The organism is Actinocrispum wychmicini (assembly GCF_004345645.1).
GTDB lineage: Bacteria > Actinomycetota > Actinomycetes > Mycobacteriales > Pseudonocardiaceae > Kibdelosporangium > Kibdelosporangium wychmicini.
This window is the reverse complement of the sequence record NZ_SLWS01000010.1, coordinates 344682-402352: the sequence shown is the minus strand read 5'-3', so window position 1 is coordinate 402352 and position 57671 is coordinate 344682. Positions and strand designations below refer to the sequence as shown.

38 protein-coding genes, 2 tRNA genes and 2 pseudogenes (2 of these 42 cut by a window edge) are annotated in these 57671 nt (G+C 68.3%); 17 read left to right on the top strand and 25 right to left on the bottom strand.

All coding sequences use genetic code 11. The features are described from left to right. Positions 1-2635: the 3' portion of a fibronectin type III domain-containing protein gene (locus EV192_RS39160; RefSeq protein ID WP_165960857.1), read on the top strand. 89 nt of this gene lie to the left of the window's left edge; the window shows 2635 of its 2724 coding nt (coding positions 90-2724); its start codon lies off the left edge, out of view; the stop codon is at positions 2633-2635. A gap of 47 nt (positions 2636-2682) precedes the next feature. Here the strand turns inward: EV192_RS39160 and EV192_RS39155 are convergent. Together EV192_RS39155 and EV192_RS39150 are read right to left on the bottom strand one after the other, a co-directional pair. Beyond that, positions 2683-2755, bottom strand: a tRNA-Gln gene (locus tag EV192_RS39155). Between the two features lie 14 nt (positions 2756-2769). Further along, positions 2770-2841, bottom strand: a tRNA-Glu gene (locus EV192_RS39150). A 259-nt stretch (positions 2842-3100) separates the two neighbouring features. On the opposite strand from EV192_RS39150, the gene EV192_RS39145 reads away from it, so the two are divergent. Together EV192_RS39145 and EV192_RS39140 are read left to right on the top strand one after the other, a co-directional pair. Next, positions 3101-5152, top strand: a complete 2052-nt coding sequence (locus tag EV192_RS39145) for a transglycosylase domain-containing protein (RefSeq protein ID WP_243727351.1) — start codon at positions 3101-3103, stop codon at positions 5150-5152. Between the two features lie 109 nt (positions 5153-5261). After that, a complete protein-coding gene (locus tag EV192_RS39140; protein ID WP_132123681.1) occupies positions 5262-6545 on the top strand; it encodes a hypothetical protein in 1284 nt (427 codons plus the stop codon). Here EV192_RS39140 and EV192_RS39135 read toward each other — a convergent pair. The 9 genes from EV192_RS39135 to EV192_RS39095 form a co-directional block, all read right to left on the bottom strand. Continuing rightward, the gene (locus tag EV192_RS39135) at positions 6542-8110 is read right to left on the bottom strand and encodes an ABC transporter substrate-binding protein (protein ID WP_132123680.1); all 1569 of its coding nucleotides are present in this window, start codon (positions 8108-8110) and stop codon (positions 6542-6544) included. The two genes, EV192_RS39140 and EV192_RS39135, sit on opposite strands and share 4 nt — an antisense overlap. Further along, on the bottom strand, positions 8107-11412 hold the full coding sequence (locus EV192_RS39130; RefSeq protein WP_132123679.1) for an EAL domain-containing protein: 3306 nt from the start codon (positions 11410-11412) through the stop codon (positions 8107-8109). Before EV192_RS39130 ends, EV192_RS39135 begins: the two co-directional genes overlap by 4 nt. A gap of 286 nt (positions 11413-11698) precedes the next feature. Beyond that, entirely contained in the window at positions 11699-15388 is a 3690-nt protein-coding gene (locus EV192_RS39125) for an nSTAND1 domain-containing NTPase (protein WP_132123678.1), read from the bottom strand. Between the two features lie 14 nt (positions 15389-15402). Beyond that, complete coding sequence (locus tag EV192_RS39120; RefSeq protein WP_132123677.1) at positions 15403-16431, bottom strand: ABC transporter ATP-binding protein; 1029 nt, start codon at positions 16429-16431, stop codon at positions 15403-15405. Next, a complete protein-coding gene (locus EV192_RS39115) occupies positions 16424-17470 on the bottom strand; it encodes an ABC transporter ATP-binding protein (protein WP_132123676.1) in 1047 nt (348 codons plus the stop codon). The genes EV192_RS39120 and EV192_RS39115 overlap by 8 nt, the downstream gene beginning before the upstream one ends. After that, positions 17467-18450, bottom strand: coding sequence for an ABC transporter permease (locus EV192_RS39110; protein ID WP_132123675.1), 984 nt, complete (start codon positions 18448-18450; stop codon positions 17467-17469). The genes EV192_RS39115 and EV192_RS39110 overlap by 4 nt, the downstream gene beginning before the upstream one ends. 67 nt (positions 18451-18517) lie before the next feature. Continuing rightward, positions 18518-20299 (bottom strand): ABC transporter substrate-binding protein, encoded by a 1782-nt coding sequence (locus tag EV192_RS39105; protein WP_165960856.1) that lies wholly within the window; start codon positions 20297-20299, stop codon positions 18518-18520. Between the two features lie 51 nt (positions 20300-20350). After that, positions 20351-21358 carry an ABC transporter permease gene (locus EV192_RS39100; RefSeq protein WP_207926556.1) on the bottom strand — a complete coding sequence of 336 codons (1008 nt, stop codon included), beginning with the start codon at positions 21356-21358 and terminating at the stop codon, positions 20351-20353. A gap of 551 nt (positions 21359-21909) precedes the next feature. After that, positions 21910-22269: an STAS domain-containing protein gene (locus EV192_RS39095; RefSeq protein ID WP_132123672.1), complete on the bottom strand. Its 360-nt coding sequence runs from the start codon at positions 22267-22269 to the stop codon at positions 21910-21912. Positions 22270-22604: 335 nt separating this feature from the next. Here EV192_RS39095 and EV192_RS39090 point away from each other — a divergent pair, with 335 nt between their 5' ends. Continuing rightward, on the top strand, positions 22605-23990 hold the full coding sequence (locus tag EV192_RS39090) for a sugar porter family MFS transporter (protein WP_132123671.1): 1386 nt from the start codon (positions 22605-22607) through the stop codon (positions 23988-23990). Between the two features lie 47 nt (positions 23991-24037). Here EV192_RS39090 and EV192_RS39085 read toward each other — a convergent pair whose 3' ends face one another. Beyond that, on the bottom strand, positions 24038-26191 hold the full coding sequence (locus tag EV192_RS39085) for an InlB B-repeat-containing protein (RefSeq protein ID WP_132123670.1): 2154 nt from the start codon (positions 26189-26191) through the stop codon (positions 24038-24040). Between the two features lie 163 nt (positions 26192-26354). On the opposite strand from EV192_RS39085, the gene EV192_RS39080 reads away from it, so the two are divergent. The 5 genes and pseudogenes from EV192_RS39080 to EV192_RS39060 all read left to right on the top strand — a co-directional run. After that, on the top strand, positions 26355-27329 hold the full coding sequence (locus tag EV192_RS39080; RefSeq protein ID WP_207926554.1) for an STM4015 family protein: 975 nt from the start codon (positions 26355-26357) through the stop codon (positions 27327-27329). A 321-nt stretch (positions 27330-27650) separates the two neighbouring features. After that, complete coding sequence (locus EV192_RS39075; RefSeq protein WP_207926552.1) at positions 27651-28838, top strand: STM4014 family protein; 1188 nt, start codon at positions 27651-27653, stop codon at positions 28836-28838. Then, positions 28835-29626, top strand: coding sequence for an STM4013/SEN3800 family hydrolase (locus EV192_RS39070; protein ID WP_132123669.1), 792 nt, complete (start codon positions 28835-28837; stop codon positions 29624-29626). The genes EV192_RS39075 and EV192_RS39070 overlap by 4 nt, the downstream gene beginning before the upstream one ends. Further along, on the top strand, positions 29623-30891 hold the full coding sequence (locus EV192_RS39065; RefSeq protein WP_132123668.1) for an STM4012 family radical SAM protein: 1269 nt from the start codon (positions 29623-29625) through the stop codon (positions 30889-30891). The genes EV192_RS39070 and EV192_RS39065 overlap by 4 nt, the downstream gene beginning before the upstream one ends. Positions 30892-30894: 3 nt before the next feature. Next, positions 30895-31716: pseudogene (locus tag EV192_RS39060) on the top strand (STM4011 family radical SAM protein); the annotation flags it as partial. A gap of 17 nt (positions 31717-31733) precedes the next feature. On the opposite strand, the gene EV192_RS57210 reads toward EV192_RS39060, so the two are convergent. Further along, positions 31734-33770, bottom strand: a complete 2037-nt coding sequence (locus EV192_RS57210) for an NACHT domain-containing protein (protein WP_132123667.1) — start codon at positions 33768-33770, stop codon at positions 31734-31736. Between the two features lie 355 nt (positions 33771-34125). Then, positions 34126-34737: pseudogene (locus EV192_RS57530) on the bottom strand (NACHT N-terminal helical domain 7-containing protein); the annotation flags it as partial. A gap of 64 nt (positions 34738-34801) precedes the next feature. On the opposite strand from EV192_RS57530, the gene EV192_RS39050 reads away from it, so the two are divergent. Next, positions 34802-37936, top strand: coding sequence for an ATP-binding protein (locus tag EV192_RS39050; protein ID WP_132123666.1), 3135 nt, complete (start codon positions 34802-34804; stop codon positions 37934-37936). Here the strand turns inward: EV192_RS39050 and EV192_RS39045 are convergent. The 3 genes from EV192_RS39045 to EV192_RS39035 all read right to left on the bottom strand — a co-directional run bounded on the left by EV192_RS39045 (position 37918) and on the right by EV192_RS39035 (position 40444). After that, positions 37918-38736, bottom strand: coding sequence for an ABC transporter permease (locus EV192_RS39045; RefSeq protein ID WP_132123665.1), 819 nt, complete (start codon positions 38734-38736; stop codon positions 37918-37920). The two genes, EV192_RS39050 and EV192_RS39045, sit on opposite strands and share 19 nt — an antisense overlap. Continuing rightward, positions 38733-39689 carry an ATP-binding cassette domain-containing protein gene (locus tag EV192_RS39040; protein ID WP_132123664.1) on the bottom strand — a complete coding sequence of 319 codons (957 nt, stop codon included), beginning with the start codon at positions 39687-39689 and terminating at the stop codon, positions 38733-38735. Before EV192_RS39040 ends, EV192_RS39045 begins: the two co-directional genes overlap by 4 nt. A gap of 98 nt (positions 39690-39787) precedes the next feature. Further along, complete coding sequence (locus EV192_RS39035; protein WP_207926548.1) at positions 39788-40444, bottom strand: CPBP family intramembrane glutamic endopeptidase; 657 nt, start codon at positions 40442-40444, stop codon at positions 39788-39790. Positions 40445-40599: 155 nt separating this feature from the next. On the opposite strand from EV192_RS39035, the gene EV192_RS39030 reads away from it, so the two are divergent. The 3 genes from EV192_RS39030 to EV192_RS39020 all read left to right on the top strand — a co-directional run bounded on the left by EV192_RS39030 (position 40600) and on the right by EV192_RS39020 (position 43890). Next, positions 40600-41652 carry a metallophosphoesterase gene (locus EV192_RS39030; protein ID WP_132123771.1) on the top strand — a complete coding sequence of 351 codons (1053 nt, stop codon included), beginning with the start codon at positions 40600-40602 and terminating at the stop codon, positions 41650-41652. A 67-nt stretch (positions 41653-41719) separates the two neighbouring features. After that, positions 41720-42148, top strand: coding sequence for a hypothetical protein (locus tag EV192_RS39025; RefSeq protein WP_132123663.1), 429 nt, complete (start codon positions 41720-41722; stop codon positions 42146-42148). A gap of 509 nt (positions 42149-42657) precedes the next feature. After that, positions 42658-43890, top strand: coding sequence for an HNH endonuclease signature motif containing protein (locus tag EV192_RS39020; protein WP_132123662.1), 1233 nt, complete (start codon positions 42658-42660; stop codon positions 43888-43890). A gap of 371 nt (positions 43891-44261) precedes the next feature. Here EV192_RS39020 and EV192_RS39015 read toward each other — a convergent pair whose 3' ends face one another. After that, positions 44262-44960, bottom strand: a complete 699-nt coding sequence (locus EV192_RS39015; protein ID WP_132123661.1) for a GntR family transcriptional regulator — start codon at positions 44958-44960, stop codon at positions 44262-44264. Beyond that, positions 44957-46411 (bottom strand): purine-cytosine permease family protein, encoded by a 1455-nt coding sequence (locus EV192_RS39010; protein ID WP_132123660.1) that lies wholly within the window; start codon positions 46409-46411, stop codon positions 44957-44959. The genes EV192_RS39015 and EV192_RS39010 overlap by 4 nt, the downstream gene beginning before the upstream one ends. 243 nt (positions 46412-46654) lie before the next feature. On the opposite strand from EV192_RS39010, the gene EV192_RS39005 reads away from it, so the two are divergent. After that, positions 46655-48982 (top strand): InlB B-repeat-containing protein, encoded by a 2328-nt coding sequence (locus tag EV192_RS39005; RefSeq protein ID WP_132123659.1) that lies wholly within the window; start codon positions 46655-46657, stop codon positions 48980-48982. Here the strand turns inward: EV192_RS39005 and EV192_RS39000 are convergent. Further along, positions 48979-49527, bottom strand: coding sequence for a TetR/AcrR family transcriptional regulator (locus EV192_RS39000; protein ID WP_132123658.1), 549 nt, complete (start codon positions 49525-49527; stop codon positions 48979-48981). The genes EV192_RS39005 and EV192_RS39000 overlap by 4 nt on opposite strands. Positions 49528-49611: 84 nt before the next feature. Between EV192_RS39000 and EV192_RS38995 the strand changes: the two genes are divergently transcribed. After that, positions 49612-50508: a TIGR03564 family F420-dependent LLM class oxidoreductase gene (locus EV192_RS38995; protein ID WP_132123657.1), complete on the top strand. Its 897-nt coding sequence runs from the start codon at positions 49612-49614 to the stop codon at positions 50506-50508. Here EV192_RS38995 and EV192_RS38990 read toward each other — a convergent pair. Genes EV192_RS38990 through EV192_RS38980 form a run of 3 tightly spaced genes read right to left on the bottom strand, consistent with a single transcriptional unit; the run spans position 50498 to position 53872 of the window. Then, positions 50498-50968 (bottom strand): DUF742 domain-containing protein, encoded by a 471-nt coding sequence (locus EV192_RS38990; protein ID WP_132123656.1) that lies wholly within the window; start codon positions 50966-50968, stop codon positions 50498-50500. The two genes, EV192_RS38995 and EV192_RS38990, sit on opposite strands and share 11 nt — an antisense overlap. Before the next feature lie 19 nt (positions 50969-50987). Next, entirely contained in the window at positions 50988-51419 is a 432-nt protein-coding gene (locus EV192_RS38985) for a roadblock/LC7 domain-containing protein (RefSeq protein WP_132123655.1), read from the bottom strand. Next, entirely contained in the window at positions 51416-53872 is a 2457-nt protein-coding gene (locus EV192_RS38980; protein ID WP_132123654.1) for a sensor histidine kinase, read from the bottom strand. The genes EV192_RS38985 and EV192_RS38980 overlap by 4 nt, the downstream gene beginning before the upstream one ends. A gap of 271 nt (positions 53873-54143) precedes the next feature. Here EV192_RS38980 and EV192_RS38975 point away from each other — a divergent pair, with 271 nt between their 5' ends. Beyond that, positions 54144-54494: a DUF485 domain-containing protein gene (locus tag EV192_RS38975; protein WP_132123653.1), complete on the top strand. Its 351-nt coding sequence runs from the start codon at positions 54144-54146 to the stop codon at positions 54492-54494. Then, on the top strand, positions 54491-56086 hold the full coding sequence (locus EV192_RS38970) for a solute symporter family protein (protein ID WP_132123652.1): 1596 nt from the start codon (positions 54491-54493) through the stop codon (positions 56084-56086). The genes EV192_RS38975 and EV192_RS38970 overlap by 4 nt, the downstream gene beginning before the upstream one ends. Here the strand turns inward: EV192_RS38970 and EV192_RS38965 are convergent. Both EV192_RS38965 and EV192_RS38960 read right to left on the bottom strand, forming a co-directional pair. Next, on the bottom strand, positions 56083-56916 hold the full coding sequence (locus EV192_RS38965; protein WP_132123651.1) for an SAM-dependent methyltransferase: 834 nt from the start codon (positions 56914-56916) through the stop codon (positions 56083-56085). The two genes, EV192_RS38970 and EV192_RS38965, sit on opposite strands and share 4 nt — an antisense overlap. Positions 56917-57001: 85 nt before the next feature. Continuing rightward, positions 57002-57671, bottom strand: partial view of a GHMP family kinase ATP-binding protein gene (locus EV192_RS38960; RefSeq protein WP_132123650.1) — the 3' portion only. It continues 209 nt past the right edge of the window; only the last 670 of its 879 coding nucleotides appear in the window; its start codon lies beyond the right edge, outside the window — the gene reads right to left on this strand; it ends in the stop codon at positions 57002-57004.

Here is a 57671-nt window from a genome sequence, read left to right as displayed (position 1 = left end):
CCCGGTCATCACCGATGTGGACGGACGCGACGGTGAGGTGCGGGTCACTGTCACCCTCGGGGACAGCGACGACCGGGTCGACCGGGTCGACGTGAGCGCCTACGCGGTCGACGACAACGGCGACCCCACCGGGAACTCGGTGGCGACCGGGAACGCGGACCGGCCCGCCGAGATGGACCCGGTCGAGGTCACCGTGAACGGGCTCACCAACGACACCAAATACGCCTTCGTCGCGACCCAGACCAGCGGCGGGAAGACGTCGGACAAGTCGGCACCGCCGTACCTGGGCGGCCCCGACGCCGCGGAGGCGCCGCTGGCGCCCATGCTGCGTTCGGTGTACGGCCGCGACCAGAGCCTCGCGGTCACGTGGGATCCAGCCAGCGACGACGGCTCACCGGTCACTGGCTACACGATCACCGCGGAGCCGGGCGGCCAGGCGGTGTCGGCCGCGGGGACCGACACCACGGCGACCATCACGGGCCTGACGAACGGCACCCGCTACACGGTGACGGTCACCGCCACCAACAAGGCGGGTACCGGGCGGCCAGGGACAAGCGACTTCAAGACGCTCGGCGCCGACCAGAACGGCACGGTCGCCCCAGCGCCTGCCTATGCGCCTGGCCCGCCGACCGACGTGGCCGTGGCTCCGCCCGCACCGGACGACGGGCACAGCACAGGCAACCAGACACAGCTGAAGGTGCACTGGAACGCCCCGGACGACGACGGCGGCAGCCCGATCACCGGCTACACCGTCCAGGCCACGGCGGACGGCCAGCCGACCGTCACGAAGCAGGAGGGCCCCGGGCCGAACGCGCTGCTCACCGGGCTGGTCGCGGACGTGACGTACCAGGTGACCGTCACAGCCCACAACGCCACCAGCCGGTCGGCCTTGAACCGCGCCGCGACCAGCGAGTCGTCCACGGCGGCAACCGGGGTCAAGATGAACCCCGACGCGGTCGTCCTCTCCTCGGCGTCGGTCGGCAAGATCACCACCGTCACCCCGACCAAGGTGATCTTCAATCACCCGACCGACCAGGTGAAGGCGCTGAAGAAGGACAAGATCGTCGTGGTCGGGAAGAACGACAACCGGATCACCGAAGGCAGCGGCCTGCTGCGCAAGGTGACCGACGTCAAGACCAGCGGCGACAAGCTGACGCTGACCACGGTCGACTCGGCGATCGACGAGATCATGGGCGACGTCGACCTGACCGCCGCCCCGGACGACGCCGCCATGAAAGAGGCCAGGATCACGAACGTCGCCCCGGGCTACCGCGCGTCGATCATCTCCCGGACCAAGGACGGCTGGGTCATCGATCTCGGCAAGAAGATCACCAGCGACCCGCGGCTGAAGGACAAGCTCCCCAAGGGCACGAAGGTGACCGCGAAACTGAACGTCGGGCTCACCGTCACGCCGGACTGGAAAGTCACCGCGGGGTGGCAGAAGGATCCCCGGGGCTGGTGGCACGGCTCGACATTCACCTGGGACTTCAAGGCCGCGGCGACCGCCAAGGCGTCGGTCAAGGGCCAGATCGGCATTTCCTACAAGCATCAGTTCGACAAGCAGAAAGTGTTCGAGGTCGAACAGAAGAGCTGCACGTGGATCTATGTCGTGGCGTTCTGCCCGAGGCTGGCGGTCTACGCCCAGGTCACCCTCGACGGCTCGATCACGTTCAGCTTCGTCGCCAGCTACCAGCGAAAGGTCGGTGGGCGGTTGTGGCGGGCGGCCGACACCAGCCTGCACAGCGAGGACCTGACCACCAACCCGACCAGCAAGTTCGGCTACACGCTCCAGGCCAAGGCCAAGATCACCGTCGACTTCCCGGTGGAACTGGAGATCCTGGTCTACAAGGTGGTCGGGCCGAAGCTGACGGTCACGCCGTCCTTGATCCTGGCTGCGGACACCGCGGCGAATCCGTGGCTCAGACTGGATCTCGGGGTCAAGGTCCGCCTCGACTTCGTGGTCGACTTCAAAGTGAAGAGATTCAGTTGGGGTGACACCGTCTACGACGGCACCGTCCGCCTGTGGGATTCCCAGGGACCGTTCCGGCTGCCGAGCCTCTCGCCCATGGTCAGCCAGGTCGGCAGCGGCCACAGAGTGGCGGCCGAGCCGATCCCGCTGACCGTGCAGTGGCCGGCGAACTGCACGCAGCACGGCAACGTGACCTGGTCGCTGATGCCGGGATCGGGAGGCACCATCCACGGCAACGGGGTGTACGACCCGCCGTCCGGGGACACGGACTCGCTGAACGTGATCATGGCCAGCACGGAGGCCACCGCGGACTGCCCGGCGACCACCGTGTACGCCGCTGTGCACACCGGCGACTCAACGCCCGGCCAACCGGTCGACGTGAAGTACAGCTCCGACGGGCACAAGATCACCTGGTCGCCGCCCACCGACCTGGGCGGCAAGCCGATCACCAAATACGCCGTCCTGGTGGAACACGACGAGTACGACGAGACAGCCGACGACTACGTTCTGGGCCCGAGTTCGGACACCAAGCTCTCGATCCCGGACGACAAACAGGACGCGCTCGACCAGCCTGGCGTGCGGGTGTCCGTGATCGCCTTCACGTCCGAAGGCCAAGGCCCGCCGTCCGACCAAGCCGCTCCCCCACAACGACCTTCCGAATCCTGACCAAAAGACGGCAGGTACGGCCCGCTGGGCCGTACCTGCCTCAACCGCTGCCCGTCGAGGGATCGAACCTCGGTCTCCGGGGTCAGAGCCCGGCATCCGTGCCAGCTGGACCAACGGGCACCGCAGGCGCGGGGCAGCGCGTACGGGAATCGAACCCGTGTTTCCGGATTGAGAATCCGGCGTCCTCACCCCTGGACGAACGCGCCATCGTGTCGACAAAACTGTGTCGACAAAACTGTGTCGGCAAAAGAAAACCGCCCGGGTCGGTGTCTCCGACGGGCGGCTCCCCTGGCGTGACCAAGACTACGTCACGGCGGGAGCCTCCGCCCGCTGTTCCCGCTGCCCGTCGCTGTTGGTCATCGCTTTTCCTTCGCTTGAACGTGTCTTTTCCCATCATCGCGCGGACATCGCGACACGGCAATCGAATTTCTGCGCGGCACACTCGTTGTCGGTATGTTCGGTCGTGTGGGAGTGACCGGGAACGTCGCGAAGCTGGTCGGTGGGTGTGTCCTCGGCGGGACGTTGCTGGCCGGCGTGCTGGCCCCGCTGACGTTGGGCGTCGGCGTGGTGGCCGCGAACGTGGGCGAGTCGGTCGCGCAGATCACGCCGACCGCCATCTCCGGCCAGCTGCCCACCGTGACCACGGTCACCGACCGGGACGGCAACCCGATCGCCACCCTCTTCGACCAGTACCGGATCCCGGTGGACTCGGACAAGATCGCGCCGGTGATGAAGGCGGCGCTGGTGTCGATCGAGGACCGCCGGTTCTACCAGGAGCACGGCATCGACCCGAAGGGCATCCTGCGCGCCGCGATCAACAACGCCAAGGGCGGCAGCGAGCAGGGCTCGTCCACCATCACCATGCAGCTGGTCAAGAACTACCTGATCAACATCGTGGACCGGACCAACCCGGCGGCGCAGGCCAAGGACCGGGCCGACACGTTGACCCGCAAGCTGCACGAGGCCCGCTCGGCGATCGACATCGACCAGCAGCTGACCAAGGACGAGATCCTCACCGACTATCTCAACATCGTCGAGTTCACCGGGAAGATCTACGGCGTGGAGGCCGCGGCCCGCGCGTACTTCGGGACCAGCGCGGACAAGCTCACCGTGCCGCAGGCCGCGCTGCTGGCCGGCATGGTGAACAACCCCACCCGGTACAACCCGTACGAGCACCCGCAGGAGACCAAGAAGCGGCGGGACCTGGTGCTCGACGCGATGGTGACCAACCAGGCCATCGACGCGCAGACCGCGGCCCAGGCGAAGGCCGCCGAGCTCGACCTGGTGCCCAACGGCCCGGCGGTGCCGTCGAGCACGTGCATGGGCGCCGCGCCGGCCGCCGGCTACTTCTGCCAGTACGCGCTGACGTACCTGAACCAGGCCGGGTTCACCACCACCCAGCTGGACAACGGCGGGTACACCATCAAGACCACAATGGACAGCAAGGTGAGCCAGGCGGCCAAGGAGGCGGTGGAGGCGAACGTGCCGACCACCCAGCCCGGGGTGGCCAACGCGATGGTGATCATCGCCCCGGGCACCCAGTCGCACGACATCCTGGCGCTGCTGGCCAACCGGAACCTGGGCACCGACCCGGCCAAGGGGCAGACCACCCGCAACCTGCCGGCCGAGGTGGACGACCCGTTCGGCGCCGGTTCGGTGTTCAAGATCTTCACGTCGGCCGCGGCCGTCGAGGCCGGCGTCGCGGACCTGGACACCCCGCTGCCGAACCCGTCCAGCCAGTGCTTCCCGCTGCCGCCGCACAGCAGTCCGCCGTGCTACACCGTGCGCAACGACGGCACCTACGCCGACCCGATCACGTTGGCCAGCGGCCTGGCCACGTCGCCGAACACCGCGTTCGTCGGCCTGGAGCAGCAGGTGGGCGTCCCCAAGGTGGTGGAGATGGCGTCCCGGCTGGGCCTGCGCAACACCATGCGGAGCAACGACGACGGCAAGACCCCGGTCCCGTCCTCGAAGGACCCGCAGCAAAGCGAGCCACAGTCACAGTACTTCCAGAACAAGCCGTCGTTCACCCTGGGCAACAGCCCGGTGAGTCCGCTGGAGCTGGCGAACGTGTCGGCGACCCTGATGAGCGGCGGCACCTGGTGCGCACCCAACCCGATCGCCTCGGTCACCGACGCGGCCGGCCGGCCGGTCCCGGTCCGGTCCACCCCCTGCGAGCAGGCCGTCACCGGGGACGTCGCGAACACCCTGATGACCGGCCTCAGCCAGGACACCGTGAGCGGAACCACCGCGGGCTCCGCGAAAGCCGCGGGCTGGAACCGGGACGGCATCGGCAAGACCGGCACCACCCAGGACAACGAGTCGGTGGCGTTCGTCGGTGGCACGGACAAGTACGCGGTGTCCTCGACGGTCTTCGCGGACGGCTCACAGCCGGGCCAGCTGTGTACCGGCAACCCGGTCCACATCGGCAGAGGCTGCCACGCCGCCTTCGGTGGCACGGTCGCCGCGCCACCGTACTTCCGTGCCATGAAGGCCATTCTGGGGCCGAACTACTAGCGACTACTCCGTTCAGGGAGATGGTCCGCGGCGGGGTAACAGCGGCAACCGCCTGGCGTACATAGGTTCGGACGGACCACCGCGCCGACAGATTGCGACGAACCCCCACATGATGGACGACATCAAGAAGCAAACCGGAACAGCCGCTCAGTCCGAGTCGGCCGCACTGCTCACGAAGCTGGCCGCACCGGTGATCAACGACTTCCCCGACGTGCCACTGCAGAAGTCCTTGATCGAACGCCTCGAGGCGGCGATCAAGTCATCGCAGGAGCAGGACTTCGACAAGTTCGTCCTGTTCGTCGGCGCCTTCGAACTGCCCGTCATCCCGGAGCACGGCAAGGAAGGCGCGGTGGCGGAGCACATCGAGCTGTTCAGCCTTCCGTCCCGGTTCGAAGCGGGGGAACGGAAAATCATCACGCACGCCCTGCACGCGCCGCAGAACGCGTTCAGCCTGGTCAAGGGCGACCTCGCCACCGGCCTCATCCGGCACTCGCTGCTCACCATGAAGGATGCCCACCAGCTCGAGTACCTCCGCCTGAGCGGAATCGTCGGGAAGCAGTGGAAGATCCTGGTCGAGATCCACTACTACCGTAACCGCGACAAGCAATACCACTCGTTCCACAAGGACACCTACGGGGAGACCCTTTTCGTCAACCTCTGCTACGACACGGACGGCCCCGTCCCCGGCCCGGAGTACATCCTCAACCCAGAGCTCGTCGACGACCACGAGCGGCAGATCGCCGAGTCCCTCCCGCCGAAGTTCCTCGCGGACCTGAAATGGGTCCGCAGCCAACTGCCCAAACCCACCCAGATCAACATGTCCACGATCCCGCCCAACGGGTACATCGCGTTCGTCGACGAGGCGCTTCACCACACGACGCCCATGGCCGGTGGCCGGACGGTGAACGGCCCGGTGATCCGCACGTTCCTCACCAAGCACTACAGCGACGCGATGGTCCAGGACGCCCTCGCCGCCGTCGGCCCGTTCCGGGAGGCGCAACCCAAGACCACCGGCGAGAAGTTCGTTTCGTTCTTCTCGCCAGCCAAACCCTTCGCCGACTTCGTGAAGGTGATCCCCAAAACGGAGGCGAGGAAGTGGCAGCGCCTGGTCGAGATGATGGTGACTCCGAAGGCCTCGTACGATCGAGCCAATCTCCTCGACGCGGGCCTGACCAACGACGAGATCGACACGTTGTTCGCTGAAGCTCCCCTTCTGCTGGGATACCAGCATGTCAACATTCCCCTCACCGCACAGGCATCCCTGGGCAAGCCGCCGCTCAAGCGGGAGGCGAGCGACGCGGCGCTCCAAGGCCGCGTCCAGCCGACAACGCCGGGCGACCGCCGCTTCTTCCGGACGTGGATCCGGGCCGTGCCGGCTGACCTGCCGCACTAGACGAACGAAATCGTCCGGAACTGGAACGAGGACAACGGCATGTTCCGGTCCGGCACGAAACCCGTCACCTTGTTGGTGTACGCGTCCAGCTGGTTCTTGAAGCCCCAGATGATGTAGCCGCCGGTGTCGTACTCGATGCGTTGGGCGTCCTTGAGCAACTGGGCGCGTTTGGCGGGGTTGAGCTCGCCGCGCGCCCGGTTGATCAACGAGGTGAAGCGCTGGTCGTTGAAGTGGCATTCGTTGTACGGCGCGTCCGGCAGCGATCCCTGCGCCACCTGGGGCAGGTAGTTGCGGGTGTACCAGTAGTCCTCGGCGAACACCCAGTTGAGGTAGTCGCTGCCGTAGAAGGTGGCACTGTCCACTGTGCGCACGGCGATGGTGACGCCGGCGCCTTTGGCCTGCTGGGCGAACAGGGTGGCGGCTTCGACCGCGCCGGAGCCGATGCCGCTCGACGTCACCAGTTCGACCCGCAGGCCGGCTTGGCCGGCTTGGCGCAGCAGGGACTTCGCCTGGGCGAGGTCCTGCCTGCGCTGCGGGATGTCGCTGGCGTAGCTCGCGTCGAAGGGCGCGTACAGGTCGTTCGCGATCCGCCCCTGCCCGGCCAGCGCCTGGCTGACCATCTGGTCCCGGTCCACCATCAGCCGGAACGCCTGGCGCACCCGGACGTCGTTGAACGGCGCCTTGTCCACCCGCATGGTGAACGGGGTCCACGCGCCCGACTCGGAGGCCATCACGGTCGCGCCGGCGGCTTTCACGTCGTTGATCTGTCCCGGCGGCACGTTGTCGATCGCTTGGACGTCCCCGGACAGCAGCGCGGCGACCCGGGCGTCGTCCGAGGGGAAGTCGACGATCACCAGCTCGTCCACGTACGGCTGGTCGGCCCGCCAGTAGTGGTCGTTGCGGGGGAAGGAACTGATCCGGCCGGGGGTGAACGTGCCGTACCGGAACGGCCCGGTGCCCACCGGGTGGGCCAGGTCGAAACCGGTCGGCACGATCGCCATGTAGTACTGCGCCAGGTCGTCCTGGAACAGCGCGTACGGCACGGTCAGCGGGATCCGCAGCGTGCGGGCGTCGATCTTGCGCAGCCCGGCCATGTCTACGACTCGCAGCGCGGCCGCGCCGGTGCCGGGCAGGTCGGCGATCCGGCGCAGGGTGAAGATCACGTCGTCCGCGTCGAGCGGCTTGCCGTTGTGGAACGACACGTCGGCGCGCAGCCGCAGGGTCCACGTCCGGCCCTGCTCGGCCGGTTCGAGGGACTCGGCCAGCACCGGCTCGATGTTGTACGCCGCGTCCCGACCGAACAGCGGTTCGTACAAATTGGACACTCGGGCCTGGTCCGGGTACGTCGGCGGGTGGTGCGGGTCCAGGGTGTCCTGGGCGCCGCCGCCGGTCACGCCGATCCGCAGCACTCCCCCGCGCCGCCGCGGGCCTAGCGCCGCGTTCAGCGCCTGCCGGCCGGTGTCGCCGGTCGTGCAGGCCGTGATCCCCCCGCTGGCCCCGAGCAGCGCGCCACCCGCACCGAGCAAGGCACTGGCGCGCAACAACTCCCGCCGGGTAACCGTCATCCCGCGACCCCGGACGGCAACGCCGGCGGCCCGGCGACCGGCCGGCCGAGCAGGTACCCCTGGGCCTGGTCGCAGCCCAGCTCGCGGAGCACCGTGAACTGGGCGACGTCCTCGACACCCTCGGCGATCGTGGTCAGCCCGAGCGCCTGGCCGAGCCGGATGACGGCGGTGACGATCTCCCGGTCGGACGGGTCGGTGACCAGGCCGGCCACGAACGACCGGTCGACCTTGATGATGCTCACCGGCAGCCGCTTGAGGTAGCTGAGCGACGAGTACCCGGTGCCGAAGTCGTCGATGCCCAGGTCGACGCCCATCTCCCGGAGTTCCTCCAGCTGCCGCAGCGTGGCGGTGTCGGCCTCCATCAGCACGGTCTCGGTCAGCTCCAACGCCAGCGCCGTCGGCTCCAGATTGGCCTGGGACAACGCCCGCGCGACCGTCCGCGCGAGATCGGGTTGGGTGGCCTGCCGCGCGGACAGGTTCACCGATGTACGCAGGCTCTGCGTCACCACGCCGGCCGCACGCCACTCGGCGAGCTGCCGGCAGGCCTGTTCCAACACGTACGTCCCGATCGGCACGATCAGCCCGCTGTCCTCGGCGACCTGGATGAACGCGCTGGGCGGCAGCAGCCCCCGGCCCGGGTCGTCCAGCCGGACCAGGGACTCGACCGCGACCGGCAGCCCGGTCTCCAGTTCGACCACCGGCTGGAAGTGCAGCACGAACCGGTCGTCCCGGAGCGCCTGGCGCAGGCTGGACGCGATCGCGACCCGGTCGACCGCGCGGGCCCGACGGGTCTCGTCGTAGATCTCCCACCGGTTCTTGCCCTGGGTCTTGGCGCCGTACATGGCCGCGTCGGCGTTGCGCAGCATCTCCTCGGGGCTCGACGCCTCGCCGTCGGACAGCGCGATGCCGATGCTCGCGGTGACCTCCACTTCGAAGCCGCCCACCACGGCCGGCTTGGCCAGCGCCTTGGTCAGCCGTTCGGCGATGTCCACCACGTTCTGCTCGGTCCGCAGGTCCGTGCAGAGCACCACGAACTCGTCCCCGCCGAGCCGCGCGACGGTGTCCGACGGCCGCACGTGGTGGTGGATCCGCGCCCCGACCTCGCGCAGGACCTGGTCGCCGACGTCGTGCCCGAGGCTGTCGTTGATGTCCTTGAACCCGTCCAGGTCGATGAACACCACGGCGGTGAGCGCCGGGTGCCGGGCGGAACGGGCGAGGATCTGCCGCAGCCGGTCCATCAGCAGCGCCCGGTTCGGCAGGCCGGTCAGCGAGTCGTGTAACGCCTGGTGCACCAGCCGTGCCTCGGCCTCGCGGCGTTCGGTGACGTCCTCGATCTGGGTGACGAAATACAGCGGCGCGTCGGACTCCGAACGGCGGACCGCGCACGCGGTGATCAGGCCCCAGACGATGTGCCCGTCGGCGTGCCGGTAGCGCTTCTCCGCGTGGTACGGCGCGGTGTCGCCGGCCAGCATGCCCGCCACGGCCTCGACGTCGGCCTGGTAGTCGTCGGGGTGCGTCACGTCGGCGACGGACATCGACAGCAGCTCCGGCTCGGTGTATCCGAACATCTCGCACATCGCCCGGTTGACCTGCATGAACCGCATTTCCAGATCGACAAGGCACATCCCGATGGACGCGTTGTCGAATGCCTGGCGGAAACGTTCCTGCGCCTCGCGCAGTTCCCGTTCGGCGGCACGGCGCGCGGTGACGTCGATGCCGGTCGCGATCACGTGGGTGATCGCGCCGTTCTCGTCGACAAGTGCCGCATTCGACCACGCCACTCGCAATTCGGTGCCGTCGTGGCGTGTCCATACATGTTCGAACTGGGACGGGAACGTGACCGCGGACAGGTTCCCGAAGAAATGCTCGGCCGCGGCCCGCTGGTCCGACCGAAGGAACAGTTCCCAGAACGGCTGGTCGGTGACCTCGGCGAACGCGTATCCGGTGGCGATTTCGGCGGTCCGGTTGAACCGGATGATCCGACCGTCGGTGTCGAACACGACCACCAGGCTGCCGGCGACGTTCAGCACCGCGTCCACGAAGTCGTGCTCGGCACGCAGCTGTTCCTCGGCCTGTCGCTGCTCCTCGACCATCACCTGCAACTGGTGGGCCATCCCGTTGAACGCGGTCGCCATCGCGCCGATCTCGTCCTGGCTGCGCACCTGGACGCGTTTGGTCAGGTCACCGCCCGCGAGTTCCTTCGCCCCACGCGCGACCGCCCCGACGTCGTTGCTCATCCGCCGCGACAACCAGATCGTGAGCGTCAGCGTGACCCCGAACGCGGTCAGCACGGCTAACAGCGCGAACGTGCGGTCCTGCACATCAGCGCTGTGCCGCACCTGCAACATCGAGCCTTCCTGCTCGATCAACGCGCTCCACAGCGTGTTCACCGCGCTCACCGCACGGTCCACCGCGCGGCCGTACACGTCACGGTCCAGTTGGATCTGCTCGGGTTCGACGAATTCGCGTGTGGTCCTGGTGGCGAGGTTCGTGACCGCCATGTACGCGGTCCGCAGCCGTGGCCCGAGGTCGTTGCGCAGGGCCTGTGCCTCGGCGCTGTCCCCGCCCGCCTTGAACGTGGTGAACAGGTCGTTCTGCAACGCGTCCACCTGGTGCCCCAACAAGGCCACCTCGGCGGCGACCTTGGTCCGGTCCGGCAGCGACACGTGCCCGGAGTCGACCATCTCGTCCACGTCGTCGCCGAGCTGGCTGACCTGGTCGACCAGCTCCGGGCCGTGCACCACGGTCGCGTCCGCCAGGTTGAACGTGGCCAGTTCCGGGTCCAGCACCAGGTTCGACGTCTGGCCGACGTACCCGATCAGCGTGCGGACGTCGGTGATCAGCAGCGAGTGCGCGGCCTCGTTGTTGGCCCGGTCGGGCTCGCTGGAGTTCCACGTCCGCCAGTTGCGGAACTGGGTGGCCGGCAGGGCGCTGGCGTTCAGGTCGCTCTCGGTGGTCCGTAAGTCCTTGCCCAGCTTGGCATCGGCCCGCACCAGCGCCGCGTAGTCCGCGTCCACCCGCTGTTTGCGCAGGTCGAGATCGCTGGCCGGGCGCTCGCCGCTGAGCACCTGGCGCGCGTACGAGCGGTGCGCCGCCAGGTCCGGCAGCAGCTGGCCGAGCGGACGCAGGTACTCCAAACCGCGCAGCTCGTTCTCGCTGAACGAGATGCGCTGGCTGTTGGCGTCCAGCAACAGGTACGTGGCAGCCACGAGCGGCACGGTGAAAGCCAGGCCGATGACCGCCAGCTTGTACCAGATCCGGGTGCGCCGGCCGAGGCCCTTGGCGGCGCCCGCCTTGCTCATGGAACGGCCGGTCGAACGCAGCACCTGCGCACGCCACCCACCTTCCCGCCCGGCGCGGTGATCGGCAGGGCAGCCAATACGTCGCCTGTTCTCGTCGCAGCCATCATCTGTCCACCCGGAAGAGGACGCAACCAGCAATTCCGCCCAAATCCGAGTCCTTTCCGCGTTATTGCGAATCGGATCGAGCGAGCAGCTTACGGCGGGGATCACTCTCGGGTGAACGCGACCCACCGAAGGGATGAAGCGAACTGTCGATCATTCTTCCGGCAATCGGTCTTTGTCCCGATCATGGGCAGGGTGGCGCGTAGCCGATCCCGGGCAGGTACTGGTCCCAGTCCGCCCGGGTCAGCCGCGGGAAGGCGGTGGCACAGACCCGGGTCGCGACCCGCTCCACGTCCGTGTCGCGCACGATCACCAGATGGTCGTCGCCGGCGGTGGCCATCGTGTGCCCGTCCGGCCCGAACGCCACGCTGCTCACCCGGCCGCCGTGGCCGGTGAGGGTCGCGAGCTCGGTCGGCCGGGTCGGATCGCCGACGTCCCACAGGCGGGCGACGTCGCTCGTGGTGGCGACCGTGTGGCCGTCCGGGCTGAACGCGACCGTCGCCAACGGGCCGGCGCGGTCGGTCGCCGTGCCCAGAGCCACCGGGCGTTTCTGGTCCGTGAGATCCCACAGGCGAAGCGTGGCGTCCGCGCCGACGCTCGCCAGGACCATGCCGGACGGGCCGAAGGCGAGGCCGTTCACGTGCCCGGTGTGGCCGTGCAGGGTCGTCACCGGCTGGTCCGGGGCCGCTGGGTCCCACACCATGACGTCGGCGTCGAAACCGGCCGTGGCGAGCAGGCCGGACGGGCTGAAGGCGACCGCGTACAGCGGGATCTGCGGCCGGTCGATGATCTTCCGGTACCGCGGCGCGGCGGGATCGCTGATGTCCCACAGGATCGCGCTGTTGTCGTTGCTCGCCGACGCCAACTGCCGGCCGGACGGGCTGAACGCGACCGAGTAGACGTCCTGGGTGTGGCCGGCCAGCGACGGTAGCGGGCGCGGCCGGTCCCGGTCGGCGAGATCCCACAACCGGATCGTCGAGTCCGAACTGCCGGACGCGAGCATGCCGCCGGACGGGCTGAACGCCATCGACCGGACCGGACCGGTGTGCCCGGCCAGAACGGCCAGGCTGCGCGGGTGTTCCGGGTCCGTGACGTCCCACAGGCGCACGGTGTTGTCGTTGCCGCCGGTCGCGGCCGTGCGCCGGTCCGGGCTGAACGCGACCGCGTAGACCGCCTCGCTGTGGCCGGCGAGGAAGCCGGGCGCGGCCGGGTCGGTGAGGTCGGCCAGGTCCCACACCCGGGCGGTCCGGTCCCAGCTCGCGGTCAGCAGATCCCGGCCGGACGGGCTGAACGCGGCGGTGAAGATCTTCTCGGTGTGCCCCACCAGGGTCGTGACCTGGTACGGCCGTACCGGATCGGTCACGTTCCACAGGTGCACCACCCGGTCGTCGCCGACCGCCGCGACGGTGTGCCCGTCCGGGCTGAACGCCGCGGAGTACATGTTGTCGGTGGCCGAACCGAGCAGCGCCAGCTGACGCGTGTTCGCCGGGTCGCTGACGTCCCAGAGCCGGACTGTGCGATCCAGGCTCGTAGTGACCATGACCTTCCCGGCCGGGTCGAACATCACCGACCGGACGTTGTCGGTGTGGTCGGTCAGCACGCGCAGGGCCTTCGGATGGGCCAAGTCGCTGATGTCCCACAACCGGACGGTGTGGTCGGAACTCGCCGTCGCCACCACGGACGAGCCGGGCCGGAACGCGATCTGGTGGATCCGCGCGGTGTGGCCGCGCAACGTCGCCAGCTCACGGGGATGGGCGGGGTCGCTGACGTCCCAGATCCGGCCGAGGTCGTCCTCGCCGGCCGTCGCCATCATCCGGCCGTCCTGGCCGAACGTGGCCGAGTACACCGAGCCGGGATGCGCCGGCGTCGACGACAGCAGCCGAGGCCTGACCCGGTCGCTCACGTCCCACAGCCCGACGGCCCCGTCCTCGCCGGCGATGACGAGAACGTTGCCATCACTGCGGAAACTCACGTCGTACACCTGCATGGCGCTCGCCGCGATGACGGAAAGCCTCGTCGGCCGGTGCGGGTCGGCCATGTCCCAGAGGAAAACCGAGTGGTCGTCGCTCGCGGTGGCCGCAGTATGGCCGTCGGGGCTCCATGCGCCCACGTTCACGCTGTCGGTGTGCCCGGTCAGCTGGGTGGCGTACGGCGATCCGAACGCGCTCAACAGGCTGCCCCGCGCCTCTGTCGTGGGCGACAGTCGGTACGCGGCAAGGCTGAGCTGCGCGGCCAGCGCGGGATTCACGGCCCGCAACGCGTCGCTCTGGCTCGCCAGCTTCTGCGAGATCGCCACATTCCGTTGCTCCAACGAGATGCTCTGCGCACGGAACGCAAGAAACGTTGCCACCACAGCAATCACCAACAGCACCGCAAGCACGATGGTCAGCACGCGAAGACGGCGAGCGCCTCGCCGCGCGGTCTCCCGTTCCGCGACGAACGCGGCAAAGCTCGTGTCCAGGAACTCCCGCTCACGCCCCACAAGCGACGCGCTGCCCGGCCAGTCCTGCGCGAGCTGCAACCGCGTGCCCCGGTACAGCGCGCCCGGGTCGCGGCCCAGCGACTCCCACGCCAACGCGGCCTCGGTCAGCTGCCGGTGGATCCGCAGTCCCTCGCGGTCTTCGCTGAGCCAGCCACGCAACCGCGGCCACGCCTTGATCAACGACTCGTGCGCCATCTCGACGGAGCCGGCGTCCACGGTGATCAGCCGTGCCGACGCGAGCGCGGTGAGCACGTCGTTCAGTTCCGTGCCGTCGAACTCCCCCCGGCCGATCCGCCGCTTGGTGTCCTCCGTGCCTTCCCCCAACGCCGTCAGCCGCAGGAACAGTTGCCGAGCCGCCGCCTGCTGCGGCCCGTCGAACGACGCGTACACATCCTCGGCGGTCTTCGCCAACGCCCCCTGGATGCCGCCTGCGGCCTGGTAACCGGTCCTGGTGAGGGTGTTGCCACGCCGTCGGTGCCAGGTCTCCCGCAGCACGTGCGACACCATCGGCAGCAGACCGGCCTGCCCAGCGGACTCAGCGACGAGTTCCGCGACCAACGCGCCTTCGACGACGTATCCCGCCTGCACCGCGGGCTGGGTGATGGCCACCCGCAACTCCCCGGCGCCCATCGGGCCGACCAGCAACTGCGCCTCGCACAACGCCTTGGCCAAGCCAGGATGGCTCGCGCAGTGGCTGTAGAAGTCCGCGCGCATCCCCACCACCACCCGGTGGTCCGCGCCAAGCAGACTGTCGATGAACTCGGCGCGTTCGGCGGTGTCCGTGCAGACGGTGAACACTTCCTCGAACTGGTCCACCACGATCACCAGGTCGTCGGCCGCCCCGACGTGGTCGACACTGTCGAGGTACGCCGCCATCGGGTGTTCCCCTGGCGTGAACAGCACGTACGGCACGTCCAGCCGTGGGATCAGCCCGGCCCGCAGCAGCGACGACTTGCCCACCCCGGACGGCCCGAACACGGTGACGAACCGGTTGGTCTTCAACCGGACGAGCAGTTCGTCCACCAACGTGTCGCGGCCGAAGAACCGTTCGGCGTCCGCCGGCTGGAACGGCGCCAAGCCGACGTACGGCGGGTCGCCGTTGTCGGTCGTCTGCGGCGCGGACGCCTCGATCTCGGTGTTGACCTCGTACCAGGACTGTTCCCACACCTCGGCGTCACCACCGCAGGCACGGACGTACGCCAGCGTGACCGCGAGGGTGGGCAGCTTGCGCCCGCCGGCCGCGTCGGACAGCGTTCCGGCCGAGTACCGGGCCCGCGTGCCCAGTTCACGGTAGGTCGGGCTGCCGGCGTCCCGCCGCAGCTGCCGCAACCCCTCGGCGAACTGGGACAGCGCACCGACACCGTCGTCGAGCGGTCGCTCACGACGGGACATGCGCTACCTCCCCTTCACGAGGCGGCTTCGGCCTCCGGAACCACCTGCCTGGCCTCCGGGAAGTGGCAAGCCGCCAGGTGACCCGCACGGGTGCCGGTCAGCTGCACCAGCGGCGGTTCCTGCTCGGCACAGATGTCCTTGGCCTTCCAGCAGCGGGTGCGGAACCGGCAGCCGGACGGCGGGTTGATCGGCGACGGCACGTCCCCGGTCAGCCGGATCCGCTCGCGCTGCTTCTCGCTGTCCGGGTCCGCGTCCGGCACCGAGGACAGCAACGCGTGGGTGTACGGGTGGTGCGGGTTGCCGTAGAGGTCTGTCCGGTCGGCGATCTCCACGATCTTGCCCAGGTACATCACCGCGATCCGCTGCGAGAAGTGCCGCACCACGGCCAGGTCGTGCGCGATGAAGACGAACGCGATGTCCAACTCCCGCTGCAGGCGCTGCAGCAGGTTCACCACCTGCGCCTGGATGGACACGTCCAGCGCCGACACCGGCTCGTCGGCCACGATCAGCTTGGGCTCCAACGCGAGCGCCCGCGCCACCCCGATCCGCTGGCGCTGGCCGCCGGAGAACTCGTGCGGGTACCGGTTGTAGTGCTCCGGGTTCAGCCCGACGGTCTCCAGCAGCTCCTGCACCCGCTTCTTGCGGCCGCCGGGCGGGTCGATCCCGTTGACCTCCATCGGGCTGGCGATGATCGTGCCGACCGTGTGCCGCGGGTTGAGCGACGAGTACGGGTCCTGGAAGATCATCTGGATCTCGGGCCGGATCGGCGCGAGCTGCTTGCGGGTGGAGTGCGTGATGTCCTTGCCGGCGTAGGTGATCGTGCCGGAGGTCGGCTCCAGCAGGCGAGCCAGCAGCCGGCCGGTGGTGGATTTGCCGCAGCCGGACTCGCCGACCAGGCCGAAGGACTCGCCCTCGTGCAGGTCCAGGTCCACCCCGTCGACCGCCTGCACCAGACCGACCTTGCGCCGGACCAGCCCGCCGCCGCGGACCGGGAAGTGCATGGTGAGGCCACGGGCCTGCATAAGGATGTCGTCGTCAGGCATGTGCTGTCCCGCCCAGTCCGGCCTTGGGGAGGATCTCCTCCGTGAAGATGACCTGCTTGTCCGAAATGGACAGATGGCACGCCGAGCCGTGCCCGTCCGCCGGCACCAGCGCGGGCCGTTCCGTGGTGCACAGCTCGCCCGGCACCCGGCCGGCGAAGTCGCAGCGCGGGTTGAACGGACAGCCCGGCGGCGGGTCGATCAGGCTCGGCGGCGTGCCCCGGACCGGGACCAGCGGCACGTCCACGTCGCCGCTCAGATGCGGGATCGACGACAGCAGGCCCCAGCTGTACGGGTGCTGCGGGGCTTTGAGCACCTCACGCACGGTCCCCCGCTCGACGCAGCGGCCCGCGTACATCACCAGTACGTCGTCGGCCATCTGCGCGACCACGCCCATGTCGTGCGTGATCAGGATGATCGCGGTGTTGAACTCGGACTGCAGTTCCCGCAACAGGTCCAGGATCTGCGCCTGCACGGTCACGTCAAGCGCGGTGGTCGGCTCGTCCGCGATCAGCAGCGCGGGGTCGCAGCACAGCGCGATCGCGATCATCGCGCGCTGCCGCATCCCGCCGGAGAACTGGTGCGGGTACTCGTCGACCCGCCGGTCGGGCTGCGGGATGCCGACCTTCTTCAACATCTCGACCGCCCGCTCGCGGGCCTGCTTCTTGTTCGCGCCGGTGTGCCGGCGGTACGTCTCCGCGATCTGCTCGCCGATCGTGTAGAACGGCGACAGCGACGTCAGCGGGTCCTGGAAGATCATCGAGATGTCGTTGCCACGCAGCTTCCGCAAGGTCTGTTCCTTGGCGCCGACCAGCTGCTGGCCATTGAACACGATCTCGCCGCCGGTGGTGGTCTTCTCCGGGTTGTGCAACCCGAGAATGGCCAGGTTGGAGACGCTCTTGCCGGAGCCGGACTCGCCGACGATGCCCAGCGTGCGGCCCTTGGCCAGGTCGTACGACAGCCCGTCGACCGCCTTGACCACGCCGTCCTCGGTGGCGAAGTGCACCTTGAGGTCGCGGACCGAGAGCAGGAAGTCGTTCACGCTGACACCTTGATCCGTGGGTCGATGACGGCGTAGATCACGTCGACGATGATATTGGCGAGCACCACGGCCGTCGCGGCCAGCAGCACCACGCCCATCATCATCGGCAGGTCGGAGTTGTTCACCGAGTTGACCGCGAGCTGGCCGACGCCGACCAGGCCGAACGACTGCTCGGTGATGATCGCGCCGGCGAACAGGCCGGCGATGTCCAGGCCGAGGATGGTGACCACCGGGCTCATCGCGCCGCGGAACGCGTGCTTGACGTAGATCTGCCCGGTGCCAAGGCCCTTGGCCCGGACCGTGCGGATGAAGTCCTCGTTGAGCACGTCGACCATGGACGACCTGGTGAGCCGCGCGTAGTACGCGATGTAGATGATCGCCAGGCACAGCCACGGCAGCAGCATGCCGATGAACCAGTCGCCCGGACTGTCGAAGAACGACACGTATCTGGGCTGCGGCAGCAGGCCGGTGGTGTACACGAAGATGTACAGGAAGAACGGCGCCAGCACGAAGATCTGCATCGATCCGCCGATCAGGGCGAACGTCATGGCGATCTTGTCGGCCAGCTTGCCCTTGCGCAGCGCGGCCAGCATGCCCAGGCCGACACCGAAGATGATGAACAGCACCACCGCGCCGATGGCCAGCGACAGGGTCACCGGCAGCCGGTCCAGCACGGTCTGCAGGACCGGCTGGTGGTTCACGAACGAGTAGCCCAGGCACGGCGCCGTGCAGACGTTGTCCCCGATCGTCCGGGTGGCGAAGATGCCGCCCATGAAGACCAGGTACTGCACGATCACCGGTTTGTCCAGGCCAAGGCCGCGCCGGATCAGGGCCATGTTCTCCGGCGTACACGTCTTGCCGCACGACAACGCGGCGACGTCACTGCCCGGCACGGCGAAGAAGAGCAGGAACGTGATGAGGCTGATGATCGCCAGGATGACGATCCCGCCCAGCACTCGACGAACCAGGAATGCCAGCATCGGAAGGGTCTTCTCCCACGGATGCGCCGGGCGGGCCGCCATTGGCCCGCCCGGCGCGGACTCATGATCAGGACTTCAGGAAAAGGCTGTTCAGGTTCAGCACGTCGTGCGCGTCGGCCGCACCGCCGCCGACGTTCGAGCCGACCATCAGCTGGCGCCGCTGGTAGACGTACGGGATCGCCGGCACCTGCTCCATGATCTTCTTGTCCAGCTCGTTGAACGCCTTGCCCTGCTCGGCCGGGTCGACGATCTGCATGATCCGGTCCAGCTCGGAGTTCACCGCGTCGTTCTTGAAGTGGCTGTTGTTCGGGCGACCGTCACCGACCTTGCGGCCGTCGTACAGCTCGCCGTACACAGTCGCGCCGGTCGGCCAGTCCGGGGCCCACGCGTACCAGTACAGGTCCAGGTTGTTGTTGAACTGCTCGCGGGCGTTCAGGAACGTCTTGGACTGCATCGGCAGCTTGTTGACCTTGAAGCCGCCCTTCTCCAGGCCGTCGGCCACGGCCAGGGCCTCCTTCTCCGAGGTCGGCGTCTGGGTGTAGCCCAGCGAGATCTCGTAGCCCAGCTTGCCGGCGTCGGTCAGCATCTTCTTGGCCTTCTCCGGGTCGCCCTTGGGGTCGACGTCGGTGACACCCGGCAGGTCGTACTTGGACCAGCCCAGCAGCGACGGCGAACCCAACGTGGTCGCGTAGTCGCCGTAGTACGGGCCGCCGTTCTGCAGGCGCGCCGCCTCCTTCGGGAAGGCGACCAGCAACGCCTTGCGGACGTTGATGTCGGTGACCCGGGTGTTGTTGATCGAGTACACGTTGACCTGGGTGGTCGGCGTGTCGATCACCTGCTGCTTGAGCTTCGGGTCGTTCATCACGGTGGCGAGCTTGGCCGGGGCGACCGCGCTGTAGCTGCCGACCGAGTTCTTGTCGTCACCGGCGGAGGCCGACAGCCGGTCGGTCACCGCGTCGATCTGCGGGCCGAACTCGAACGAGTACGTGTCGGCGTACTGGTGGCGGATCGCGTCGCTGGCCGGGTCCCACTTGTCGTTGCGGACCAGCTTCAGGCTCTTGTCCACGTCGTGCGCGACGACCTTGTACGGACCCGAGCAGATCGCGGCGATCGCGGCGGCGTCCTGGTCCTGCGCGTCCTTGGCGTCCTTGGCCTGCGGGACCGGCACGGCGGTGCCGAGCTCGACCGCGAACGGCAGGTCCGGGCGCGGCTTGTTGAACTTGAAGATGATGGTCTTGTCGTCCGGCGTCTCGACCTTGTCGTCGCCGAGCTGCTTGCCGGCCTCGTAGACACCCGGGTAGACCTTGGTGAAGTCGTCGCTGTCGGCCAGCCAGGTCTGCAGGTACGGGAAGCCCTGGGCGAACTTCGGCGCGAACGACCGGGACACCGCGTACTTGATGTCCTTGGTGGAGATCGGCGAGCCGTCGGCGTACTTCACCCCGTCCTTGAGGGTGAACTTCCAGGTCTTGCCGCCGTCGGTGGTCTCACCGGTGTTGGTGGCCAGGTCGCCGACCAGGATCTTCTTGCCGTTGTCGATCTTGTACATCGTCAGCCGGCGGTACAGCATCTCCTGCAGCGTCTGGTCCGGCGACGAGTTGGTCCACGCCGGGTCGTAGTGCGCCGAGTCCTGACGGAAGATGACGTTGATGTTGCCGCCCTTGCGGGAGCCCGGGACGTCGGCCGCCGGTCCCTTGGACAACGAGCCGTCCTTGTCGACCACGACGGAACCCTCCTGGACCTTCGGTCCGCTGGGTCCCTGGGTGTTCTGGCCGCCCGCGCTGCACCCGGCGGCGACCATGGCCGCGGACATCGCGAGCGCGGTCGCTCCCACTAGTGTCTTGCGTTTCACATCTTTCTCCCTGTTCTTCAACATGCGCCGGGTTACGGCGGGTGCGGTGGCTTAGCGGTGCCCCTTGGGGTCGAGCGCGTCCCGGACGGAGTCGCCCAGCAGGTTGAACGCGATCACGAAGACGATCAGCGCCAGGCCGGGGAACGCCAGGTACGTGATGTCGGTCTGCAGGTAGTCGCCGCCGTCGTGGATCATCCGGCCCCAGTCCGGGGTCGGTTCGACCATGCCGACACCGAGGTACGACAGCGCGGCCTCGGTGGTGACCAGCGCGGGCACGTCCAGCGTGGCGATCACCAGGATCGGGGTGATCAGGTTCGGCAGCAGTTCCTTGAACACGATCCGCCGGGTGCCCGCGCCGGACACCCGCGCGGCCTCGATGAACTCGCGCTCGCGCAGGGACAGGACCTGGCCGCGCAGCAGCCGCGCGATCCTGGTCCAGCCGAACACGGTCAGCAGCAGGATCAGCGACGTCGCCCGGAGCCAGACCGGCACCTCCTTGCCCGGCGCCACGAACAGGGCGAGCGCCACGGGGGTGAAGGCGATGTAGAAGAGGGTCGACGGGATCGCCAGCAGGATGTCGATGCCGCGGCCGATGAAGTAGTCGGTGCGGCCGCCGAGGTAGCCGGCGGTGATCCCGATGATGGTCCCCAGCAACGTCACGAGCGCGACCACGATCAGGGCGATCAGCAGCGACGTCCGGATCCCGTACACCAGCTGCATCAGCACGTCCCGGCCGAGCCGCGGTTCGATGCCGAACCAGAACTCGCCGTCCATGCCGCCGTTCGGTTTGACCGGGATGCCGGTGTCGCTCAGCAGCCCGGGGCGGTCCGTGCCGTAGTGCGTGTCCGGGTTCTTGCCGTACAGCCACCCGATCACGGGCGCGCCCAGGCCCACGACGAAGTAGAACAAGACGACGCACCCCGCGACGATGCCCGCCTTGTCACGGCGGAATCGCCGCCAGGCGAGTTGTCCCGGCGAACGGCCGGCGACAGGCTTCTTGCCTGGCGCGACAACGGCGTCGCTTCCGGACGACAGCTCTGTCCGAAGGAGGTCGGCCACGTGCCCCCCGATACCCAATTATCAGTAAGATTCGGCGAGAATTTACGGTGAGTGACTGTACCCGTCAAGCTCCGAGGGTCGGAAATGAGGTCACAAACGCACTACGGCGTCATCACCTGATGACCAGCAGTAACAACCGACCCGAAAGTCCAGCACATCGGGTGTCGAGGATTTCATTCCGACACCGCCGAGTGATCAGGACCACGCAATCACGTCGAGTGATCGGGCGGTCGCCGCACGCGTCGCCGGACCAGTCCGGTCGGCGGACTCGCTTGTGGCGCACCCGGCTTCGCCCAGGGCGGAGCCTGGTGGGATGATGGGGCGTCTGGCCGCGACCGGGTCCCCCGACCGGACCAACCGCGGATTCGTACCGCATTGGGGAATCCGGTTTCGCGTTGCACCATTTCGGCGGTTCGATTGTGGCGACCGGCCGGCCGATTTCGCGATCCCGATCCTCCGGCGCGCCTTTCCGGCGGTATTCGTCGCCCGCCCGACACCGGAAGAACGTGAAGGAAATTCGACGGCCGATGAACGCTCCGTGACGACGGGTGTCAGCCCGCGATGGCGTCGTCGACCGTGGCGAACACCGACAGCACCTGGTCGAGACCGGAGACCTCGATCGCCCGGTGGGCGGCGGCGGTGCCGTCGGCGATCCGCAGGAAACGCTGTGACCGCGCGGCCCGGTCGTGCGCCTTCACCAACTGGCCCAGCCCGATCGACCCCATGAACGTGACGTCCTCCAGGTCCACCACGACCACCGACGTGCGGCCGGCCAGCGCGTGGGTCATCGCGTCCGCGAACGTGGTGCTGGTGGACAGGTCGATCTCACCCGTGACATGCACGATCGTCGCGTCCACGTCCGGGGCGACGCGGTACCTCAACAGCAACGCCTCGCCGTCACTCACCACCATGTACCTCACTATACGTAGTCATTCGATCGCCAAGAGTCGTTGGATTATCGCCCACAAGGCGGTGCCGGCACCACCGACAATGGTTCCGACCGTCAGCCGGAGCCCGGCCTCCGCCGTCCGGCGCAATGCCACCCGACACCATTTTTCGCATTTGTGAAACCGCCGGAACCAGCGAATTCGTTATCTCGCCGGGTCCGTTTCGTCTGCTACCCTGCCGGGACCAATCGACGCCGACCTCGGTAATTGTCACTACTACTCCGCCGCCACCTTGTGTACTCATCGGGTTCGTCGCTGCACACACAGTGACGAAGCGTTGGAAAACGGGTGATTCGGACATGGCGCAAGTGGAGTCCACGGCGCGGCAGATCAGTAGGACGACCCTCTACTTCTTCGGTGCCCTCGGCGGCATCCTCTTCGGCTACGACCTCGGCGTGATCTCGGGTGTGCTGCCGTTCATCGGCAAACTCTGGAACCTCGACGGCCTGGACCGCGGTGTGATCACGGCCAGCCTGTCGGTGGGCGCCATCGTCGGCGCCCTGATGTCCGGTCGGGTGAACGAACGGGTCGGCCGGCGCAGGACGATCATGGTGGCCGCGGTCATCGTGATCGTCGGCACGCTCGGGGCGTCGTTCGCGCCCACGTTCACCCTGCTGATCATCGCCCGGTTGGTGATCGGGGTGGGCATCGGCCTGTCGTCGTCGACCGTGCCGACCTACCTGTCCGAGCTGGCGCCCGCCAAAGTGCGCGGCGCGATGGGCGCCCTCAACCAGATCTTCATCGTACTCGGCATCCTGATCGCGTTCCTGACCAGCTACTTCCTCGGCCCGGACGGCGCGTGGCGGTGGATGTTCGCCGGCGCCATCGTGCCGGCCGTGGTCCTGCTGTTCGGCCTGAACATCCTGCCGGAGTCGCCACGCTGGCTGATCAAGGCCGGCCGCGAGGACGAGGCCCGCGCGGTCCTGGTCAGCGCGCACGGCGGGATGACCGACATCGACGAGGAGATGGCGACCATCCGCGAGGTGGTCCGGCTGGACAGCGAGAAGGGCCGGTTCCGCGACCTGTGGGCGCCCTGGGTGCGGCCGATGCTGATCGTGGCGTTGCTGCTCGCGATCGGCCAGCAGTTCAGCGGTGTCAACGCGATCAACGCGTACTTCCCGACCATGCTGATCGCACTGGGCTTCGCCACCCAGTCGGCGTTGCTGTCCGGCGTGCTGCTCGGCGTGACGAAGTTCCTGTTCACCGCGTGGGTGGTGTTCGTGGTGGACCGCTGGGGCCGCAAGCCGCTGCTGCTGATCGGCAACGTGATCATGGTCATCACGCTGGCCCTGGCCGGCTGGGTCGTGCTCAGCGTCAAGGACACCGACACGGTCGGCGTCCTGATGCTCGTCCTGATGGTGCTGTACCTGGTCGGCTACGAACTCGGCTGGGGCGCGGTGGTCTGGGTGATGATGGCCGAGGTGTTCCCGCTCAAGGCCCGCGCGGCCGGCATGGGCATCGCGAGCGTGGTGCTGTGGGCGTCCACCGGCATCGTCAGCGCGGTGTTCCCGATCATCTCCGCGAAGGACTCACTCGGCATCGGCAACTCGATGTTCATCTTCGCCGGCATCAACGTGGTGCTGTTCGCGCTGACCAAGTGGCTGGTCCCGGAGACCAAGGGCCGCAGCCTTGAGGAGATCGAACTCGACCTGCGCGGCCGCACCGGGTCGAAGGCCGACGCCTGAGGGGTTTGTTCGGCAACGCGGTCGAGCCTACGGCTCGACCGCGTTTCTCAGCCGGTCTTCTGCATTGTGTCCGTCGTGTCCATGCCGCTGCCGGAACCGAAGTCATGATGGACCGCCAGCATCAACCGGTTCCCGGACGGGGTGATCGTGACCGTCTCGATGATGCCGTTGATGTGGTGGACAGCGCGCAGCGCACCGCCGCTGTAGGGGGCTGTCACCGTGCCCCAGTCACAGTCCGACGGAGTGCATGCACCGAACGAGTGAACCGACGCGGAGTTCATCGTGGCGTTGCTGATGATGATGTGCGTGACGTCGCCGGTGTTGGGATCGACATTCGTCCAGGTGCCGACGAACGGCAGCACCGGGTTGACGATCGCGAACGTGGCGGACACGGTCTTGTTGGCGTCCAAGGTGACCGAGCACGCGCCACTGCCTGAGCAGGCACCGCCCCACGCCGACAGCTTGTAGTTGGCCGCGGGACTCGCCGTCAGGGCGACCGACTGTCCTTTGTCGACGGTCACGGTACAGGTGCCGGGGCAGCTGACGCCCGATCCCGTGATCGTTCCGTTCGTCGGCGGTGTGACGGTGAGCTTGGCGGTGGGTTTCGCGGCCACGGGCAGGCTCAGCGACGTGGTGGCCTGCTGTCCGTCCACCGTGGTGACCTGGACGCTGACCTGGTACGTCTTCGCGGCCGTCCAGTGGTGGGACGTGGTCGCGGCCGTCGCGTGCTGGCCGTCGCCGAAGTCCCAGTCGACCGACTTGAAGGCGACGTGGTTGTCCGGGGTGACCTGCACCGTGATGTCCTCGCCGACCATCGGTGTGGTCTTGGACAACGTGATCGTCAGGTTCGGCGGTTTCGGCGGCGGGGGCACGTCCGGCGGAGTGGACGATGGTGGAGGCGGCGGCGGGGGTGGTGGTGGAGGCGGCACCGGTGTGTTGACCGGGGGCGGCGGCGGGGTCTGTTGCGAGGACGTGTCCGCCGGCGGGTTCACCGGGGGCTGCACCGGCGGGTTCCGCGGTGGGTTCTCCTGCGGGTTCTGTTGGGGTGGCAGTGGGTCGCCGGTGTCGGGTGGCCCGTTCGACAGCCCCTTGGCGGGGTTGCCCGGGTCGTACTTGGCCGTCTGGATCACGCGCCCGTTCAGCTGGATCACGCCGGCCTTGTCCGAGTCGGGATCGTTGAAGAAGACCACGCCGTCCCGGCTGACCAGCTGGAAACGGGTCTGCGGGGTCAGGATCTGCGACCGGGCGACCACCGAGCGGTGCGTCAGGTCCACCACCCACACCTGGCCCGCGGTGTAGTCCGGGACAAACACCCGGTTCCCGGCCTCGACGGGTGTGCCCAGACTGCTCCCCTGGTTCAGTGGCACCACGTCGTCGCACCTGGCGGCCGCCGTGTCACAGATGATCAGCACTCCCCGGGAGGCCGCCAGATAGAACTTGTCGCCCTTCGCCGACCCGCTCGCGCTGACCGTGTCCGTGGCGCGCAGGCCGCTGTCGAACGGGTCCCGGAGCCGCCCGGCGGGGTCGACCATGGTGATCTTGCCGGTGTCGGTGTTGACGATCACCGGCCGGTCGCCGGCCATCACCAGCACGCTGTGGCCGGGCGCGGTGGCGTTCCGGACGGTCATCGCCACCGAGCCGTCCAGCCGGGTCAGTTCGCCGGTCGCGTTGTCGATCACCCACAGCCGGCCGGCACTGTCGACCACAGCCGACCCAGGCGCCAGGTCGGCCGACAGGGCGACCAGGTCACCTTGTTTCCTCAGGGTTTTCGGATCGGTTGTGGCCAGTACGCCGCGTTTCGCGTCGATGGCGTACAGGGCTTGTGAGCCGGCGAACGCGGTCAGGCCGGAACTGGCGTTGTCGATCGGGGCGGCGGGTGCCGTCAGGTCGAACGTGGCGCCGTCGATCCGGCGGATCGTGCCCAGGGTGCGGTCGATGGCGTACGCGGTCGGCCCGTACTGCACGACGTCCAGCGCGTCGCCCGGCGTGGCGACCTGGACCTGGGCGGCGACCTCGGTGGACGACCCGTCAAGCAAGGTCACCTGACCGACTTTGGCCGACGGCAGCCAGGCCGCGCCGGACAGCAGCCGCATCGACTGCTTCTCCTCGCCGGAGCCGAACACGAGCACACCGGCCACACCCAGCGCCACCGCGCCCATCGCGGCCGCCTTCGGTAACACCGTCCTCAGAACGGATCTCACGTGATCACGCCCCAGCTATGCGTCGTGAACCGTTCGAGCGTAGATGCCCCCGGTCGCGGACGTCGTGCCCGATTGGGCAGAAACGCCTTTTTCTCGGCGCCGACCTGCGGGACCGTCCCGCGTTACGGGCCACCCGGACCGAAAACTGTCGGTGCTCCCCGGCATGATGCGCGAAGCGGAGATCACCACCGACTGGCAAGGGGACAACGTGGCCATCTACGAGCACATCTCGACCTTCCACGGCCTGCCCGTGGCCGACTTCGACCAGCCGAGCCCACCGGTCGGCCCGGTCGCGTGGCGGGTCGCGGTCGACTCGTACGACCCCGCCGAACCGTTCGGCGAGGCGTTGCAGCGGTTTCTGACCACGGTGGAAGCCGCGTCGGTCACCGCGCTCGTCATCGGGCCGTGGGGCGAGGTGTACGAAGAGGAGAACAGCGCCACCGCGATCGAGGCGCTGGTCTCGGCGAAGGACAAACTGCCCGCGTTGACCGGGCTCTTCTACGGCGACATCGTCATGGAGGAGGCGGAGATCTCGTGGATCCAGCAGAGCGACGTCAGCCCGCTGTTCGACGCGTTCCCCGGTCTCACCGAGCTTGTCGTCCGCGGCGGCACCGGGCTGACCATGCGACCGGTGCGGCACAACACTTTGCGCTCGTTGCGGTTCGAGGCCGGCGGGCTGCCGCGTGCGGTGATCCGCGCGGTCATCGAGTCCGAACTGCCGGCACTGGAGTCGCTGCAACTGTGGCTCGGCGTCGACGAGTACGGAGCCGACTGGCGGGACCCGGACCTCGAACCCCTGCTGGGCGGCGAACGGTTCACCGCCCTGCGCTACCTGGGCCTGCAGAACAGCGACAAGCAGAACCACGTGGCCCGGTTGGCGGCCGAGTCCACAGTGGTGCGTCGGCTGGAAACGCTCGACCTGTCCCTGGGCACACTCACCGACGAAGGAGCCGAGCCACTGCTTGGCCTGACCCACCTGAAGAATCTCGACCTGCACCACCACTTCCTCAGCGACGAGATGATCGAACGCCTGCGAGGCGCCCTGGAACCGGCCGGCGTGACCCTCAACCTCGACGGCCAGGAAAAACCGCACACCTACGACAACGAGGACTACTTCTACACGGCGGCAGCAGAGTGAAGTCTGTCGCGGCCGCCAATCCCGGCGGGGGCGGAGCGGAGTCCGCCGCGGCCGGCAATCCCAGCGAGAGCCGAGCGGAGTCCGTCGCAGCCGGCAGCCCCCGCGACGGCGGACAAGAGCGTGTCGCGGCCGACAGCCCCAGCAACAGCCGAACGGAGTCCGTCGCGACCGGCAATCCCAGCGAGAGCCGAGCGAAGTCTGTCGCAGCCGGCAGCCCCCGCGACGGCGGACAAGAGCGTGTCGCGGCCGACAGCCCCAGCGACAGCCGAACGGAGTCCGTCGCGGCTGACAATCCCGGCGACAGCGGAGGGAGGTTTCATCGTGGCTGAAAGTCCCGGCAGCAGCCGGGGGAGGTTCGTCATGGCCGGGAATCCCGGCAGCGGCGGACAGCGGTTCGTCGTTGTCGGCAATCCTGGGAGCAGGCGGGTGGCCCTGTTCGCCGCGGCGGTCCGGGCGGCCGGCCTCCCGCCGGCCCACGTCCTGCCCTGGCGGGACGTCCTCACCGGAACGATCGCGATCCCCACCCACGCCCTGGTCCGGATCGACTCACCAGGCGACGACCCACACGTCGACACCCTCCTGCGCGGCCATTTCGCCCACCCGCCCCACCGAGTGAACGGCACCGGCCCCTGGTACCAGGCCTTCACCACCGCCCTGCGCCGCTTGGCCGAAGTGGTCGCCGGAACCCCGCGAACCCACCTCCTCAACGACCCCACCGAAGTAGCGCTGATGCTCGACAAACGAAAATGCCACGCCCACCTGTCCCAAGCCGGCCTCCCCCTCCCCCCTGCCATCACCTCCCTCCCCGACGCCGCCCCAACCATCCGCCGCCGCGCCCACACCGGCGGCAACGACGACGGCAGCGGTGGGTTCGACGCGCTTCGGGCTCGATTGTCGGCTGTGGGGTGGAGTCGGGTTTTCGTCAAGCCCGCGCATGGGTCTTCTGCTTCTGGGGTGGTGGCTTTGTCGGTTCGGGGGGATCGGGTGGAGGCGGTCAGTTCGGCGGCGGTGAGTTCGGTGGGGTTGGTGAACTCGTTGCGGGTTCGGACTTATCGGGGTGGGGACGCGGTGGCGGTGGTGGATCGGGTGTGTGCCGATCCGGTGCACGTGGAGAAGTGGTTTCCCAAGGCGTCGTGGCGGAACCGGACGATTGACATGCGGGTGGTTGTGGTGGCCGGTCGGGCGACTCACGCGGTTGTGCGGGCGAGTCGGCATCCGATGACGAACCTTCACCTGGGTGGTGAACGGGTTGACGTGGCGGAGTTGCGGGCGGTTGTGGGTGCGACGAAGTGGCGGCAGTGGCTGGACACGTGTGAGGGTGTCGCGGCGCGGTTTCCGAAGTCGCTCATGGTGGGGGTCGACTTGTTACTCGGGGTGGGGTGGGGCAGGCATGTGGTCGGCGAGGTGAACTGTTTCGGCGACCTCCTGCCGGGGTTGGCCGGGCTGCCGGACGGCCCGGCGCCGGGCATGGACACGTACGAGGCGCAGGTGGCGGCGTGTATGACATGAACCGAGTGGTCGGCACGCATGATCTGGTGCTGATCACCATCGACACCTTGCGTTACGACGTGGCCGCCGAGTTGGCGGCACAGGGCCGGACACCTGTGCTGACACGACTGCTTCCGGGAGGGCGGTGGGAACGAAGGCACGCGCCGGGCAACTTCACGTTCGCGTCGCACGCCGCGATGTTCGCGGGCTTCCTGCCGACGCCGGCCGAACCTGGGCGGCATCCGCGGCTGTTCGCCGGCCGGTTCGCGGGCAGCGAGACCACGATGAGCCACACCTGGGTGTTCGACAGCCCGGACATGGTGAGCGGGTTGGCCAAAGCGGGCTACCACACGGTGTGTGTCGGCGGGGTCGGCTTCTTCACCAAGGAGGGACCGCTCGGGTCACACCTGCCTGGGATGTTCGCGGAAAGCCACTGGGAGCGGGAGTTCGGGGTCACGTCACCGACGTCGACCCGAGCACAGGTGGACTGCGCGCGGGCGGTCCTCAAGCAGGTCCGCACCGACCAGCGGCTGTTCCTGTTCGTCAACGTGTCCGCGTTGCACCAGCCGAACTGGTTCTACGGTACGTCCCAAGAGGACTCGCTGGCCACCCACGCGGCAGCGCTGGAGTACGCGGACACGGAACTGGGCAGGTTGTTCGACGCCTTGCGCCGGCCGAGCTTCGTGATCGTGTGCTCGGACCACGGGACAGCCTACGGCGAGGACGGCTACACCGGGCACCGGCTTGGGCACGAAGTGGTCTGGACCGTGCCGTACGGGGAGTTCGCCATCACAGAGGACGCGCCATGAAACCGTACCAGGGGTACGTGTACGCGTATCCGCACAAGACGGCTTACCGCCCGCTGAACCCAAAGCCATCGCTGCGGGACGTGTGGGCGGACGAGCCAAGGGACGCCTTGTTCCATTACGTGCACGTGCCGTTCTGCGAGGTCCGGTGCGGGTTCTGCAACCTGTTCACCCGGACCGGCGCCGGACCGGAGCTGGTGACCCGGTACCTGGACGCGGTGGAGCGCCAGGCCGCGGCGGTGTGGGAGCAACTCGACGGCCGGGCGAAGTTCGCGCAGGCCGCGATCGGCGGCGGCACACCCACGTACCTGGACGCGCGCGAACTGGAGCGGCTGCTCGGCCTGACCCGACCGGTCACCGGCCAGGTGCCGTTGTCGGTGGAAACGTCCCCGGACACCGCGACCCCGGACCGGCTGGCCGTCCTGGCGGACCACGGGACGACCAGGATCAGCATCGGCGTGCAGACCTTCGACGACACCGAGGCACGCGCGGCGGTACGGCCGCAAAAGCGGTCCACAGTGGACAGGGCGCTGGCGGCGATCAGAGATCTGCCCTTCCCGGTGCTGAACATCGACCTGATCTACGGCATCGCGGGTCAGACCGAACGCAGTTGGCGAGCTTCGCTGGACGCAGCCCTCACCTGGCAGCCCGAGGAGCTGTATCTGTATCCGTTGTACGTCCGCCCGTTGACCGGTCTGTCGACGCGCCCGACAGAGGACGAGTGGGACGAACAGCGGCTGCGGTTGTATCGCCTGGGCCGGGACCACCTGCTGGCCGCCGGATACCGGCAGCATTCCATGCGGATGTTCCGCCGCCAGGACGCGCCGACGCTCGGCGGCGACGAGTACAGCTGCCAGTCCGACGGCATGGTGGGCCTGGGATGCGGCGCCCGCTCGTACACGAGGCGCCTGCACTATTCGTTCGACTACGCCGTGGCACCGACCGCTGTGCGGGGCATCATCGACGACTACGTGACCCGCACGGACTTCACACGCGCCGAAGTCGGCGTGACCATGACGGACGACGAGTTACGCCGCCGGCATGTGATCCAGTCCCTGCTGCAAGCCGACGGGTTGGAGAAGTCCTTGTACCGCAAGAACTTCGGCGGCGAGCCGAGTCTGCCCGAACTCGCCGACCGGGGTTGGTTGGTCGACACCGGCGACCGCCTGGTTCTCACGGCCGAGGGCCTGGCGTGGTCGGACGCGATCGGTCCGGCGCTGTTCTCCCCTGCGGTACGCGCCGCCATGGCCGCCTATGACCAGAAGTGATCCATGAACCTGACGATGCTCTACCGGGGCCCGTTGGCCTCCTGTGACTACGACTGCCCGTACTGCCCGTTCGCGAAACGCCGGGACAGCCGCGAGCAGCTACGCGCCGACCGGGACGCTTTGGGCCGCTTCACGTCCTGGGTCGCCGCCAGCACCGAGGACGAGGTGTCGATCCTGTTCACCCCATGGGGTGAAGGCCTGGTCCGTTCGTGGTACCGGGACGCCATGGTCTCGCTGAGCCGGCTCCCGCACGTGGCGAAGGTCGCCATCCAGACCAACCTCAGCTGCCGCCTCACCTGGGTCGCGGACTGCGACCTGGCCACGGCGGCGTTCTGGGTCACCTATCATCCGACGCAGGTGCAGGTCGAGCGGTTCCTCGCCCAGTGCCGCGAACTGACCCGGCTCGGCGCCCGCTACAGCGTCGGCGTCGTCGGCCTGCCGGAACATCTCCCGCATGCCCGAGACCTCCAGAACCGTCTCCCCGAAGACGTCTACCTCTGGGTGAACGCGGCCGAAGGCCACACGTACACCGACGACGAAGCCGCTGAGTGGCAGGACATCGACCCGTTGTTCCACTACAGCAGGCACCCCCACCAAAGCCTCGGCCAGCCCTGCCGTACCGGTGACACGGTCGTGTCCGTCAAGGGCGACGGCACGGTCCGCCGCTGCCATTTCGTCGAGGAGCCGCTGGGAAACCTCTACGACGGAAGCTTCCGGGCGAACCTGAGACCCCGACCGTGCCCGCTGGCCGTGTGCGACTGCCACATCGGCTATGTCCATTTGGAACAGACCGGACTGTATGACGTCTTCGCCGGTGGAGTCCTCGAACGGATCCCAGCCGCCTACCAGGGCCACGACGCCAGGCGCGCCTTCAGGGCCGCGGCCAGCGAATCGAGCAGGTCGGACTCCGGCTGCCGCTCGCCGTCGTTGAACCTGTGGCCCACCACCAGCCAGGCGGCGACCCGGTCGGAGTAGTAGTCGGGCGCCCGGATCTCCGGGACGTCCTTGAGCAGTTTGGGATTGGTCAGGACCGCGGCGGCGATGGCGTCCTCGAAGTACTCGGGGAAGCCCGCGACCACGCGGACAAGCGAAAGTGTCGTGTCGTACGGCAGGATGTCGCCTCGTGACCGCAGCACCTGCGCGCAGATCTGCAGGATGTCGTGCGCCTTCCGGCCTGAGGACCGCACCAGCGCCTGAAGCTGCTCCTCACTCAGCGCGGCGGATTCCGGGATCGCCAGGACTGCCGCTGGAATGATCCAACGCGCGAACGTCTCGTCGGCGTCAACGGTGTCGTCGAACACGAAAGCGGGATTTGTCCGAACGGTCTGTCCCATGGCGAGGTTCATCGCCAACTCGCGGTCGCCGATCAGCTTCGCGTACGACACCTCGCGGTAACGATCACTCAGCGCGGTCATCGCCAGGAGGAGGACACCATCGCTCATACTGATGAGGGAGAGAACAGCCAGCCAGTTGCTCTCGTCGAGGCTCGCCCGCCAGAGCTGAACGGTCGACCGCCACATGGCTTCGGGTTCTTCAGGCCACAACTGGTCGAGCCGGACGAGTGGATGGGCCGCCCCGAGCCGCAGCAGCACAAGATTCACCGAGTACACCGCGATCTCGCGGACGTGGTCGGTCTCGGTCGGCTGGTAGCCGGTGTACTGGCCGGAACCTTGCCGGGTGCGGCAGCCGCGGATCAGCGTTGTCAGCAGCGACGCGACCGCGTCACGATCCGCGGCCGGCAAGCCCGCGAAGATGCCCAGGGCGAAGCTCACGATCGACCGGCGGGCCGCGATGCAGTGGTGGGACAGCAGCGCGAACAGCAGTGAGTCGTCCGGGGTCACCGGGCCGCGCCGGGAGGTGGCCCGGTCGGCGGTGTCCAGCAGGACGTCGACGATCTCCCGCGCGACCAGGTATTCGCCGAAGGTGCTGTGCAGGAACTCGTAGCTGCGCAGTGTGCGTTCCGCGTGGACGGTCGCCTGGGCCGTGGAGATGAAGAAGAACCGGGCGAAGATGTCCCGCTTGGCCATGCCCAGCGCGGTCAGGTCGCGGTCGAGTTCCGCTTCGGTCACGTACTGGCGGCCTCGGTTGACCATCGCCAACGCGGCGATCGCCAACTGGCGGAGCTGGTCCCGGGCCGCTTTGACCAGGTCGCGTCGGCCCGAACGGGTCCGACTGGCTTCGCGCTGCGCGAAGTTCTCCAACAGTCTTTGGTACAGCGCGGTTTCCGACAGGCCCGTTTCGATCGGCGATGTCGACGGGTCGGCCTCGTACATCGCGACCATCAGCAGCAGCAACGGTTGGCGCGCCAGCGGGCCGCAGCGGACAACGGCCTCGGCGGTGAGCGGCCGGACGGCACCCGAGGCGATCCCGGACCCGTTGGTGCGGTTCCAGGTCTCCCGCCACTGGTCGACCTGGGTCCCGGTGAACTCCGCCAGTTTGATCACGGTCGTCCCGGCGGCGATGTCCACCCGGTCGGCCACCACGCTCCGCGTGGTGACCACGACCGCGACCGGACGTAACTGCTCGGCCTCGCGGCGTTGGAACTCGACGACGTCGTGCAGGAACGCCGACCGGCTGTGTTCGGCCGCCTGTAACAGCTCGTCCAGGCCGTCCAGCAGGACGACCCGCAGGGTGCCTTCGCTCTGGTCGGTCAGGTCGGCCCAGTCGACGCGCCCGTGCGTCGTCAGGTCCAGGGCTTCCTGCACCTGACGGTAAACAGGCGCGTCCGCCGTGACGTGCCGCAATGGTACGTACACCGCTGTGTACCCAGAGCCCGGCAAGCGGGCCGCGAGGATCTTGGTGAGCACGCTCTTGCCCGCGCCCGGGTGTCCCAGCAACAACAGGGGCAGCCGGGTGGCGTCCAGTGTGGACAGATGCACGGTGAGGCGGACGTCCAGGTCGGTGTGGAGGTGACAGAACTCGTCCCACCAGCGTTCGTCGGCGATCCGGGTCCGCGGGCCGAACGCCGTGACCCGGTAGCCCGGCTCCAGGTAACTGTCGCGAATGGACGGAAAATGGATGTCCTGGGCCCGCGACGCCGTGCGGCACGATCAGCTCGTCGAGCTCCGCCACCGTCGACCGCCGGACGATCTCCGCGAGGTCACGCTCCTTCGGCGGCCCCGCGAGGACGCTGAGCAGCGACTCCAGGCGGGAGAACGCGGCGGACTGCTCCGCGAGGACGGACCGCACCCCGTCATGCACGAGGGTCCTGGTCGAGCTGTGTTCACCCAGCAACGCCCAGATCATGAACTCGGGCACCTTGGCCGCCAGCTGGTAGTAGCGGGACTCGTACCGTGCGCTGGACTTGGCGAGGATCTCGCGGGCGACCGGCAGGGCCCGGCCTTCCTCCAGGCCGGACAGGAAGTTGATGGCGCGGTTCGCGAGCATCAGGTGGAAGTCCTCCACGGCCACGGTGTTCTCGTGGAAGCCGCCGCTCGCCGACGGCATCGGGACGTGGTCGGAGTACAGGCTGTCGAACAGGTTCCGGCCGTGCCGGCCGGTGATCAGGTACTGCTGTTCCTTCTTGGTGAGCGCGAGGCGTTTGAACCCGCCGTGGCCGATCTCCTCCCGGAACACCTCCATGAACGAGCTGGTGACCAGGACCGTGTGCGCCGCCGCGACCAGCTGGATCCGCTCCAGTCCGGCGAGCCGACGCGACGCGACCGCGTCGAGGAGCTTGCCGAGCAGGCCGACCGCCTCGTTCTTCTGGTCCACCCAGTTCCACAGCGGCGCGAGGGCGACACTGAGGCCGCCGGCGAGGATCACGCCGCCGAGCAGCCGGTCGATCATGTCCAGGAGCGGGCGGTCATGGTGGCCCAGGATCTTCAGAGCGCCACGGAACGTCATGGCATCGGACACGCGCATCGCATCACCCGGCACTTCGTGGAGCGCAACACCCTACGCTGGCCGTATGCGTGTGGGCATTCTGGGGCCGCTGGAAGTGACAGCGGACGGACGGTCAGTAGAGATCGGCGGGGCACGGCTGCGCGTGCTGCTCGTCCGGCTCGCGATGGCCGCGCCCAAGGTGGTCACGGTCGAGGAGCTGGCGGACGCGCTGTGGCCGGAGGACAAGCCCGCGGACGAGGTCAGCTCGGTCCGCACCCTGGTCTCCCGGCTGCGGCGGACGCTGCCGGACCCGGCGATCCTCGCGTCCGCGCCCGGCGGATACCGGTTGGACGTGCCCGCCGACGCGGTCGACGCGCACCGGTTCGGCCAGCTGGCGCGGACCGCGCGACGGGAGTTGTCGAGCGGGAACGCGGTCGCCGCGGTCCAGCAGCTGCGGGCGGCGCTGGGGTTGTGGCGGGGGCCGGCGTTGGCCGACGCGGCGAGGCTGTCGTTCGCCGTCGGGTACGTCGCCGGGCTCGACGAGGCCAAGCTGGCCGCGATCGAGGACCGGGCCGACGCGGAGCTGGCCACCGGACATCACAGCCACCTGGTGACCGAGCTGTCCGAACTGGCGGCGCAGCACCCGTTGCGGGAACGGCTGCAGAGCCTGCTGCTGCTCGCGTTGTGCGCGGAGGGGCGGCACGCGGAGGCCCTCAAACGGTACGAGGACGTCCGATGCCGGCTCGCCGACGAGTTGGGCGCGGATCCCGGGCCTGAGCTGCGGGAAGTCCACCAGACCATCCTGCGCGGCGCGCCGGCCGCGGAGCAGCCGCGCGGCGGCAACCTGCGGGTGGCGTTGACCAGCCTGGTCGGTCGGGACGTCGAGGTCGACCAGGTCAGGGCCTTGTTGACCGAGCACCGGCTGGTGACGTTGGTCGGTCCAGGCGGCGCCGGCAAGACCCGGCTGGCGACCACGGTCGCGGGGCGGGTCGCGGTCCCGGGCGGGGTGTGGCTGGTGGAGCTCGCGGCCGTGACGGATCCCGCAGACGTGCCGCTCGCCGTGCTCGGTGCTCTCGGGCTGAGGGATGCCCGCAAGATGGACCAACGACCCAAGCCGCAGGACGCGATGAGCCGCCTGGTGGAGGCGTTGCGGCGGGGTGAGGTCCTGATCGTCCTGGACAACTGTGAGCATCTGGTCGACGCGGCCGCGCGGCTCGCCGACGACCTGCTCGGCCGGTGTCCTGGGCTGCGTGTGCTGGCCACCAGCCGGGAACCGCTCGGGGTGTTCGGCGAGACGCTGTGTCCGGTGCGGCCGTTGGAGGTGCCCGAGGCCGGCGCGTCCGCGACTGAGGCGGTGGCCACCGCGGCGGTCCGGCTGCTGGCCGAACGGGCCGCCGCCGTACGGCCTGGGTTCGCGGTCACCGACGAGAACGTCGCCGCGGTGGTGGAGATCTGCCGCCGGCTGGACGGGCTGCCGTTGGCGATCGAACTGGCCGCCGCCCGGCTGCGGTCGCTGACCGCCGAACAGCTGGCGGAACGGCTCGACGACCGGTTCCGGGTGCTCACCGGCGGCAGCCGGACCGCGCTGCCCCGCCATCAGACGTTGCGTGCCGTCGTGGCATGGAGCTGGGACCTGCTGGCCGAGCCGGAGCGCCAGTTCGCGGAACGGCTGGCGGTGTTCCCCGGTGGGATCACCCTCGCGGCGGCCGAGCGGGTCGGTGATCCGGCGACCGCGCTGGTGTTGCTGGCGGCGTTGGTGGACAAGTCGTTGCTGCAGATCGCCGACGGGCCGGGGCTGCGGTACCGGATGCTGGAGACGATCAGGGAGTTCGCCCTGGAGCGGCTGGCCGACCGGGGCGAGATCGCCGAGGCCAAGGCCGCGCACGCGGCGTACTTCCTGGACCTGGCCGAACAGGCCGAGCCGCATTTCCGGAGCAGCGACCAGATCGCCTGGACGGCGACCATGAACGCGGAACGGGACAACGTCGTCGCCGCGCTGCACTTCGCGGCAGGTGTGGGCGACGCGGACACCGCGGTCCGGATCGCCGGCGCGATGTGCATGTTCTGGACTCTGCAGGGCAGGCGCGCCGAATGTGTCGCTTGGCTGCGAATCGCGTTGGACGTGCCAGGCGAGTCCCCGTTGGACGCGCGTACCGCCGTGACCGCCACGTACCTGCTCAACAAGACGATGTCCGGTGGCTTCATGCGGCTCCCCGACGTCGTGGAGCCGTTCATGGCCGTGGTCGCGGACGCCAACAAGTTCCCGGACCACCCGTTTCTCGCCCTGCTCGAACCGTTGCTGGCGTTGTTCAACGACGACATGGAAAGTGGACTGGCCGCGGTGGACAAACGGCTGGACCACCCGGATCCGTGGACCCGGGCGACGCTCTGGATGATCCGGGCGAACCTGCTGGAGAACGAGGGTGACCTGGCCGGGTTGCGCCGCGACATGCCGTTCGCGGCCGACGGGTTCCGTGCGTTGGGGGAACGGTTCGGGCTCGCCCAGTCGCTGTCGTCACTCGCGGACGCGCACCTGATGTTCGGCGAGACCGACGAGGCGGTCGCGGCGCTCGAAGAGGCCATCGGGCTGCTGCGGGAACTCGACGCCGACGACAACGCCGACCACGAGCGGTCGAGCCTGGCGATCGCGCACATCTATCAGGGGCACGTCGAGCAGGGCAAGGCCGAACTGCTGGAGCTGACGCGGTCGCGCAACGAGTCGACCCACAGCCTGATGTTCGCGTGGATGCCGCTGGGCGACCTCGCCCGCCACGAGGGCGACCTCGGGGAGGCCGGGCGGCTGTACGACCTCGCCGAGACGGCGTCGGCGAACACGCCCTTCAACTCACCGCAGTTCAACTCGCTGATCAAGGCCGCGAAGGCGAAACTTTCGTTGGCGCACAACGATCTCACCACCGCCGCGGCGCTGATCACCGAAGCCGTCGAGCACGCTCTCGAGGCCAGCGACATGCCCGTGCTGAGCAGGGCGGCGATCGCCACCGCGGTCCTGTGGCTGCGGCGCGGCGAACCGGCGGAGGCCGCGAAGACGCTCGGCGCGGCCGAACAGCTCCGCGGCGCTCCGGACGCGGACAACCCGGACATCGTCCGGCTTGTCCGGCAGCTGCGCAGCGAACTGGGCGACGCCGGTTACGACGCCGCCCACGCCCAGGGCGTCGGCCTCGACCGGGCCGACGCCATCGATCAGGTCCGCCGCATGTAGGCCCGCACCGCCAGCGGCACGAACACCGCCAGGAATCCGGCCGAGGTCACCACCGTCCACAGGATCGGGCCGCCGGTCGGCCCTTCGCCCAGCATCAGGCCCCGCGCCATGTCCATCACGTGGGCGACCGGGTTGGCGTGCACCCAGTCCTGCAGCCAGCCCGGCAGCGTCGCGGTCGGCGCGATCATGCTGGTGCCGAAGGTGAACGGGAACAGGATCAGGAACCCGAGGCCCTGTACCGTCCCCGGCTCCCGGACCAACATGCCGAGCAGCACGAACAGCCAGCTCACGCTGAACGCGAACAGGATCGTCAGCACGCACGCCAGCAGCGTCGGCGCGAAGCCGCCGGCGAACTTGTAGCCCAGGATCGCACCGAAGATGAGCAGCGACGCGATCGCCACCACGTACCGGATCAGGTCGCCAAGGACCGATCCGAGGAGTGGCGCGGACCGGCCGATCGGCAGGCTGCGCAGCCGGTCGAACACGCCCTTGCCGATGTCGCTGTTGAGGTTCACGCCGGTGGCCATGCCCGCGAACATGACCTGCTGCACCATGATCGCCGGCAGCAGCACCTGCAGGTACGCGTCGGACGACCCGGCGACCGCGCCGCCCAGCAGGTACACGAACAGCAGCACGAATATCAGCGGCTGCAACGTGACGTCCAACAGTTGCTCGGGCTGCCGCAGTGTCTTGGTCAGGCTCCGACGGGCCAGCGCCAGGCTGTGGCGGACCAGGCCGAACGGCCGTGGCTCGATCACCACCGGCAGCGCCACGGATGATGTTGGTGCGGTGATGGTCATACTGCTACCTCCTCTTCGTCCGCGGCGTGGCGGCCGGTCAGGGTGAAGAACGCGTCGTCCAGGCTCGGCAGCCGCAAGGACAGCTCGGTCACGGAGATGCGCTCCGCCCCGAGCCGCCGGACCACCTCGGTGAACTCCGAATCGCCGGTGACCGGCACGGTCAGCACACCCCGGCCGGGTGACTCGGTCTCGCGGCCGGACACGGCTTCGAGGATCCGGGCGACGTCCGGCAGCCGGGCCGGTTCGACCGGCCGGACCAGGATGTTCTGCCCGCCCACGACCTGCTTCAGCTCGGCCGGGGTGCCGTGCGCGATCACCTTGCCGTGGTCGATCACCGAGATCCGGTCGGCCAGCGCGTCGGCTTCCTCCAGGTACTGGGTGGTCAGCAGGACGGTGACGCCGTCCGCGACGAGCTTGCGGATGATCGTCCACATGTCGTCGCGTTTGGCCGGGTCGAGCCCGGTGGTCGGCTCGTCCAGGTAGATCACCCGGGGCAGGCCGACCAGGCTGGCGGCCAGGTCGAGCCGGCGGCGCATGCCGCCCGAGTAAGTCTTGACCGACCGGCCGGCGGCCTCGGCCAGCCCGAAGTCGGCGAGCAGCGTCTTGGCCCGTGCTTTCGCGGCGGGCCGGCGCAGGTCGAGCAGCTGCCCGATCAGCACCAGGTTCTCGGTGCCGGTGAGGTCCTCGTCAACGGACGCGTACTGGCCGGTCAGGCCGATGGTGCGGCGGACCTTGGCCGCGTCGCGCACCACGTCGAGGCCGCCAACGGTGGCTTGGCCAGCGTCCGGCTTCAGCAGCGTCGCGAGGATGCGTACCGCGGTCGTCTTGCCGGCCCCGTTCGGCCCGAGCACCCCCAGGACGGAGCCCTGTTCGGCGGCGAGGTCGATGCCGGCCAGGGCCGTGGTCTCGCCATAACGCTTGACCAGGCCTTCGGCTTGGAACGCGAGGCCCATGTGTCCCCCCTTCGTCGAATGCAACGATTACGGGGACAGCCTGCGCGGGGCACATGTCAAACCCGGCTCAGGCACATGTCAGGGCATGTCACCGCATGTCAGGGCGGCCCGTGGTAGACGAACTGGCCGAGCCCGACGGTGAAGATCAGCACCCCGTACAGGCCGTGTTCGACCGAGACTGCCAGCAACGACCGGCTGCGCGCGTATCTGGTCGCGAACAGCACACCGCCCACAGTGGACGCGATCACCGCGAACCAGTTGTGGAAGAAAATGTGCGCGAACCCGAACGCGGCCGCGCTCGCGGCGACCGTCCCGGCGGGCCCGAACGCGCGGCCGTACCGCTGGAACACGAACGCCCGGAAGATCAGTTCCTGCGGGTACGCGCTGAGCAGCGGGTACGCGACCATGATGATCGCCCACAGGACCGGCTGGTGACGCGGCAGGTCCAGCAGCAGGCTCCGGTCGTAGACCAGCAGCCCGGCCACAGCCAGCACCCACGCCAGCGCCCACAGCGTGAGGATCGAGCGGAGCTGTCCGCGGACCGCCTCGGGCCGCAGGAAGTCCCGCCGGTCGAAGGTGGGCTGCCGCATCAGGTACACGACGGCGGCCGCGCCGAGGACGACGAGGAACGGGATGGGCGACACTCCGCGCGCCACGGTGATGAACACCGCGACTATCCCGAAGAACAGCACGAAGTACTCGGCAACCAGGTAGACGCGACGCCGAATGCCCAGTTCACCGGCAACCATGGCCATAGTCACCAAGTTACTGGAGGAGCCCCATGCGGATCGTCAGGTAGCTGAAGGCCGACTCAGCGAGAAATGACTACCCTTCTCCTCATGACCGAACGTGAGCGCGCGCGTTGAAGCGCCTCAGCCGAGGGCTGATCCTCGTCGCGATCCTGCTGCTCATGTTCGGTGTCCCGTGGTGGACCGTGGTCGGCGAGCCGGCGTGGCCGACGGCGGTCACGGTGGCGGGCACGGTCGTGTTCGCCGCGGCCGTGGTGGGTTTCCCCGCGTTGATGTTCCTCGGCCACAGCAGCCGGGGCCAGGACTGGGCGGCCCGGATCGGTGACATCACGCTCGGCGTGATCTGGGTGCTGCTGGTGTGGTCGGTGATCGGCCAGGTCGCGTCGATCGTGCTGAGCCACGAGGTCACCGCCGTCGCGGTGGCGGCCGTGGCGGCGGGTTTGCTCGTGTGGGGGTACGTCGAGGCGATGCGGGTGCCGCGGATCAAGCGGGTGGATGTGACCGTCGCGGGTCTCGGCGCGGACCTGGACGGCGCGAGGCTGGTCGTCATCTCGGACACCCACTACGGCCCGCTGGACCGGGTCCGGTGGTCGGAGCGGCTGGTCGCGGCGGTGAACAGGCTGGACCCGGACATCGTGGCGCACGCGGGCGACATCGCGGACGGCACGCCGGAGCGCCGGAAGGAGCAGGTCGCTCCACTCGCGACGGTCCAATCACGACTCGCCAGGGTGTACGTGACCGGGAACCATGAGTACTTCAGCGAGGCGCAGGGCTGGATCGACCACATGGAGGCGCTGGGCTGGGAGTGCCTGCACAACCGGCACATCGTGGTCGAACGCGGCACGTCCCGGCTGGTGCTCGCGGGTGTGGACGACGCGACAGCGCGAGCGTCGGGCCTCGATGGCCATGGCGCCGACTTCGACCGGGCACTGGCGGACGTGAACGCGCCCGTGGTGTTGCTGGCGCACCAGCCCAAACAGGTCCGGCACGCCCGTGACCGGGTGGACCTGCAGATCTCCGGACACACCCACGGCGGCCAGATCTGGCCGTTCCACTACCTCGTGCGACTCGACCAGAAATGGGTGCACGGCCTGAGCCGGCACGGCGCGCGAACCCAGCTCTACACCACGCGCGGCAGCGGGTTCTGGGGCCCGCCGTTCCGCGTCTTCGCGCCCAGCGAGATCACCCTGATCACACTGCGGGCACAACCTTGATGCGGTGACACCGCCCACTGCCCTACGCTTGGTCCACATTTTCACCAACGGGGGTGAGCCGGTGTGGATGCGTAGACGGAAAGACACCCGCGGTGACCTCGCCCGGCGACTGAAAGCCCTGGTGGACCTGGTCGACCAAGCGATACTGGCGCAGCCCGACGCGGAATCGGTCATCGCCGACTGCTGCCGCCCCGGCGACGCCTCGGCGGCCGTGGCCCGACGAGGCGGGCGGATCATCAGCGAGTACGCGTATCTCCACGAGTCCGCGGTGGAACTGCTCGGCGACGAAGGCCCCGGCACGCTCCCACAGCGAGTGATCGAACTGTTGATGTATCACGCGGAAACCGTGGACGAGGCCCTGAAACTGGCGTTCCCCCGATTCCCGTGCGCCACCTGGCAAGGCCACCAGCACGCCGGACTCGGTGTGCCCGCGCGGACACTGCGGGAGGCGAGGGTCGCGCTGGAGATGTGGATCGGCGAGCTCGCCGATGACTGACTTTCCATTGTGGACGGTGACTTTCGGGGTGGGCGGGCTGGCGCGCCATGCCTCTCCTGTCCCGCAAGGTCCTCATCGCCACACTTTCCGGACTCGCCGCTTCTGGACTAATGACTGCCTGCTCGCCGCTCGGGATTGCCCTTTTCGTTCGGACTGGAAAGATTGTTCGCTCGCCGCTCGGGCAGGCCGCCAAGAGGGAGTCCTTTTGTTGGGTGTTCCTGGTTGTTTTAGTTGTCTTGGTCGTGGCGTCTCCCTCCCGTATGGCCTGCCCAAGGGAATCATATCTGCCAGGCGGGGTCCAGCTTGGGTTCTCGGTCCGTATCGCTTCCGCTTCTTGTTAGGTCCCGTAGGCGGACCTCGGTTGGGTTTCGTGAGTGTGGACCCCGCCTGCCAGATATGATTGGCTCCGCCCAGGCCATACGGGAGGGAGACACCACTCTGGGCCACCACTATCGGGTGAAACAGATTATGCAGCACTCGTTTCCCTACTTCTCCGATAGAATTGAGGTATGTCCACCACGGCCCCACTCTGGCAAACCAGCACCACCGAGCTGGTCAACGCCATCACGGCCGCAGAAACAGAATACCGACAAGCATACGCCAAAATCCTCCACCTCACAGCCGAACTAGACAACCGCGGAGACGCAACCAAACTCGGCTACTCCAACACAGCCGCACTCCTGATACACATCACCCGAATCAACCGCACCGACGCCCGACACCGCCTCGCCCAAGCCAACGACCTCCACCCCACCACCACACCCACCGGATCAGTGATCGACCCGGTACTGCCGCAGACCGCCGCCGCGCTCGCGCGCGGCGAAGTCGGGTCCGAACACGTGGACGTCATCCGCAAAACCCTGGCGGACCTACCCCACCTGGACACCGAGCAGCGGGCCATGGCCGAGCAGGTGATGTTGGACCGGGCCGCCGAGGATGACCCGAAAGCCCTGACCCGATTCGCCTCCCGAGTCCGCGACATCGTCGACCCCGACGGGCCACCACCCCTCGACGATGAACCGCAACGACCAGCACGGTCGCTGCGGCGACACCTCCGGCGCGACGGCACCCTGGAATTCACGGGCCATCTCGACCTCGATGCAGCGCAACTCTTCGAAAACCTCCTCAAGCCGTTCGAGAAGCCGCACCCGGAAGGCAACGACACGCGGGGCTATGCCGAGCGGGCCGGTGATGCCTTCGCCGACGTGCTGAAGATGGCCGCCCACAGCCCGGACCTGCCCACCCACAACGGACTCCGCACCGAAGTCGCCGTCACCATCACCTACAAGGAACTGCAGGACGCCCTCGACAACGCGGTCCTCACCGACAACACCTCGCTCACCGCACGCGAGGCCCGCCGCCTCGCCTGCGACGCCAGGATCATCCCCGCCGTCCTCGGCACCGACTCCCAACCATTGGATGTGGCCGTCCCGGCTTACACCACCCCAGCCCACATCCGCCGCGCACTGGTCCTCCGCGACCGAGGATGCAGCTTCCCCGCGTGCGACCGACCCGCCAACGTATGCGACTCACACCACGTCCTCGAATGGCGAAAAGGCGGCCCGACCAAGCTGAAAAACCTCGCACTCCTCTGCGGTCATCACCACCGATTGATCCACCACAGTGACTGGCAAGCCAAAATGGTCAACGGCAGACCCCAGTTCATTCCCCCACCATATGTGGACCCGTCACGCACCCCCAGACGCAACCACATCCACGGCCCCCTCCCGAGCGCGGCATGACATCCACAGCCGCGCAAGCGAATCACACCCACACACCGGAAAAGCGCGTGCCCGCGCAACACACCCCGAGCCGGAGTGGGGTCTCCCTCCCGTATGGCCTGGGCGGAGCCAATCATATCTGGCACGTGGTGTCCGAACCCTCGAAAATCGTCCGGTCCGCCTACGGGAATCAGCAACAAGCGGGAGCCATACGGACCGAAACCCAAGCCGGACACCACGTGCCAGATATGATTCCCTTGGGCAGGCCATACGGGAGGGAGACGCCACGACCAAGACAACTAAAACAACCAGGAATACCCAACAAAGGACTCCCTCTTGGCGGCCTGCCCGAGCGGCGAGCGAAAAATCTTTTCAGTCCGGGCCCGATGGGTTCAGGCCCCGAAAGTAAGGTAGAGCCGGAACCGATCAGGGTCCAGGAGGCTTTCCACGTACTCCACGAATCGGCCGGTTTCGTCGCGGCTTACTCGTTGGGTACGCAGGAAGTGGTCGTTTTCGGGGCGGTTGAGCAGGGTTGCGTCTTCGGGGGTGAGGCGGGTCAGTTCGGCTGATTCTTCGCCCATTTCGGGCATCAGGCCGGCTGCTCTCAGGTCGTCGTAGATGTGGTCCGCTGTTCCTCGGGTTGGCAGGTCTCGGAGGGGGCCGATGGCTGGGATTCGGCTTCGTTCCAGGGAGATGGGGGATCCGTCTACTATGGAGCGTACGCGGTCGATGGCGATCAGGGCCGGGTCGCAGTCCAGTCGGGCGGCCAGGGCCGGGTCGTCGATCAGTTCCAGGCGCACCAGGGTGGTCACTGTGGGCACGCCTTGTTCGGCCAGGGCTCGGGTCCAGCCGAGGCGGTCGTCGATGGTCCGGTTGTCGAAGGTGACAAAGGAGCCTTTGCCGGAGTGGGTGGCGATCAGGCCCTGGTTGCCCAGTTCGGTGAGGGCTTGGCGGACGGTGTTGCGGCTGACGCTGAACTGGGCCGCGAGCGCGTTCTCCCCCGGCAGTTGCGCGCCTTTCGGGAGCCGGCCGACCCGGATGTCCTTGGCCAGTTGTTCGACGATCCGCTCGTGCTTGAGGTGTCCGCTCACCGCTCCTCCTGCCCCTTGACCCGACCACGGCCGAATATGTACGTCACGGCGAACCCGGTCACGAGGGCCACCAGGACCCCCAGGTTGGCGCCGGACCAACTGTCGCGCAGCCCGAGCGGGCCGAGCAGGTATCCCTGCCAGTGCAGCCAGTCCGCCGACGTGTTGGTGACCAGACCCCAGCCGGCCGCCGTGCCCACCAGCACGGTGGTTATCGGCAGCCACCGGACGTCGCCGTACCGGCCGGTGGGGAGGTACAGGTCCGTGTCGGCGTAGTCGCGGCGGCGCAGGGCGATGTCGGCCAGCATCACGCCGCACCATACCGCGATGGGCACACCGAGTGTGATCAGGAACCCGGTGAACTGGCTGAGGAAACTGCCGGCGAAGAACACCACGTACACGGTGCCGAGCACGACGACCACGCCGTCCACAAAGGCGGCCGCCCAGCGCGGCAGCCGGACACCGACCGCCAGCAGGGTCAGCCCGGACGAGTAGATGTTCATCACCGCCCCGCCGACCAGGCCGAGCACGGCGACCAGCGCGAACGGCACGAGATACCAGGTGGGCAGGATCGTGGCGAGCGCGCCGATCGGGTCGACCGCGATCGCGTCGTTCAGGTCCTTCGACGACCCGGCGAGCAGCAGCCCGAACACGAGCAGCGCGACCGGCGCGAGCGACGACCCGAACGCCGTCCAGCCGATCACCCCACGGCTGGACGAACTCCTTGGCAGGTAACGGGAGTAGTCGGCGGCCGCGTTCACCCAGCCGAGCCCGAAGCCGGTCATCAGGAACACCAGCGCGCCGATCACGTTCTGCGCGGACCCACCCGGGATCGCCGAAACGGCGCCGAAGTCGATGCGGTCGGCGACGAAACCCATGTACACCACGGTCAACACGGCTGTGACGACCGTGATCACGGTCTGCATGCGCATGATCAGCTCGAAGCCGAGCACGCCGCCCGCCACCGTCAGCACAGTCACCACGGCCAGCGCGATGATCTTCGTCGTGGACCCGCCGCCCCATCCCAGCCGGTCGAACACGGTCGACGTCGCGAGCGTCGCCAGGATCGTGAGGACCGTCTCCCAGCCGACCGTGAGCAGCCACGAGATCAGTGACGGCAACCGGTTGCCTCGCACCCCGAACGCGGCCCGCGACAACACCATGGTCGGCGCCGACCCGCGCTTCCCCGCGACCGCCACGAATCCGCACAGCAGGAACGAGACCACGATGCCCACCACACCGACGATCACGGCCTGCCAGAACGAGATGCCGAAGCCGAGCGCGAACGAGCCGTAGCTCAGGCCGAGGACGGACACGTTGGCCGCGAACCACGGCCAGAACAGCTGACGCGGGGTGCCTTTGCGTTCCTCGTCGCTGATGACGTTGATCCCGTTCGCCTCCACCTGGAAGGCGCCGCGGCCGACGTGCGGCTCGGTGGTGGTGTCCAACGCCATCGGCCCGCTCCCAGATCCGGCACAGACCTGTTCAATTCCTTTGAAGCTAGGCCGATCAGCCCACGCCGTCAAGGTCGACTTACCAGCCCGGCCGCCGGTGATCAAGCGGGGCCGCCCAGGAACTTTTCCCGACTTCCCAGGGGCTCGCCCTCTGGTCCGTGGCGCCCGGCTGATCGAGCATCGCGCGGGAAAGCTAGGGGGCTTCAAAGCATGCGGTTTCTTCGGAGGATCCACGGTCGCGGCATGGTCGCCGGACTGGCCGCAGTACTGGTGGCCGGCGGCGTGGCCGTGATCGGGCTGACCCAGGGCAACGACGTACGAAGTGCGCGCCTGCTGTCCGGTTCGGCGTGGCTGGCGTCGGCCAAGGTCGGCCAGATCACGTTGCTCGACGGGGCGTCGGCGGAGGTGTCGGCGCAGGTCAAGGTCGCCGGGCCGGGCGACGCGCTGACCGTCGTCCAACAGGGGTCTACAGCGTACACAGTCGACCAGTCCACCGGGACGATCCGTCGGGTCGACGGCGCCACCTTCACCGCGACACCGCCGGCCGCCCCCATCGCCGACGTGCACGGCAGCGGCCTGAGCGTGGTCGCCGGCCCGTCGTCCCTCTACACCCTCGACACCACACGCGGCCTGCTGGCGAGCACCGACCCGAAGACCCTGGACCGGCGGGGCGAGATGCTGTCGGTCGCCGGCAGGCTCGCGGCCGGAACGGTCACAGTGGACGACACCGGCACCCTGTGGGCGGTCGACACGGTGACCGGCGACGTCAACCGGGTCGCCGGCCAGGACAGGACGATCCGCCCGGGGGTGGTCAAGCCCGGCAACAGCGTCATCACCATCGCCGACGGCCACCCTGTCATCGTGAACCTCACCGACCACAAGGCGGTCAGTCTCGACGGCGACAACGGCCGCGTCACCGGCACGCTCGACCTCGACCTGCGCCCGGACGACCAGATCCAAGTCAGTGGCTCTCGGCACGCCGAACGGATCTATGTGGTGGCCGCGCGTGGCGTGCTGGACGTGTGCGACCTCGCGGAGTCCCGGTGCGACAGCGCGATCCCGCTGAACGTGGGCAGCGACTTCGGTCCGGCGGTGGAGGCGGGCGACCGGGTGTTCGTGCCCGACTACACCACCGGCCAGGTGTGGGTGATCAACCTGCGGGACTCGCGGGTGATCGCCAAGCCGAACGTGCTGGCGCCGAAGGTTCGGTTCCAGCTGATGACCCGGGACGGCCTGGTGTTCTACAACGACACCAACTCCGACCAGGCCGGTGTCGTGCGGTTGGACGGCGGCGTCACCACCATCAGGAAGTACGACCGGGACAATCCCGACAAGGGCCTCAGCCAGTCGGGCGACGGTGTCCAGCCGTCCGGCCGGCAGTCCCCCGGCGCGCCGGGTTCGGCGAACCCGCAGCCGGCCACCGGCCAGTCCGGTGCCAGCCGATCGAGCCCGTCGAGTCAGTCGGTCGACACCAGGGTTCCCGGTTCGAACGACCCGCGGCACCCCAGCGACCCACAGCCTCCCCAAGACCCGGGGCACCCGAACGATCCGCAGCCGCTCAACTTACAGATCGTGGTGGACAAGTCGACCCCCACGGTCAACGAGCCGATCAGCCTCACCGTCACCGAAGCCTCCGGCGTGCCGCCGCGCAGTGCACATTGGACATACGGCGACAGGGACACGAACGACGGCGTGACCACGAACCACAAGTGGGCCACGGCGAGGTCGGAGCCCTACATTGTCTCGGTCGAGGTGACGATGCCGAACGGCCAACAGGGAACGAAGTCGGTCAACATCATCGTGAGCGAGGTCCCGAAGTACCGGCTGACCGTGACCGCGCCGTCGGGCGGATCCGTGACCGGCGGTGGAATCGACTGCCCCACCCATGCGTGTTTCGTCGACCTGGAGAAGGACGTCCAGATCACGCTCACCGCGACCCCGGACGGCAGCCACGTGCCCGGCAGTTGGGGCGGCGCCTGCCACAGCTCGGACACCACGTGCGACGTGCGGATGGGTACGCAGCCGGTGACTGTCTCCTACTCCTTCAATGCCAAGCCCGAACTTGTCCGGCTCACCATGGCCGTGTCGTCCTACGGGCACGGGTCCGTCGCCGCCGGCGGCGTCGCCTGTCCCCCCACGTGCGGCGTGGACGTTCCCAAGGGCCCGCCGGTCACCCTCACCCCCCATCCGGATCCGGGTTACGTGGTGGACTGGTGGTCCGGTGACTGCAAGAACGCGGGTGCCACGTGCTCGCTCACCATGGATGGTCCGCACAGCGCGACGGTGTCGTTCATAGTGGAGCCGTTCAAGGTCGACATCGTGAACACGTACGACGGCGTGGGTTCGAACCAGGGCTCGGTGGACGCCGGCGACGGCCGGGTCTGCCCACCGACATGCCACTACACCCTTTCGCGCAACGCGGCCGGGGCGCAGCTGGAGTTCAAGGCGAAGGTCGGCAACTCCTCCTTCAAGGGCTGGACCGGTGACTGCGAACATGTCGGCACGTACCCGACGTGCTTCGTGAGTCTCAACAAGGACGTGTCCGTGGGGGCGAGGTTCGGGCCGCCCTAGGGTCCGCGCAGGCCGTCGATCATCACGTCCAGGAGCTTGTCGGGGGTGCCGCCGGGCTCCATCTGGATGAGCAGGTTCATGAAGGTGGCGACGTCGACCAGGTCCACGTCCTGCCGCAGGGCGCCTTCGGTCTTGGCGTCCCGCAACAGCTCGTCCAGCAGGTCGGCCCAGTCGTCCCGGGCGCGCGCCAGATCCTGGTCGGCGCGCACCGCGGGCGGCATGCCGTGGCACAGCGCGTCGTACAGCAGCCCGAGCCGGATCTCCGCCCACTCGCGGAGGTACCTGCCTAACGCGTGCCACGCGTCCGACTCGGCCTCGCGGGCGGCGTGCAGCATCTCCGTCAGCCGGCCGACGACGTCCTGGCCGACCGCGATGATCAGGGAGTCCCGGTCGGGAAAACGGCGGTAGAGCGTGCCCACGCCGACACCGGCCGCACGGGCGATGTCCTCCATCGGGGTGTCCGGGCCGCGGGTGATGAACAGGATGCGGGCGGCGTCCACGATCTGGGCGCGGTTACGCAGGGCGTCGGCTCGCATCGTCTTCATTCGAACTCCATGTGGACGGATTCCTTCCGGTTAGTGTAGCGTGGCGACCAAACCGGAAGAATTTCATCCACTTACGAGGTCACCATGCGCATCGGCCTGCTCCAGGACGACATCGGCAAGACACTGGCGGCGAACATCGCCGAGATCCGGGCCGCCACCGCGGGCGGGATCACCGACTTCTGGCTGGCCGACCGGCTGGCGTGGGAGCCGTTGACGCTGATCACGGCCGCCGGCCTCCAGGTCCCGGAGGCACGGTTCGGCACCGGCGTGATCCGCAGCTACCCGCGGCACCCGCTCACCCTGGCCGGCCACGCACTGTCCACCCAGGCCGCCATCGGCAACCGGCTCACGCTCGGTATCGGCCCCAGCCACGAGGTCATCACCACAGGCCAGTACGGGTACGCCTTCGACAAGCCCGCGCGACACCTGCGTGAGTACCTCACCGCGCTGATTCCGTTGCTGCGCGGGGAAGAAGTCGCGTACCAAGGGGAGACGATCGTCGCGAACGGACAGGTCGGCGTGCCCGGGGCGGAGCCGCCGCCGGTGCTGATCTCCGCGTTGGGCCCGCAGATGCTCAAACTGGCCGGCGAACTGACCGACGGCACCATCCTGGCGTGGGCTGGCTCGAAGTCCATTTCGGACTACTTCGCCCCGGCGATCACCCGGGCCGCAGCCGGCCGGCCGGCGCCGCGGATCGTGGCGAGCGCGCTGATGGCGGTGACCGACGACCCGGACGGCACACGGGCACAGGTCAACAGCGAGTTCGGCATCGCCGCGACGTTCAGCAGCTACCGTGCCGTCTTAGACCGCGACGGCGCCGAAACCGTGGGTGACACCGTGGTCGCGGGCGACGAGTCCTTAGTACGCAAGGAGATTCAGCGGTTCGCGGACGCGGGAGCGACGGACTTCGTCGCGATGCCATACGGATCCGAGGAGGACAGGAAACGAACCATCGAGCTGTTGTGTGACCTCACGTCCTGAGCCTGGTCAGCCCGCGCAGCACCCGCTCCAGCAGTTCCATGTCCGGGCTGCTGTCCGTCTCGTACACCACGATCAGCCCGAGCCGGGCCATGTCGCCGAGCAGCACCTTCACCACACCCAACGGGATCCGCAGCAGCGCCGCCACCTCGGCGACGGACTTCGAGTGCCGGCAGAGGTCCACCACTTCCTGGTGGTCGGACGACAGGTCCGCGTCCAGTGCCTTCACGGACGCCGACACGAGCGTCTCGATCTCCAGGTGGAGGTCCGACTTCGTGCGTCCGCCCGTCCACGCGTACGCCCGGACGATCGACGCGTTCTCCATCTCGAACTCGTCGACGGCCGGCTGCACGGGCTGGGCCGACCTCGGTGCGGGTGAAGGCCGCGCGGCCGCGCGACGGGGGCGGTTGGTCAGGCTGAATCCGTTGAGCACGTCGGCGAAACTGTCCTCGTCCGCGCCCACGGACCACCTCCTCAGTGTGCTAGCGCCGGCCGGTGCCGCTCAGCTCGGCCCGCAGCTCGGGCGTGAGCATCTGGCCGACCTGGTCGACCAGCACGGTCATCTCGTATGCGATCTGCGCGATGTCACAGTCCCGGGCCGCGAGCACGGCCAGGCAGGAACCGTCGCGAATGGACGTGAGCAGCAGCACGCCCTGGTCCATCTCGACGATCGCCCGGTGCACGGTCTCGGCGCCGAGGCAGCGGGCCGCGCCCTGGTTGAGGCTCACGATCCCGGCCGCGATCGCGGCCATCTGTTCGGCGCGGTCGTTCGGCAGACGATGGGATGCGGTCAGCAGCAGGCCGTCCACCGAGATGACGACGGCGTGCGCCACTCCTGCGACGCGCTCGGCGAAGTTGTCGACGAGCCATCCGAAACGACTGACTTGACGAGTACGGGTCGGCGTCTCCGTCATGGTTTCTCCTCCCCCATGGGGCCGTTGCCGGCCCCGTCGGCCTTGCTCAGGCGGACGCCCGCCTGGAAGCTGGTCAGGAAGCCACGGGCCCGTTCCGCGTTCACCGGCCGCCGGGGTGCCGCCGGGCGGGCGGTGTTGGTGGTGGCGGTGTTGGCGGCAGCGCGGGCGGGTGCCTGCAGGTTGGCCTGCGGGACGCGTTTGGGCAGCTCACCCGGTTTCTGCGCGGGCAGCGGCTTGACCACCGGCGCGGCCACGCGCTGGGTCGGCGGTTCCGCGGCCGGCCCGCCGGCCAGCCAGGCGAAGCCCTGCTCCGCCGGATTCGCGGTCATCGGCGGTGGCGGCGGGTCGTCGGACCGGAACAGGATCGACGCGGGCGACTTCGCGACCGGCAGCCGCGGCAGCTCCACGAAGATCCCGACCGACTTGAGCTGCGCGGCCAAGCCCCGCTCCGCCGGTCCGGACACAGACCCGGAAACAGACACAGGCACGGGTGCGGGCTTGACGTCCAGGGTGCCGGTGACCTTCCTGGGCTCCGGTTCCTTCGTGGTGGCGATCAGGTCGACGGGCACGCGCACAGCCGCGACCAGCCCCTCGGAGTCCCGACGTGCCAACGTGACCTGGATGCCGTGCCGGTTCGCCAGGCTGCCGACCACGAACAGGCCCATCTGCCGGGACACTGGCGCGTCCACACCGCCGCCCGCGGACAGCTTGCCGTTGGCCTCGGCCAGTTCGGCGTCGCCCATGCCGATGCCGTCGTCGACGATCTCGACCACCACCGAGCCGCCGTCCTCGCGCCGGCCGGAGATGACCACGTCGGTGTCCGGCGGCGAGAACGCGGTGGCGTTCTCCACCAGCTCCGCGATCGAGCGGACCAGGTCGCCGGCGGCGTAGCCGAGCACGTCCACCCGCGGCGCCGACTGGACCACCGCGCGCTCGTAATGCTCCACTTCGGACACCGCGGCCCTGAGCACCCGGGACAGCGGCACGTGGTCGGTGAACCTGCGGCCGAGGTCCGCACCGGACAGCACGACCAGGTTCTCGTTGTTGCGGCGCATCCGGGTCGCCAGGTGGTCCAGCTTGAACAGGTTGGCCAGCTGGTCCGGGTCGGTCTCCTTCTGCTCCAGCTGTTCCATCAGCTTCAGCTGCCGCTCCACCAGGCTCTGGCTGCGGCGGGACAGGTTGACGAAGATGTCGCGCAGGTTGCCGCGCAGCTTCGCCTCCTCCTCCGCGGACCGCACGGCCTGGTCGTGCACGGTGTCGAAGGCGCGCGCCAGCTGGCCGAACTCCTCGCGGGTACGCACCGGCACCGGTTCGATTTCCGCCTTGCGGCCGGCTCGGATGTTCGCGACCGCTTCGGGTAGCCGGGTCGACGCGACGTCGAGCGCGGTCTTGCGCAGCGTGTTCAGCGACCGCAGCAGGTAACGGCCGACGACTCCGCCGATGGCGGCCGCGAGCAGCACCATCGCCAACAGCAACACCGACTGAGTGCCGGCCCGGCTGCTCGTGGCGTCCTGCAGCGACGACGAGGCGTTGCGCAGTTGGGTGGCCGCGGTCCGGGTCACCTGGGTCATCAGGCCGGAGGTGATGTCCGACGTCGAGTTCCACTCCGGCGCCGCGAACGGCATAGTCGGCTTCCCCGGGCCGCGTCTGGCCTGCGGCTGGCCGGTGCGGGCGAGCGCGACCAGGTCCAGGCGTCGCTCGACGTCCTTGCCCGTCACGTTCTCCAGGTACTGCTGCCAGAGGTCGGTGGGCGCGACCGAGTGCACGTCGCTGACCCGGTCGGCCAGCCGGACGTCGGCCTGGATCAGCTGCTCGGTCTCGATCGGGGTCAGCTCGCCGCGGCGGATCGCGGCGAGCACCAGCGCCTGTTGCAGGGTGACCTGTTCGCGGGCGGCCTGCAGGTCGAACAGGGCCACCGAGTACCCGGTCAGCTCCTGGTCCGGGAACCGGCCGACCAGCGACCGGTCGAAGTCCAGCACGGCCTGCGTGACGTTGTCGTAGCCGTTGAGCATGACCGTTGACTCGGCGCCGGACCGCACCTGCTGGCGCAGGCCGGTGAGGGTGCCGAACGCCCGTTTCAGGTTGGTGTAGCCGGCGTCCGCGGTGGTGCCGAGGTCCGGCGTGTCGTGCACCAGCTTGTCCAGCCCGGCGACGTTGACGTCCACGCTCTGGGTCTGCTGCTCGTAGGTCAGGGCCAGGTCGGGCAGCTGCATCGCGAGGTTGCGCTCGCGCTGGATGGTCGACAGCGTCGGTACGAGCTCAGCACGCAGCGCGGCGAGGCGTTCCACGTCGCCGTACGAGTTGGCCAACGCGACGTCGGCCTGCACCCGCAGGACGCCGAGGAGCACGGCACCGACCACGGGCACGACGAGGACGGCGCCGATCTTGACCAGCACTGGCCAGTTCCGCCACTGCACGGCGGCCGCCGCCCACGACCGCCGCCGCCCAGTCACGAGAACCTCGGAAATAATGGGGACATCGCGAGCTAACCTAAGTAACTGTCGCCCATTTGTTCAAGTATCAATTATGCGACGAGTCATCCACGTTCCGTAAATGGCTCAAGCAACAGACCAAGTAATCCCGTTGGAACTTTTCACACCACATGTGTATACAGTTAACATGTAACGTGATCCGGAAAATACGCTGCTTGACTGGGCTGAGGTCGCCGCCTAGCTTGACTGCCTACTCGATCGTGATCACCAGCCGGGCCCGCGGAGGACTCCGATGAAAACCGTGCCGTCCTTTTCCGAGGACCATGATTTTCCGCCGCCCGAGGATCCCGGTCCGGACTTCACGGCAATCCACCGCAGCCCGGAATTCATCGCGCTGCGCCGGCGGCTGACGCGTTTCGTGCTGCCGATGACCGGCCTGTTCCTGACCTGGTACCTGACGTATGTGCTGCTGGCCGCGTACGCGCACGACTTCATGAGCACCCGGGTGTTCGGGAACATCACCGTCGGCCTGCTGCTGGGATTGTCCCAGTTCCTGACCACGGTAGCGATCATGCTCGGCTACCTGAGGTTCGCCCGGCGGACCCTCGACCCGGCGATCGCCGAGCTCAGGGCGGGTCGATGAGGGACCTGCCGCTGGCCGCCGCGGCCGGCAGCCCCGGGGTCAACGTCAGCATTTTCCTCGGTGTGGTCGCCGTCACATTGTTCACCGTTTACCGCGTGAACAGCCGAAATGCCACCGCCGCGGACTATTACGCGGCCGGCGCCCGGTTCACCGGCCTGCAGAACGGCATCGCCCTGTCCGGCGACTACCTTTCCGCCGCGTCATTCCTGGGAATCGCGGGTGCGATCGCGGTGCAGGGATACGACGGTTTCCTCTTCTCAGTGGGCTTCCTGGTCGCCTGGCTGGTGCCGCTGCTGCTGGTCGCCGAGCGGTTCCGCAACACCGGCCGGTTCACCATGGGCGACGTCCTCAGCTTCCGGATGCGCCAGCGGCCGGTCCGCGCCGCGGCCGCCAACGCCACCCTGGTCATCTCGTTCTTCTACCTGCTCGCCCAGATGGCCGGCGCCGGCGCGCTGGTCGCGCTGCTGCTGGACGTGCACAGCACCGGCGGCCAGGCGCTGGTGATCGGCGTGGTCGGCGTGATCATGATCAGCTACGTCCTGATCGGCGGGATGAAGGGCACCACCTGGGTGCAGATCATCAAGGCCACCCTGCTGATCGTCTGCGTGGCCCTGATGAGCGTCTTCATCCTCGGCAAGTTCGGCTTCAACGTGTCCAACCTGTTGGGCAAGGCAGTCGAACAGAGCTCGCTGGGCCAGGCCGCGCTGGAACCCGGCGCCAAGTACGGAAAGTCCGGAACATCCAAGTTGGACTTCGTGTCCCTCTCCTTGGGACTCGTCCTCGGCGCGGGCGCGCTGCCACACGTGCTGATGCGCTTCTACACCGTGCCGAACGCGCAGCAGACGCGCCGGTCGGTCGTCTGGGCGACCTGGGTGATGGTGCTGTTCTACCTGTGCACCCTGGTGATCGGGTACGGCGCCAGCGCGATCGTCGGCTCCACGGCCATCGCCCAGGCGCCGGGCGCGGAGAACTCGGCCGCTCCCCTGCTGGCGTACCACATCGGCGGCGAAGCACTGCTCGGGATCATTTCGGCGGTCGCGTTCACCACGATCCTCGCCGTGGTCGCGGGCCTGACACTGACGGCGTCGGCGTCGTTCGCGCACGACGTGTACGCGAACGTGATCAAGCACGGCCGGCCCGAGCCGGGCGCCGAAGTCCGGGTGGCCAGGCTGACCGCGGTGGTGATCGGCCTGCTCGCGATCGGCGGCGGCATCCTCGCCACCGGCCAGAACGTGGCCTCACTGGTGGCGCTGGCCTTCGCGCTGGCGGCGTCGGCGAACCTGCCGACGTTGCTTTACACCCTGTTCTGGCCGCGGTTCAACACCACGGGCACGATGTGCTCCATCTACGGCGGGCTGGGCTCGTGCCTGCTGCTGATCCTGTTCTCGCCGGTGGTGTCCGGCACGCCAACGTCGATCATCCCGGGCGTGGACTTCGCCATCTTCCCGTTGAGCAACCCGGGAATCGTGTCGATCCCGCTGTCGTTCCTGCTCGGCTACCTCGGCACCCGGTTCAGCCGGACACGTCCGCAGGAGCAGGACCGACACGCGGAGATGGAAGTGCGGTCCATCACCGGGATCGGCGCCGGCTAGGGCTTGCGGCCGACGGCTCCGTGGACGAGCCGTTGCACCGGGGACAACGGCCGCAGCCGGGGGCCGTCCGGCCACCAGTCGGCGAGCGTCACCATCCCGGGCTCCAACAGCTCCAGGCCGGCCATCATGGCCACGGCCTGGTCGGGTGTGCGCAACCAGCAGGGGAAGCCGGCCTGCCGGTACACCTCCGTGACCTGCTGGGCGAGCGGTGCCAGCTCGTGGTCCGGCCCCGGGTCGGACATCTGCGCGAGGGCCAGGTACGAGCCGGACGGCATGGCGTCGATGTACGCCGCGACGATGCCCGCCGGGTCACGCCGGTCCGACACGTGGTGCATGGTGCCGACCAGGAAGAGGGCCATCGGCACGTCGAAGTCGATGTACTTGGCGACCGTGGTGTTCTCGATCACCTGCTGGGGCTGCCGGAAGTCCGCCTCCGCCATGTGGGTGCGGTCGTTGTCGGCGAGCAGGGCCCGGCCGTGCGCCAGCACCGCGTGATCCATCGCCACGTACACCATGGTGGCCTCGCGGTTGAGGCGCTGGGCCACCTCGTGCGTGTTCTCCGACGTCGGCAGGATCGCGCCCAGGTCGACGAACTGGCCGACGCCGATGTCGCCGGCCAGGAATCTGGTGACCCGCATGGTGAACTCACGGATGTCCCACGACGCTCTGCCGAACTCCGGGTCGAGCGCCAGCAACTTGTCGCGCACGTCGCGGTCGGCCTGGAAGTTGTCCTTCCCACCGAGCATCGCGTCGTAGACGCGGATGATGCTCGGCCTGGCCGTGTCTATCCGGACGGGCGTTGCCCGTGAGTCATCACCCCGAGTCGTCATCCCCTGGTTCCCGTCATGCCTGTGGAGCAAGCTGATCACTGTCTACAGTACGGGCTTACCCAGCGCGACGGGCGACATACAGTCGTTAAGCGGTTATTCGGACGGCTCCAGCGGCAGGACGAACGGTCAGATACCTGGGCACGCGCAGCTCAGCGCTCCGGAACGCGTCGGACACATACGCCCGGACCGTACTGATCCGTGTGGGATCGGCGAGGGCCGCGACGGGCCGTCCCGGTTCGTCTACCAGCATCGACGCGCCGTCCGCGCCGGCATCGAGCGCGGCGGCAACAGCAAGGTCCTGTTCTCGCGTGCTTGTCTGTGCGCGGTGGAAAACCGTAAGGCGCGTGGATGGATTATCGGTGCCCGGAAAGTCAGATGTGGGATAGTCAACAACAGTGACCGGCGTGTCGCTGCGCAGGCGGGTGTCGATGACCAGGACCGACGTGCCGTCGAGGTTCAGACCAGTGGTGTGGCCGGCGAACGCGGCCTCCGCGTGCGGTGCGCACTCTGCGATCAGGGCAAGGAGATCGTCGTCCGACAGGTCCGGCCGACCAAGATCACGCAGCGCAATCGCTGCGACACAAGCGAGTGCGTTCGGTGACGAAAGGCCGGAGCCGGCCGGAAGGTCGACACTGCACAACAAGGTGGCGCCCGTGGGTTCCAGACGTTTGACGATTCCCGCTACCGGTCTAGCCCACTTTGGCAAGTCTACGGTTTCGTTGAGTGGAACACGGACCGGTTCGGCGGGTCTGTTG

Excerpts from the sequence above, each read along its gene's own strand:
- EV192_RS39140 (WP_132123681.1), top strand. The coding sequence starts at position 5,262 with ATGATGGACGACATCAAGAAGCAAACCGGAACAGCCGCTCAGTCCGAG.
- EV192_RS39135 (WP_132123680.1), bottom strand. The coding sequence starts at position 8,110 with ATGACGGTTACCCGGCGGGAGTTGTTGCGCGCCAGTGCCTTGCTCGGT.
- EV192_RS39130 (WP_132123679.1), bottom strand. The coding sequence starts at position 11,412 with ATGAGCAAGGCGGGCGCCGCCAAGGGCCTCGGCCGGCGCACCCGGATC.
- EV192_RS39125 (WP_132123678.1), bottom strand. The coding sequence starts at position 15,388 with ATGTCCCGTCGTGAGCGACCGCTCGACGACGGTGTCGGTGCGCTGTCC.
- EV192_RS39120 (WP_132123677.1), bottom strand. The coding sequence starts at position 16,431 with ATGCCTGACGACGACATCCTTATGCAGGCCCGTGGCCTCACCATGCAC.
- EV192_RS39110 (WP_132123675.1), bottom strand. The coding sequence starts at position 18,450 with ATGCTGGCATTCCTGGTTCGTCGAGTGCTGGGCGGGATCGTCATCCTG.
- EV192_RS39095 (WP_132123672.1), bottom strand. The coding sequence starts at position 22,269 with ATGGTGGTGAGTGACGGCGAGGCGTTGCTGTTGAGGTACCGCGTCGCC.
- EV192_RS39090 (WP_132123671.1), top strand. The coding sequence starts at position 22,605 with ATGGCGCAAGTGGAGTCCACGGCGCGGCAGATCAGTAGGACGACCCTC.
- EV192_RS39080 (WP_207926554.1), top strand. The coding sequence starts at position 26,355 with ATGATGCGCGAAGCGGAGATCACCACCGACTGGCAAGGGGACAACGTG.
- EV192_RS39070 (WP_132123669.1), top strand. The coding sequence starts at position 28,835 with ATGAACCGAGTGGTCGGCACGCATGATCTGGTGCTGATCACCATCGAC.
- EV192_RS39065 (WP_132123668.1), top strand. The coding sequence starts at position 29,623 with ATGAAACCGTACCAGGGGTACGTGTACGCGTATCCGCACAAGACGGCT.
- EV192_RS39050 (WP_132123666.1), top strand. The coding sequence starts at position 34,802 with ATGCGTGTGGGCATTCTGGGGCCGCTGGAAGTGACAGCGGACGGACGG.
- EV192_RS39045 (WP_132123665.1), bottom strand. The coding sequence starts at position 38,736 with ATGACCATCACCGCACCAACATCATCCGTGGCGCTGCCGGTGGTGATC.
- EV192_RS39040 (WP_132123664.1), bottom strand. The coding sequence starts at position 39,689 with ATGGGCCTCGCGTTCCAAGCCGAAGGCCTGGTCAAGCGTTATGGCGAG.
- EV192_RS39035 (WP_207926548.1), bottom strand. The coding sequence starts at position 40,444 with ATGGCCATGGTTGCCGGTGAACTGGGCATTCGGCGTCGCGTCTACCTG.
- EV192_RS39030 (WP_132123771.1), top strand. The coding sequence starts at position 40,600 with ATGTTCGGTGTCCCGTGGTGGACCGTGGTCGGCGAGCCGGCGTGGCCG.
- EV192_RS39025 (WP_132123663.1), top strand. The coding sequence starts at position 41,720 with ATGCGTAGACGGAAAGACACCCGCGGTGACCTCGCCCGGCGACTGAAA.
- EV192_RS39020 (WP_132123662.1), top strand. The coding sequence starts at position 42,658 with ATGTCCACCACGGCCCCACTCTGGCAAACCAGCACCACCGAGCTGGTC.
- EV192_RS39010 (WP_132123660.1), bottom strand. The coding sequence starts at position 46,411 with ATGGCGTTGGACACCACCACCGAGCCGCACGTCGGCCGCGGCGCCTTC.
- EV192_RS39005 (WP_132123659.1), top strand. The coding sequence starts at position 46,655 with ATGGTCGCCGGACTGGCCGCAGTACTGGTGGCCGGCGGCGTGGCCGTG.
- EV192_RS39000 (WP_132123658.1), bottom strand. The coding sequence starts at position 49,527 with ATGAAGACGATGCGAGCCGACGCCCTGCGTAACCGCGCCCAGATCGTG.
- EV192_RS38995 (WP_132123657.1), top strand. The coding sequence starts at position 49,612 with ATGCGCATCGGCCTGCTCCAGGACGACATCGGCAAGACACTGGCGGCG.
- EV192_RS38985 (WP_132123655.1), bottom strand. The coding sequence starts at position 51,419 with ATGACGGAGACGCCGACCCGTACTCGTCAAGTCAGTCGTTTCGGATGG.
- EV192_RS38975 (WP_132123653.1), top strand. The coding sequence starts at position 54,144 with ATGAAAACCGTGCCGTCCTTTTCCGAGGACCATGATTTTCCGCCGCCC.
- EV192_RS38970 (WP_132123652.1), top strand. The coding sequence starts at position 54,491 with ATGAGGGACCTGCCGCTGGCCGCCGCGGCCGGCAGCCCCGGGGTCAAC.
- EV192_RS38965 (WP_132123651.1), bottom strand. The coding sequence starts at position 56,916 with ATGACGACTCGGGGTGATGACTCACGGGCAACGCCCGTCCGGATAGAC.